General features: G+C 73.0%; 55 protein-coding genes (2 of these 55 cut by a window edge). 19 read left to right on the top strand and 36 right to left on the bottom strand.

Translation table 11 applies throughout. The annotated features are described in order from the left end of the window. From V6U79_RS11900 to V6U79_RS29785, 5 genes are all read right to left on the bottom strand, one after another. Positions 1 to 269 carry the 5' portion of a TerC family protein gene (locus V6U79_RS11900; RefSeq protein ID WP_334534182.1) on the bottom strand. 691 nt of this gene lie to the left of the window's left edge, so 269 of the gene's 960 nt are visible here — the first part of the coding sequence; its start codon is at positions 267 to 269; its stop codon lies off the left edge, out of view. 225 nt (positions 270 to 494) lie between these two features. After that, positions 495 to 905 (bottom strand): protein-tyrosine phosphatase family protein, encoded by a 411-nt coding sequence (locus V6U79_RS11895; protein ID WP_334614675.1) that lies wholly within the window; start codon positions 903 to 905, stop codon positions 495 to 497. A gap of 469 nt (positions 906 to 1,374) precedes the next feature. Beyond that, complete coding sequence (locus V6U79_RS11890) at positions 1,375 to 1,926, bottom strand: hypothetical protein (RefSeq protein WP_334534175.1); 552 nt, start codon at positions 1,924 to 1,926, stop codon at positions 1,375 to 1,377. Between the two features lie 96 nt (positions 1,927 to 2,022). Continuing rightward, positions 2,023 to 2,223: a hypothetical protein gene (locus V6U79_RS11885; protein WP_334534172.1), complete on the bottom strand. Its 201-nt coding sequence runs from the start codon at positions 2,221 to 2,223 to the stop codon at positions 2,023 to 2,025. Positions 2,224 to 2,425: 202 nt separating this feature from the next. Next, complete coding sequence (locus tag V6U79_RS29785) at positions 2,426 to 2,836, bottom strand: GNAT family N-acetyltransferase (RefSeq protein ID WP_442933766.1); 411 nt, start codon at positions 2,834 to 2,836, stop codon at positions 2,426 to 2,428. A gap of 334 nt (positions 2,837 to 3,170) precedes the next feature. Here V6U79_RS29785 and V6U79_RS11870 point away from each other — a divergent pair, with 334 nt between their 5' ends. Next, positions 3,171 to 3,728, top strand: coding sequence for a dihydrofolate reductase family protein (locus tag V6U79_RS11870; protein WP_334534167.1), 558 nt, complete (start codon positions 3,171 to 3,173; stop codon positions 3,726 to 3,728). Between the two features lie 443 nt (positions 3,729 to 4,171). Next, complete coding sequence (locus tag V6U79_RS11865) at positions 4,172 to 4,915, top strand: LysR substrate-binding domain-containing protein (protein WP_334614673.1); 744 nt, start codon at positions 4,172 to 4,174, stop codon at positions 4,913 to 4,915. A 207-nt stretch (positions 4,916 to 5,122) separates the two neighbouring features. On the opposite strand, the gene V6U79_RS11860 is transcribed toward V6U79_RS11865, so the two are convergent. Further along, positions 5,123 to 5,821, bottom strand: coding sequence for a TetR/AcrR family transcriptional regulator (locus tag V6U79_RS11860; protein ID WP_334534164.1), 699 nt, complete (start codon positions 5,819 to 5,821; stop codon positions 5,123 to 5,125). 182 nt (positions 5,822 to 6,003) lie between these two features. On the opposite strand from V6U79_RS11860, the gene V6U79_RS11855 reads away from it, so the two are divergent. After that, complete coding sequence (locus tag V6U79_RS11855) at positions 6,004 to 6,657, top strand: DUF2306 domain-containing protein (protein WP_334534178.1); 654 nt, start codon at positions 6,004 to 6,006, stop codon at positions 6,655 to 6,657. A 187-nt stretch (positions 6,658 to 6,844) separates the two neighbouring features. Here V6U79_RS11855 and V6U79_RS11850 read toward each other — a convergent pair whose 3' ends face one another. Next, positions 6,845 to 9,823 (bottom strand): 3-keto-alpha-glucoside-1,2-lyase-like domain-containing protein, encoded by a 2,979-nt coding sequence (locus V6U79_RS11850; RefSeq protein WP_334614672.1) that lies wholly within the window; start codon positions 9,821 to 9,823, stop codon positions 6,845 to 6,847. A 290-nt stretch (positions 9,824 to 10,113) separates the two neighbouring features. Next, a complete protein-coding gene (locus V6U79_RS11845) occupies positions 10,114 to 10,431 on the bottom strand; it encodes a MazG-like family protein (RefSeq protein WP_334614671.1) in 318 nt (105 codons plus the stop codon). A gap of 112 nt (positions 10,432 to 10,543) precedes the next feature. Between V6U79_RS11845 and gdhA the strand changes: the two genes are divergently transcribed. Next, the gene (gene gdhA, locus V6U79_RS11840; RefSeq protein ID WP_334614670.1) at positions 10,544 to 11,881 is read left to right on the top strand and encodes an NADP-specific glutamate dehydrogenase; all 1,338 of its coding nucleotides are present in this window, start codon (positions 10,544 to 10,546) and stop codon (positions 11,879 to 11,881) included. A 160-nt stretch (positions 11,882 to 12,041) separates the two neighbouring features. Further along, positions 12,042 to 13,406, top strand: coding sequence for an alpha/beta hydrolase family protein (locus V6U79_RS11835; RefSeq protein ID WP_334614669.1), 1,365 nt, complete (start codon positions 12,042 to 12,044; stop codon positions 13,404 to 13,406). A gap of 63 nt (positions 13,407 to 13,469) precedes the next feature. Here the strand turns inward: V6U79_RS11835 and V6U79_RS11830 are convergent, their stop codons facing one another. Further along, on the bottom strand, positions 13,470 to 14,066 hold the full coding sequence (locus V6U79_RS11830) for a hypothetical protein (RefSeq protein ID WP_334614668.1): 597 nt from the start codon (positions 14,064 to 14,066) through the stop codon (positions 13,470 to 13,472). Positions 14,067 to 14,795: 729 nt separating this feature from the next. Between V6U79_RS11830 and V6U79_RS11825 the strand changes: the two genes are divergently transcribed. Beyond that, positions 14,796 to 15,578 (top strand): GNAT family N-acetyltransferase, encoded by a 783-nt coding sequence (locus V6U79_RS11825; RefSeq protein ID WP_334614667.1) that lies wholly within the window; start codon positions 14,796 to 14,798, stop codon positions 15,576 to 15,578. A gap of 81 nt (positions 15,579 to 15,659) precedes the next feature. Here the strand turns inward: V6U79_RS11825 and V6U79_RS11820 are convergent, their stop codons facing one another. The 3 genes from V6U79_RS11820 to V6U79_RS11810 all read right to left on the bottom strand — a co-directional run bounded on the left by V6U79_RS11820 (position 15,660) and on the right by V6U79_RS11810 (position 19,473). After that, the gene (locus tag V6U79_RS11820) at positions 15,660 to 16,316 is read right to left on the bottom strand and encodes a hypothetical protein (RefSeq protein ID WP_334526812.1); all 657 of its coding nucleotides are present in this window, start codon (positions 16,314 to 16,316) and stop codon (positions 15,660 to 15,662) included. 12 nt (positions 16,317 to 16,328) lie between these two features. Further along, complete coding sequence (locus tag V6U79_RS11815) at positions 16,329 to 18,113, bottom strand: DUF4012 domain-containing protein (RefSeq protein ID WP_334614666.1); 1,785 nt, start codon at positions 18,111 to 18,113, stop codon at positions 16,329 to 16,331. 127 nt (positions 18,114 to 18,240) lie between these two features. Further along, complete coding sequence (locus tag V6U79_RS11810; RefSeq protein WP_334526807.1) at positions 18,241 to 19,473, bottom strand: glycosyltransferase family 4 protein; 1,233 nt, start codon at positions 19,471 to 19,473, stop codon at positions 18,241 to 18,243. A gap of 159 nt (positions 19,474 to 19,632) precedes the next feature. On the opposite strand from V6U79_RS11810, the gene V6U79_RS11805 reads away from it, so the two are divergent. Then, positions 19,633 to 20,184, top strand: coding sequence for an arsenate reductase/protein-tyrosine-phosphatase family protein (locus V6U79_RS11805; protein WP_334614665.1), 552 nt, complete (start codon positions 19,633 to 19,635; stop codon positions 20,182 to 20,184). On the opposite strand, the gene V6U79_RS11800 is transcribed toward V6U79_RS11805, so the two are convergent. After that, positions 20,165 to 21,628, bottom strand: coding sequence for a tyrosine-protein kinase domain-containing protein (locus tag V6U79_RS11800; protein ID WP_334526802.1), 1,464 nt, complete (start codon positions 21,626 to 21,628; stop codon positions 20,165 to 20,167). The genes V6U79_RS11805 and V6U79_RS11800 overlap by 20 nt on opposite strands. A 185-nt stretch (positions 21,629 to 21,813) precedes the next feature. Between V6U79_RS11800 and V6U79_RS11795 the strand changes: the two genes are divergently transcribed. After that, positions 21,814 to 23,670: a polysaccharide biosynthesis protein gene (locus tag V6U79_RS11795; protein ID WP_334526799.1), complete on the top strand. Its 1,857-nt coding sequence runs from the start codon at positions 21,814 to 21,816 to the stop codon at positions 23,668 to 23,670. A 57-nt stretch (positions 23,671 to 23,727) separates the two neighbouring features. Here the strand turns inward: V6U79_RS11795 and V6U79_RS11790 are convergent, their stop codons facing one another. The 10 genes from V6U79_RS11790 to V6U79_RS11745 all read right to left on the bottom strand — a co-directional run bounded on the left by V6U79_RS11790 (position 23,728) and on the right by V6U79_RS11745 (position 31,484). Then, entirely contained in the window at positions 23,728 to 23,931 is a 204-nt protein-coding gene (locus tag V6U79_RS11790; protein ID WP_334614664.1) for a hypothetical protein, read from the bottom strand. A 15-nt stretch (positions 23,932 to 23,946) separates the two neighbouring features. Continuing rightward, positions 23,947 to 24,261, bottom strand: a complete 315-nt coding sequence (locus V6U79_RS11785; RefSeq protein ID WP_334614663.1) for a hypothetical protein — start codon at positions 24,259 to 24,261, stop codon at positions 23,947 to 23,949. Beyond that, positions 24,258 to 24,626, bottom strand: coding sequence for a DUF1622 domain-containing protein (locus tag V6U79_RS11780; protein WP_334526790.1), 369 nt, complete (start codon positions 24,624 to 24,626; stop codon positions 24,258 to 24,260). The genes V6U79_RS11785 and V6U79_RS11780 overlap by 4 nt, the downstream gene beginning before the upstream one ends. Before the next feature lie 62 nt (positions 24,627 to 24,688). Further along, positions 24,689 to 25,273, bottom strand: a complete 585-nt coding sequence (locus tag V6U79_RS11775; protein ID WP_334526787.1) for a TMEM165/GDT1 family protein — start codon at positions 25,271 to 25,273, stop codon at positions 24,689 to 24,691. Between the two features lie 209 nt (positions 25,274 to 25,482). After that, positions 25,483 to 26,448 (bottom strand): L-histidine N(alpha)-methyltransferase, encoded by a 966-nt coding sequence (egtD, locus tag V6U79_RS11770; protein ID WP_334526784.1) that lies wholly within the window; start codon positions 26,446 to 26,448, stop codon positions 25,483 to 25,485. Between the two features lie 58 nt (positions 26,449 to 26,506). Continuing rightward, on the bottom strand, positions 26,507 to 27,316 hold the full coding sequence (locus V6U79_RS11765; RefSeq protein ID WP_334614662.1) for a class II glutamine amidotransferase domain-containing protein: 810 nt from the start codon (positions 27,314 to 27,316) through the stop codon (positions 26,507 to 26,509). Positions 27,317 to 27,332: 16 nt separating this feature from the next. Continuing rightward, positions 27,333 to 28,670, bottom strand: coding sequence for an ergothioneine biosynthesis protein EgtB (gene egtB / locus V6U79_RS11760; RefSeq protein WP_334614661.1), 1,338 nt, complete (start codon positions 28,668 to 28,670; stop codon positions 27,333 to 27,335). Next, positions 28,667 to 29,902, bottom strand: coding sequence for an ergothioneine biosynthesis glutamate--cysteine ligase EgtA (gene egtA / locus V6U79_RS11755; protein ID WP_334614720.1), 1,236 nt, complete (start codon positions 29,900 to 29,902; stop codon positions 28,667 to 28,669). The genes egtB and egtA overlap by 4 nt, the downstream gene beginning before the upstream one ends. Positions 29,903 to 30,049: 147 nt before the next feature. Beyond that, entirely contained in the window at positions 30,050 to 30,832 is a 783-nt protein-coding gene (locus tag V6U79_RS11750) for a hypothetical protein (RefSeq protein ID WP_334526776.1), read from the bottom strand. A 16-nt stretch (positions 30,833 to 30,848) separates the two neighbouring features. After that, entirely contained in the window at positions 30,849 to 31,484 is a 636-nt protein-coding gene (locus tag V6U79_RS11745) for an RNA polymerase sigma factor (RefSeq protein WP_334526773.1), read from the bottom strand. Positions 31,485 to 31,996: 512 nt separating this feature from the next. On the opposite strand from V6U79_RS11745, the gene V6U79_RS11740 reads away from it, so the two are divergent. The 3 genes from V6U79_RS11740 (at position 31,997) to V6U79_RS11730 (ending at position 35,695) form a co-directional block, all read left to right on the top strand. After that, entirely contained in the window at positions 31,997 to 33,385 is a 1,389-nt protein-coding gene (locus V6U79_RS11740; RefSeq protein ID WP_334526770.1) for a serine/threonine-protein kinase, read from the top strand. Between the two features lie 105 nt (positions 33,386 to 33,490). Next, positions 33,491 to 34,753: a nucleotide sugar dehydrogenase gene (locus V6U79_RS11735; RefSeq protein WP_334614660.1), complete on the top strand. Its 1,263-nt coding sequence runs from the start codon at positions 33,491 to 33,493 to the stop codon at positions 34,751 to 34,753. Between the two features lie 105 nt (positions 34,754 to 34,858). Continuing rightward, entirely contained in the window at positions 34,859 to 35,695 is an 837-nt protein-coding gene (locus V6U79_RS11730) for a tetratricopeptide repeat protein (RefSeq protein ID WP_334526764.1), read from the top strand. Between the two features lie 79 nt (positions 35,696 to 35,774). On the opposite strand, the gene V6U79_RS11725 is transcribed toward V6U79_RS11730, so the two are convergent. Next, positions 35,775 to 36,452 carry a DUF305 domain-containing protein gene (locus V6U79_RS11725; RefSeq protein ID WP_334526761.1) on the bottom strand — a complete coding sequence of 226 codons (678 nt, stop codon included), beginning with the start codon at positions 36,450 to 36,452 and terminating at the stop codon, positions 35,775 to 35,777. 138 nt (positions 36,453 to 36,590) lie between these two features. Here V6U79_RS11725 and V6U79_RS11720 point away from each other — a divergent pair, with 138 nt between their 5' ends. Continuing rightward, positions 36,591 to 38,057, top strand: coding sequence for an LVIVD repeat-containing protein (locus V6U79_RS11720; RefSeq protein WP_334614659.1), 1,467 nt, complete (start codon positions 36,591 to 36,593; stop codon positions 38,055 to 38,057). A gap of 55 nt (positions 38,058 to 38,112) precedes the next feature. Here V6U79_RS11720 and V6U79_RS11715 read toward each other — a convergent pair whose 3' ends face one another. Continuing rightward, a complete protein-coding gene (locus tag V6U79_RS11715; protein WP_334614658.1) occupies positions 38,113 to 39,117 on the bottom strand; it encodes a carcinine hydrolase/isopenicillin-N N-acyltransferase family protein in 1,005 nt (334 codons plus the stop codon). A gap of 111 nt (positions 39,118 to 39,228) precedes the next feature. Here V6U79_RS11715 and V6U79_RS11710 point away from each other — a divergent pair, with 111 nt between their 5' ends. After that, on the top strand, positions 39,229 to 39,450 hold the full coding sequence (locus V6U79_RS11710) for a DUF2188 domain-containing protein (RefSeq protein ID WP_334614657.1): 222 nt from the start codon (positions 39,229 to 39,231) through the stop codon (positions 39,448 to 39,450). 115 nt (positions 39,451 to 39,565) lie between these two features. Here V6U79_RS11710 and V6U79_RS11705 read toward each other — a convergent pair whose 3' ends face one another. The 5 genes from V6U79_RS11705 to V6U79_RS11685 all read right to left on the bottom strand — a co-directional run bounded on the left by V6U79_RS11705 (position 39,566) and on the right by V6U79_RS11685 (position 44,880). Beyond that, positions 39,566 to 41,167, bottom strand: a complete 1,602-nt coding sequence (locus tag V6U79_RS11705) for an asparagine synthetase B family protein (RefSeq protein ID WP_334614656.1) — start codon at positions 41,165 to 41,167, stop codon at positions 39,566 to 39,568. Positions 41,168 to 41,169: 2 nt separating this feature from the next. After that, positions 41,170 to 42,129, bottom strand: coding sequence for a hypothetical protein (locus V6U79_RS11700; protein WP_334614655.1), 960 nt, complete (start codon positions 42,127 to 42,129; stop codon positions 41,170 to 41,172). 91 nt (positions 42,130 to 42,220) lie between these two features. Then, positions 42,221 to 43,027, bottom strand: coding sequence for an isocitrate lyase/PEP mutase family protein (locus V6U79_RS11695; RefSeq protein WP_334614654.1), 807 nt, complete (start codon positions 43,025 to 43,027; stop codon positions 42,221 to 42,223). Then, the gene (locus tag V6U79_RS11690; RefSeq protein WP_334614653.1) at positions 43,024 to 44,037 is read right to left on the bottom strand and encodes a cytochrome P450; all 1,014 of its coding nucleotides are present in this window, start codon (positions 44,035 to 44,037) and stop codon (positions 43,024 to 43,026) included. Before V6U79_RS11690 ends, V6U79_RS11695 begins: the two co-directional genes overlap by 4 nt. 99 nt (positions 44,038 to 44,136) lie before the next feature. Next, positions 44,137 to 44,880: an ArsR/SmtB family transcription factor gene (locus V6U79_RS11685; protein WP_334526748.1), complete on the bottom strand. Its 744-nt coding sequence runs from the start codon at positions 44,878 to 44,880 to the stop codon at positions 44,137 to 44,139. A gap of 136 nt (positions 44,881 to 45,016) precedes the next feature. Between V6U79_RS11685 and V6U79_RS11680 the strand changes: the two genes are divergently transcribed. Further along, the gene (locus V6U79_RS11680; RefSeq protein ID WP_334526746.1) at positions 45,017 to 47,242 is read left to right on the top strand and encodes a glycoside hydrolase family 43 protein; all 2,226 of its coding nucleotides are present in this window, start codon (positions 45,017 to 45,019) and stop codon (positions 47,240 to 47,242) included. Positions 47,243 to 47,323: 81 nt separating this feature from the next. On the opposite strand, the gene V6U79_RS11675 is transcribed toward V6U79_RS11680, so the two are convergent. The 3 genes from V6U79_RS11675 to V6U79_RS11665 form a co-directional block, all read right to left on the bottom strand. After that, the gene (locus V6U79_RS11675; protein WP_334526741.1) at positions 47,324 to 48,016 is read right to left on the bottom strand and encodes a hypothetical protein; all 693 of its coding nucleotides are present in this window, start codon (positions 48,014 to 48,016) and stop codon (positions 47,324 to 47,326) included. A 26-nt stretch (positions 48,017 to 48,042) separates the two neighbouring features. After that, positions 48,043 to 48,477 (bottom strand): hypothetical protein, encoded by a 435-nt coding sequence (locus V6U79_RS11670; RefSeq protein WP_334526739.1) that lies wholly within the window; start codon positions 48,475 to 48,477, stop codon positions 48,043 to 48,045. 279 nt (positions 48,478 to 48,756) lie between these two features. After that, positions 48,757 to 49,395: an NAD(P)-dependent oxidoreductase gene (locus V6U79_RS11665; RefSeq protein ID WP_334526736.1), complete on the bottom strand. Its 639-nt coding sequence runs from the start codon at positions 49,393 to 49,395 to the stop codon at positions 48,757 to 48,759. 72 nt (positions 49,396 to 49,467) lie between these two features. Here V6U79_RS11665 and V6U79_RS11660 point away from each other — a divergent pair, with 72 nt between their 5' ends. Continuing rightward, a complete protein-coding gene (locus V6U79_RS11660) occupies positions 49,468 to 49,995 on the top strand; it encodes a MarR family winged helix-turn-helix transcriptional regulator (RefSeq protein ID WP_334526733.1) in 528 nt (175 codons plus the stop codon). A 4-nt stretch (positions 49,996 to 49,999) separates the two neighbouring features. Here the strand turns inward: V6U79_RS11660 and V6U79_RS11655 are convergent, their stop codons facing one another. Then, a complete protein-coding gene (locus V6U79_RS11655; protein WP_334526730.1) occupies positions 50,000 to 50,530 on the bottom strand; it encodes a 2'-5' RNA ligase family protein in 531 nt (176 codons plus the stop codon). A gap of 53 nt (positions 50,531 to 50,583) precedes the next feature. Between V6U79_RS11655 and V6U79_RS11650 the strand changes: the two genes are divergently transcribed. Next, positions 50,584 to 51,012 carry a nucleoside deaminase gene (locus V6U79_RS11650; protein ID WP_334614652.1) on the top strand — a complete coding sequence of 143 codons (429 nt, stop codon included), beginning with the start codon at positions 50,584 to 50,586 and terminating at the stop codon, positions 51,010 to 51,012. 240 nt (positions 51,013 to 51,252) lie between these two features. After that, positions 51,253 to 52,341: a hypothetical protein gene (locus V6U79_RS11645; protein WP_334614651.1), complete on the top strand. Its 1,089-nt coding sequence runs from the start codon at positions 51,253 to 51,255 to the stop codon at positions 52,339 to 52,341. On the opposite strand, the gene V6U79_RS11640 is transcribed toward V6U79_RS11645, so the two are convergent. Together V6U79_RS11640 and V6U79_RS11635 are read right to left on the bottom strand one after the other, a co-directional pair. Next, positions 52,338 to 52,943: a response regulator transcription factor gene (locus V6U79_RS11640; RefSeq protein WP_334614650.1), complete on the bottom strand. Its 606-nt coding sequence runs from the start codon at positions 52,941 to 52,943 to the stop codon at positions 52,338 to 52,340. The two genes, V6U79_RS11645 and V6U79_RS11640, sit on opposite strands and share 4 nt — an antisense overlap. Further along, positions 52,940 to 54,091: a sensor histidine kinase gene (locus V6U79_RS11635; protein WP_334614649.1), complete on the bottom strand. Its 1,152-nt coding sequence runs from the start codon at positions 54,089 to 54,091 to the stop codon at positions 52,940 to 52,942. The genes V6U79_RS11640 and V6U79_RS11635 overlap by 4 nt, the downstream gene beginning before the upstream one ends. A gap of 129 nt (positions 54,092 to 54,220) precedes the next feature. On the opposite strand from V6U79_RS11635, the gene V6U79_RS11630 reads away from it, so the two are divergent. Together V6U79_RS11630 and V6U79_RS11625 are read left to right on the top strand one after the other, a co-directional pair. Next, positions 54,221 to 55,063: a hypothetical protein gene (locus V6U79_RS11630; protein WP_334614648.1), complete on the top strand. Its 843-nt coding sequence runs from the start codon at positions 54,221 to 54,223 to the stop codon at positions 55,061 to 55,063. 68 nt (positions 55,064 to 55,131) lie between these two features. Continuing rightward, positions 55,132 to 55,145: the beginning of a DEAD/DEAH box helicase gene (locus tag V6U79_RS11625; RefSeq protein ID WP_334614647.1), read on the top strand. Its footprint extends 1,696 nt past the window's final position; only the first 14 of its 1,710 coding nucleotides appear in the window; it begins with the start codon at positions 55,132 to 55,134; its stop codon lies off the right edge, out of view.

Raw genomic sequence — 55,145 nt, 5'->3', positions numbered from 1 at the left:
TTGAAGACGAGGGCGAAGACGAAGACGTTGTCGATGGAGAGCGCCTTCTCGATGAGGTAGCCGGCGTAGTAGGCGCCGGCCGGCTCGTCGCCCTGCCAGGCCCAGAGCAGTACGCCGAAGGCGAGGCCGGCGGCGATCCAGATGCCGGACCAGATCGCCGCCTCGCGGAAGCCGATGACGTGGTCGTCGCGGTGCAGCAGCAGGTCCACGGCGAGCATGGCGGCGATGCCCACGGTCAACACGACCCAGGCCCACCACGGTACGGACAACGAGGACATCGTGCTCCCTCCGACCGGGCCGGCGCGGCGCGCCGGCGTACGGGTCGAAGGTCTCCCCGAACCGCCATGTGCGGCGGCCCGCGCCGCCGGGGCCCGGTGGGCCCGTACTGACGGTGGCGCGTCCGGTGGCGGGTACTCCCCCTCGAACTACGATCCATTATTCACGAAGTGTGGTTCGCCTGTCCAGGGCTTGTCCGGCATTCCCCGAGCGTGGTGTCAGCGCAGGCGGCGCAGCCAGCGACGCTGCCACGGCGTCTCGACGGCCCGCGGGTGGTACCGCTCGCGTACCCAGCGCACCGCGTCGTCGGACGGGAGTCCGTCGAGGACCGCCAGGGCGGCCAGGGCCGTGCCGGTACGTCCGACCCCGCCCCGACAGGCGACCTCGACCCGTGACCCCGCGTGCGCCCGCCGCAACGCCTCGTCCAAGGCGTCCAGGGCGTCGGCACGGTCCAGCGGCACCCAGAAGTCGGGCCACCGGATCCGCCGGTGCGGCCAGGACGGGACCGGGCCCGGAGCCAGCAGCAGGGCGAAGTCGGCGGGCGAGGCGGAGTCGCCGACCCGCCGGCCCCACACGGTCGCACCGCTGGGCAGTACGACCACACCGGTCCGCTCCACCCAGTTCGTCATGCCGTGATTCTGCCGGTGACCGGTGCACAGAGAGCGCCGCCCCCGGCCCTGTCGGGTCGGGGGCGGCGCCGGGTGTCGGTGTGCAGGTCGCCTCTCGGCGAGTGGCGCGACGCGGCTCCAGCCGAACGGTATTCCGCGAAGGCAATTTAGGTGAGGCCCGGGGACACTGGACACACCGACACCTGACTCAACAGGCTACCCCCACCCGGTGTTCCACGCCCCGCAGTGACCGCCACCACCCCGCGCCCGCCCCCGGTGCACCGCAACCTCAACCCCGACCGCTCCCTATTCGGGAGCACCCGGGCCTGCGAGCAGACCGATGACAAATCCGGCCGCCGGCCGATGCGGGCCGGCTCCTGGCAGAGCGGCGCCTGATCGCCACGGGCAATCGAAGACGGCCGGGCGGCCGCGTCAGGTGAGGGCCCCCGGCACGGCTTGGCCGTTCGCGGCTGCGGCGCGGTGAAGGCGGCTACTTCTTGTTCAGGTTGACGATCACACCCTGATCCGCGCACGCCGTCTGCAATCCCGACATGTGCGTCGACAGCGGCCCCATGAACGCCAACGCCCCCATCTCCTCACCCTCGTCCAGCGACGACACCTGCCATGCCACATCGATCAGCGCGGTGCCGTGCTTTCGGATGTCTTCGTGGCGGGAATCCTCGAACAGCTTCCGCGCCTCCCGGTACTCGGCCTCGGTCATCTTGTCGTCGTCGTTGGCCTCAGTGCTGCCGTCGACGTTCTTCCCGTCGCGCATGGCCTTGCAGGCGGCCACGCCGGTGTCTTCCTTGATGAATCGGTCCCAGACGGCGTACCCGCCGACGGCAAGGACGAGGACCGCGAAGACGGCCGCGGCGGCGACGATGACGGTGGTGCGGTTCTTCCCGGCCGGCGGCGGGCTGGTCGGGTCGCCGACGGCGGGCAGCGGCTGCCCGTCCGTCCCCTGCCACTGCTGCGGCTGGGGGTGCGGCTGCTGCGGCGGGACGGTGTCGTTGGCGTCGCCGGGGTGCTGCGGGTGGGTCAAGACTGTCTCCTTGGTTGAGGTGTCGCCTGCTAGATGGTGCTGGTCGGGATGGCGGCAACCTACGTACTGTCGGGTGGGCGACAGGATTGTGGCCGGTCAGGTGGTACGCCGCTGCTTGCCCTTCTCGGTAGCCGGAGAGAACCGGCCTTCCAGGAAGAGGACGAAGTCCAGGGCGTGGTCGGTGCGGTACTTCTGCACCTTCTGGGTGTAGCCGCCGGCAGCGAGCTCCGCCTCGTAGCGGGCAAGCTGTCTGCGGAGTTCGTCGAGCGTGTCGGAGCTGAGCTTCGGGGTCGGCATGTCAGGTGTCCTTGCTGTGATGACGGCGAGGATGGCGGTGGCCTTCTTCAACCACTCGTCTCGGTTGATGTGGCTGACTCGCGTGTCGGTGCGCGGGGATGAGGCTGGGGCTGTTGCGGCCGGCGAGGAGTCCAGCGTTGGCGAGGTCTTGGGCGTTACTCTCGGTCCGCTCGTCGCGCTTGAAGCTGCCGTTGACGTGCGGCTAGGGCCTGTCCCGACGTCGCTCGAATCCGGTGACGACCAGGCGGAAGACCTGCCGGGAACCGCCTTCCGGACCGGGATCGACGGCCTCAGCAGCGGTGAAGCCCAGGCGCTCGTAGAAGACGCGTGCACCGCTGGTGACGGCGCCAGGGTGATCGGCCCCGAAGGTGACCACCTCAACGGCGCCTGGGCCACGCACGAACCTGCGCATCGCCTCCGCCATCAACGCACGACCAACGCCCTTCCCCCGTGCCTGCTCAGATACGACAAGCCAGTGAACGTGGTAGGCCGGGGCCTTCGCCGCGAACAACAGCCCGCCCAGGAGACCCGGCCGCGAGGAAACAGCGGCGATCGCCGTGGACCGACGAATGTGCTTGCGCGCAGCGTCATGGAAGCCGAGATCCTCGGCCATTGGGCCGAACCAGCACTCGACCTGGGCCGCCAAGCCAAGGAAGCCATGGAAGTCTTGCTCTCTCGCAAGTCTGACGATCACCCGAGCAGTCTGACAAGAACGTGACGCGGCACTAGGCCGTGTTTCGAAGGCGCGCAGCCATTGGTTGATGGCGGCGATGGTGAGGGTGGCTTCGTAGCGGACGGGAGTTTGTCGTACCTGGTGGCCATGGCGCGGTGCTGTTTGAGCTGGTTGATGCTGCACTCCACAGCGTGCCGCTGCCGGTAGACAATTGGATCAAATGCGGGTGGCGCTGCACTTTACCGACCTAAAAGTGGCGTTAGACTCGCCGGCCATGGGACTCCTCACCTTCAGCCTCAACCTCACCCTGGACGGTTGCGTCGACCACCAGGAGGGGATCGCCGACGACGAGACGCACGCCTTCTTCACCCGTCTCATGGACGAGGGCGGGGCAATGCTGTGGGGTCGCGTCACCTACGAGATGATGGAGAGCTACTGGCCGGCCGTCGCCCGCGGCGACGAGGAGGCGCCGCCGACCATGCGCGAGTGGGCGGTCAAGCTGGGGGCCAAACCCAAGTACGTGGTGTCGTCGACGCGCAAGGACTTCCCGTGGACCAACAGCCACCACATCGCCGGCGATCTGCGCGAGGGCGTGCAGAAGCTCAAGGACGCGACCCCGGCCGGGGTCCTCCTCGGAAGCGGCAAGCTCGCGACCGAGCTCGACCGGCTGGACCTGATCGACGAGTACAAGCTGCTCGTCCATCCCAGGATCGCCGGCCACGGCCCGACGCTGTACCAGGGCGGGCTGCCCGGCACGCGCCAGCTCGAACTGCTCTCGGCGAAGCCGCTCCGCAACGGCGCGGTGGCCATGCACTACCGCCGCGCGCGCTGAATCACAGGAGTCCATCGCCGCCAGCTCACCGGCAGCGCGGCGTCCTCCTCGCGCTCGCCGCGCAGCGCCGAACGACTCCTCGAAGGCGAGGACGGCCACCCCCGGACACGATCCACAGAATAAGCCCCGAGCAGGCCGGTACCCGAAACCGGCAGACCAGTCACGGCCCGTCCCGACCAGCGCCAACATCAGATTCGATCAATGCGAGCCGTCATTGATCGGTGGATCTAGGCCGTGTTTTGTAAGGCGGCTGGTATCGTCGCGGCTCGCGGCGTGGCGGTGATAGATAGCTGAAGAGGTCTCCGGTATATGGTTCAGCGACCAAGCAGAACTTCATAACCGGAAACCTCGTGCCGAGCGTAGCGGCAGCGAGGCGCCACGACTCGCAGTGGGCGGTACTGCAGCCGTTGCTGCCTGCGCAGGCAGGTCATCGACGGGATCAGGTGGCGGGTACGCACCCGGCCGGAGCGGCGTTCCTGCCCGCCGCCCGTCAGTGCCTGGAGGCCGCCGATCGCGCGGTCGTCGAGGTCGCTGCCGCCGTTGGGGAGGTTCGCGGACGGCTCGCCGTGGGCCTGATCCCCACCGTCGCCGCGGTCGACATCCCGGCCGCCCTGCGAGATTTCCGCCAGCAGTACCCGGGCGTACGGATCAGCTTGCGGGTGGGTGCAAGCGAAGAACTCGTCGAGCAGGTCAAGCAGGGCGCCATCGAAGTGGCTTTTCTCGGGCTGCCGACCAGCGTGCGCCCGCAGGGCGTCCACGCTCAGGAACTCGCCCGGGACCGGCTCGTCGCCGTGGTCGCGCCGGGCCACCCACTCGCCAGGGAACCGAGGGTCAGCCTGCGCCGGCTCTCCACCGAGGTGTTCGTGGACCTGCCGGCCAAAACCGCCGGACGGGCGCAGTCCGATGAGGCATTTTCCGCCGCCGGTCTCACCCGCGACGTCGCCTTCGAGGTTACCAGCGCCTACCTCATGACCCAGTTGGTCGCGCAGGGCCTCGGCATCGCGATGCATGCGTCCGCCTACGTGCCGCAGCTCACCGGCGTGACCACCATCGAGGTCACCGACGCCCCGGCCCGCATCGAGTACGTCATCTGGAGCCGGGCCAGCCGCACGCCGGCGGCCAGCGCCTTCCTCACCCTCCTCGACATCCCCACCACCTTCGCGGACTTGAGCCAGGCAGCTCCGTAGCGGTCAGCCGGCGTGCGCCACCAGCCGTCCGGCCGTACCGTGATCGACGGATCGGGGTGCCCCGCCGTTACCGCGGGCCCGCTTCACCGGCGCCTGCATCGCACTTCGAGCACCGGTCGAGCACCACGCCGGCCGCGGGCATGTCCCCTGGCTGTGGCAGCCGAAGACTGATCATTTGTAGTACAGCGGTCAGACGCTGTCGTCGCATCAGGACCGGTTGGCGGACGTCCACCCCTGCTGGTGGAGCCTTTCGAACCCGTCGAGCAGCAGGTCGACTGCGAACTCGAACTCGAACTGGTCATCGCAGCTGCGGCCCACGACCGACGCTTCGTCGTGGGCGGCGGCCACAGCTATCTCCGCGATGTGGGGATACCTGGCTGCCATCTCGTGGAACATGGCTTCCTGCTTTTCCGGGTCAGCCGGTAGCGGTGAGGCGGGAAAGAGTTCCTGGGTGAATCCCCACACGCGGCTTCCCAGCGTGTGCATCACATGGTGGGCCAGGTCGACGGAGAAGCCGCCGGCCCGGAACATCCCGACCATCGAGTTCAGGTAGTCCAGCACGACCGGGGTGGGCTGGGGACGGGACTCGATGACGCGCGACGCCCAGGGATGTCGCAACAAAACTTTTCGGGCCGAAAGGATGCGCTGGCGGATCCCGACCTTCCAGTCGGCGCCGGGGACCGGTGGATCGATCTCGCCGACGATGACGTCGACCATCCCGTCGAGGAGCTGTTCCTTGTTGGCCACGTGCTTGTAGAGCGCCATCGGCACCACGCCCAACTCCTGGGCGAGGTTGCGCATACTCAGCGATTCGATCCCGACGTTGTCGGCGAGCGCGACGGCGCCGCGCAGCACGCGGTCCCGGTTGAGGGGGGCCCGGCGCGCCCCGTCCACCTGCTGGACCATCTCGACCGCCTTCCTTCGCACAGGTGTGGACCGACATCCCGCCCTTGACGGTGTACGCCGTACACCCTACTCTGACCGCCAGGTGTACGCCGTACACCTGCGTGTGGTGTCGAAGCGGCCGGTCCATCGATGGCCGGAACGAAGAAGGGACTCGTGTGACCTCCTCTGCCCGACAGTGGCTGGTGCCCGTAGGGCTGGTCGCGCTCAGCGCCGTTCCGGTGGTCGCCGGCGCCGCCCGGTTCGCAGAACTCACCGGTGGTGCGACGGTCACGCCGGACAACGCCCGGTTTCTCGCCTCGCCGGTACCCGTGCTGGTGCACATCGTCGGCGCCAGCCTGTACTGCCTGCTGGGCGCGTTCCAGTTCGCCGGCGGCCTCCGCCGCCGCAGACCCGGGTGGCACCGCATGGCCGGGCGGCTGCTGATCCCCCTCGGGCTCGCCGCGGCACTGTCGGGCCTGTGGATGACGCTGTTCTATCCCCGCCCTCCCGGCGACATCGAGCTCCTGACCGGCTTCCGGCTCGTATTCGGCTCGGCCATGGTCGGCTGTATCGTCCTCGGCTTCGCCGCCATCCGGCATCGGGACATCGTCGGTCACCGCGCGTGGATGGCCCGCGGCTACGCGATCGGCCTCGGAGCGGGTACCCAGGTCCTGACCCACCTGCCCTGGATCCTGCTGGTCGGTCAACCGGGTGGGCTCAGCCGGGCGCTGCTGATGCTCGCGGGCTGGGTGATCAACCTTGCCGTGGTCGAATGGGCGCTCCGTAGGCGGCCGGCCAAGCCAGCCCGGACCGCGAAGGCGGTGCCGACTCGGGTGAGCGTTCCTGCCAACGAGTGAAGAAGAGTACCGATGCCGGCCCACCAGCCGGGCACTGATCCTGCAGGCGACAGCTGGCGCGATGGCGTCTCGCCGGGGTGCTCGCAGGTCGACCCGTTCCTCATCGCCTCGAGGGCGACGTTGTTGATGAGAACAGACGAGGACGTGCCGCCCGGTCGGTGCACCGAGCGGCACGTCCGTGGGTGGGTCAGCTCAGGGGTTCGATCCAGATGTTGCGGTAACGCGGGTTCTCCCCCGGGTCACCGTGGTCCTGCAGGCGGATCGGCCCGGCGGTCGGACCTTCCGGCGCACCGCCACCGGTCGGGCCGTCGATCTCCACGTCGTTGTGGACGGTGGTGCCGTTCCACACGACCGTGACGCGCGCGTTCGCGGTCTTGTTGCCGGCGCCGTCGAAACGGGCCGCCCGGAAGGTGATGTCGTAGGTCTGCCAGGTTTCCGGCGCCGTGGCGGCGTTGCTGTCCGGAGCGCGCTTGTCGTAGATCGCGCCGGCCTCGTCGTCGGAGAGCGTGGTGTCGCCGTACGAGTCGAGGACCTGGATCTCGTACCGGTCCTGGAGGTACACCCCGCTGTTGCCGCGGGCCTGACCGGTCACGTTCGCCGGGTACGTCGGCTGCCACCATTCGATGTGCAGCTTGAAGTCGCCGAAGGAGTCCTTGGTGCGGATGTCCCCGCCCAGGGACTCCATGGAACCATTGGCGACCGGCCAGGTGGCGGCGCTGTCGTCGGTCTTCTCCCAGGCGCCGAGTCCGGAGCCGTCGAAGAGGGTGACGCGGTTGCCCGCGGTCACCGTGAGCTGGTCGAGGTTGACGTTGCCGGTGTCGCCACTGTCGTACTTGAAGGCGACGGTGTTGGCCCCGGCGTCGAGGGTCACCGACTCGGTGTGTTCCGCCCAGGTCTCCCAGTTGCCAGTGCTGGGCAGGTTGACCTGCCGGACCTTGCTGCCGTTGACGTAGAGGCTCAGCGACTTGGTGCCGGAGAACGGGTTCGGGCCGTTGGAGTAGCGCAGCTTGACGTTGTGCGCGCCCGCCGCGGTGGCGGTGACGCCGAACGTCGTGGTCGCCCCGGAGTTCCAGTAGCCGTCGACGAAGCCGGTGCCGGAGTAGCCCGGGTGGTTGGTGTTGACCGCCGCGCCGCCGGCGAGCGTCGCCGCCTCCGCCTGGTAGGTGGTGTCGCTCGAGCCCTGGGAGCCGACCAGCGCGTTCAGGGTGTACCAGGCCTCGGTGTTCCACAGCGACTCACCGCTGCTGGAGGTGAACGGTCGCGGCGAGCGCAGGTGCACCACCCGGCCGGCCTTGAGTCCGTCGATGGTCAGGGTGACCTTCTTGCTGTCGGCGGAGAGGCTCGCCGCGGTAACCGTCAGCGTCTCCTCGTCGATCTTCGGACCGCCGTAGCCCGCGGTCGCCTCGTACCGCCACTGCTTGACCTTATAGCGCGAGGCCAGGCTCGTCGCGGTGTCGGCGGAGACCGGTTGGGTGTACTCCACCTCGAAGCCGTTGGGCTTGGCCCGCATCGCCAGGATGTCGAAGTGGTTCTCGCCGTTGGGCGTCAGCTTCTGCAGGCCGTAACTGAGCTTGCCCTCCTGGCCCCAGTTTCCGCCCGCGCCCAGTCCGCCGGCGTAGATGGCGCCGTCCGGGCCCTGGCTGATCCGCGTGACGCCGGCCTCCAGGCCCTGGGTGAGACGGAAGACCGCGCCCTGGTACTCGCCGCCGACCTTCTCCAGGTAGGCGCGCTGGATGCCGCCGTAGGTCACGTCACCGAAGAGCATCTGCCCGGCGAAGGTGCCCTCGGTCAGGTAGAGCGGGGTGCTCGGCGAGTTGGCGATCTCGTTCTGCGGCAGCCAGAGCACCGGCGGGGTCACCGGGTTGGCGTCGAACGGGCCGTCGGGGTTGGTGTAGTGGTTGAAGAAGCGGCCCTGCTTGACGTGGACCAGCTTGGACGACGGCAGCCAGCCGCCCTGGTTGTCGGTGACGAAGATGCCGCCCTCGGGGCCCCAGCCGATGCCGTTGGGCGTACGCAGGCCGCCGGCGACGTAGGAGACCTCGCCGGTGTTCTTGTTGACCTTGATGGTGGTGCCGCGGTTCTCGGCGGGCTGCGGGTCGGTGGTCGCGCCGCCGTAGTTGATGGACACCGACAGGTTCAGGTAGAAGAACCCGTCCTGGTAGAGCAGGCCGAAGGCGAACTCGTGGAAGTTGCCGCCGAACGGCCAGGTCGCGACGGTCTCGTAGTCGTCGGTCACGCCGTCGCCTGTGGTGTCGACCAGGCGGGTGAGCCGGTGCTTCTCCGACACGTACATGGTGCCGTCGACGATCTTGATGCCCATCGGCTCCTTGAGACCGCTGGCGACCTTCTTCGTGGTGACCTGGCTCGGGCCGGTGTCGCCGGTGACCTCGTCGAGGATCCAGACCTCGCCGGAGGTGTTGTCGGTGCCACCCCAGGTGGTGATGGCCAGCCGACCGTCGGAGAACCAGTCCATCGCGCTGACCTGCGGCTGGAAACCGTCGGGACGCAGGTTCGTCAGGTCGTAGTTCGGGTGCACCCCGGTCAGCGGCAGGCCGTCACCGGGAGAGTCCGTGACGCCCTCGCACTCCTTCTTGCCCGGCGCGGTCACCCGGACCACCCCGGCGTCCGTGCTGAGCACCGAGTTCGGCACCAGGACGAACGACGACGAGCCGGGGGTGCGCCACTCCAGCCGGACCTGCTGGCCACCGTCGCGCTCGAAGTGGTCGATGCGCAGCGAGTGGTAGCCCGCGCTGAGGTTGACGGTCCCGTCCTTGGGCGTCGCGGGGTGCAGGCCGTCGTGGTTGACGACCACCGAGTCGTCGATCAGCAGCCGGGAGCCGTCGTCGCTGATCAGGCGGAACGTGTAGTCACCCGCCGAGGGGATGTTGACGTTGCCGAGCACCTGGGCCACGAACCTGTCCTCGAAGCCGAAGTCGGCGGAAGAGGTCCAGTTGATGTCCGACATCAGCTTGTCGACGTTCGGGGTCTGGCCTGGCTTGAGGGTGCAGATCTCGCTGAGGTTGGTCTGCACGTCGAAGACGCGCAGCGTGACGCCGGGCTCCTGCTGGGGCGGGTCCGCGGCTGCGGGGGTCGCCCAGAGGGTGCCGGCGAACAGGAGGGCCGTCAGGGCGTACGCGCCCCGGCGTCGGCGGTGCCGTGTGTCCATGCGTTCTCTCCAGGGGTGGGAGTACGGCCGCCCCCTGCCGTGCCACCGGCGAGCGACCGCCATCCACGCGGTCCCGTCGGGGGACGGTGCCGATCCCGTCCCGCGACACGGATGGATGGTGCCGGAAACGGTAGACACATTTCGATGTCTGGTCGAGTGCTTCGGATAACATCTCGACAACTTTCGCTCCATGAAGCAAAAGTTGCGTCCGGTTCAGGGAAAGTCCCGGGACGCTGGCCGCCCCGGACACCGACGGCGCCCCGGCCAGCCATCGGTGCGTACCCCCGGGGTCAGGACGGTGGCTGCACGCGGGCCTGGACCTTCGCCGCGCAGAACGACACCACGATCCGGGCGTCGTAGCCGAGGCTCTCGATGGCGACCAGGGCCGTGAGGACGACGTCGGCCAGTTCCGCGGCCACCTCGTCGCGGGTGTGGGTGACGCCCTTGCGCGGGTTCTGGCCGAGGAGCCCGATCCAGGCGCCGGCCACCTCCCCCGCCTCCTCGGTGAGCTTCAGGATGCGGCAGGTCAGCTCGGCCCGGTCGGTGCCGTTGGCGGCGTCGAGCCACGCACGTGAGGCGCGGACCGCGTCCCAGATCAAGGCGTCCATCCGAGCAGTGAACCGGACGGGGGTGACGATCCGTACTCGGGGACGGTCGGCGGTGACGCCGGCCCGGTGACGGCGACGAGGCCGCCTCCGGAGGCGGAAGGACGTGTCGGTGATGTCGGAGACCGTCGAGTCGGTGTTCGCCAGTGTGGTCAGCCGGAACCCGGGCGAACCGGAGTTCCACCAGGCGGTACGGGAGGTGCTGGAGAGCATCGGGCCGGCGCTGGCCCGGCAGCCCGAGTACGCGCGGGCGCGGATCATCGAGCGGATCTGCGAGCCGGAGCGGCAGATCATCTTCCGGGTGCCGTGGGAGGACGACCACGGCCGGGTCCGGGTCAACCGCGGTTTCCGGGTGGAGTTCAACAGCGCGCTCGGTCCGTTCAAGGGTGGCCTGCGCTTCCACCCCTCGGTCTACCTCGGGATCGTGAAGTTCCTCGGCTTCGAGCAGACCTTCAAGAACGCGCTGACCGGACTGCCGATCGGCGGCGGCAAGGGCGGCTCGGACTTCGACCCGAAGGGCCGCTCCGACCGCGAGGTGATGCGGTTCTGCCAGAGCTTCATGACCGAGCTGTACCGCCACATCGGCGAGCAGACCGACGTGCCGGCCGGGGACATCGGCGTCGGCGGCCGGGAGATCGGCTACCTGTTCGGTCAGTACAAGCGGATCACCAACCGGTATGAGTCGGGGGTGCTCACCGGCAAGGGCCTGTCGTACGGGGGCGCGCAGGCGCGCACCGAGGCGACCGGGTACGGGGCGGTCTTCTTCGCCGAGGAGATGCTCCGGCAGACCGGTGACAGCCTGGACGGCAAGCGGGTGGTGGTCTCCGGCTCGGGCAACGTGGCGACCTACGCCATCGAGAAGGTGCACCAGCTCGGCGGCACGGTGGTGGCCTGCTCCGACTCCGACGGCTACGTGCTGGACGAGAAGGGCATCGACCTGGAGCTGCTGCGGGAGCTGAAGGAGGAGCGCCGGGCCCGGCTCGACGACTACGTACGACACGTGCCGCACGCGGTGTCGGTTTCCGGTCGTACCGTCTGGGAGGTCCCCTGCGACCTGGCCCTGCCGTGCGCCACGCAGAACGAGATCGGCGGCGCGGAGGCCGCGGCGCTGGTGGCCGGCGGCTGCGTCGCGGTGGTCGAGGGGGCGAACATGCCGACCACGCCGGAGGCGGTGCGCATCCTCGGCCGGGCCGGGGTGCGGTTCGCTCCGGGCAAGGCGGCCAACGCCGGCGGGGTGGCGGTGAGCGCGCTGGAGATGCAGCAGAACGCCAGCCGGGACTCGTGGACCTTCGGCCAGTCGGAGCAGCGGCTGCGGGAGACCATGCGGGACATCCACGCCCGCTGCTGGGCCACCGCCGAGGAGTGCGGCCTGCCGGGCGGCTACGTGGCCGGGGCGAACATCAACGGCTTCCGGCGGGTCGCCGAGGCGATGCTGGCGCACGGGCTGGTCTGACCCCGACCGGGCGGTCGGCCCGTGGTGACTGACTGACCGCCCGGTCAGCCGGCATTGACATGGGTCGACTGGCGGGCCTAGCTTCAGGACGCTACCGGCCGGTAGGCACCGTCCCTCCTGGCCGCCCCCGATGGGCGGCACCGTCCCCGGGGGAGCATCGATGCTGTCCTCACCCACCCGTCTCGTACGCCGCCTGCTCGCCGCCGGCGCGGTCCTGACCCTGGCCGTCGGGCTCACCGGCGCGGCACCCGCCGTCGCCTCCGGCGACGACGGTTCCCAGCCGCTGCCCGGCTACACCATCAGCAATCCGCCGCTGGCGCCGCTGGTCGTCGGCGGCACCCCCACCACCGTCCGGCAGGGGGTGCACCGGCACGCCGGCTACATCATCGAGATCCCGCCGAAGTGGAACGGCGAGCTGGTCATGTGGGCGCACGGCTACCGCGGCCAGACCACCGTGCTCTCCCCGGAGACGCCGGGCTTCGGCCTGCGGCAACGCCTGCTGGAGCAGGGGTACGCCTGGGCCGCGTCGTCGTACACCACCAACGGCTTCGACATCCGCTCCGGGGTGGTCAGCACCCGGGAGCTGGCCGACTTCTTCGCCGCCACGGTGAGGCGTCCACAACGGACGTACCTGAGCGGGGTGTCGATGGGCGGCTACATCATCGGCCGCTCGCTGGAGCAGTACCCGGGCCGCTACGACGGCGGGCTGCCGATGTGCGGGGTCATGGGCGATCACCAGTTGCTCGACTTCTTCCTCGACTACAACCTGGTCGCCCAGGCGCTCGCCGGGGTGCGGGCCTACCCGACGCCGCCGGACTACCTGAGCAACGCCGTACCGAGGATCCAGGTCGCCCTCGGTCTCGCCGGACTCACTCCCACCGGCCCGGACACCACCAACGAGCGCGGCAAGCAGCTGCGGGACATCACCATCAACCGCTCGGGGGGCCCGCGCCCCGGCGCGGCGGCCTCGTTCGCGGTCTGGAAGGACTTCCTCTTCGCGATCAGCACCACCAGCGGGGGTGACACCCCCGCCCAGCGTCCCGGCCAGCTCGCCACCAACCTGCTCACCCGCTACAGCCCGAACAGCCCGGTGAACGTCAACGCCGGCGTGCAGCGGGTCGCACCGGAGAACCTCTGGCAGCGCCTCTCCCCCACCCTGACCGAGGTGCCGCGCATCGCCGGCCGCCCCACCGCGCCCGTGCTCAGCCTGCACAACCTGGGTGACCTGTTCGTGCCGTTCTCGATGGAGCAGGCGTACGCGCGGGACGTCGCGTGGCACGGCCGCAGCCGGCTGGTCGTCCAGCGGGCTGTCCGGGCCGCCCAGCACTGCGAGTTCAGCCCGGCGGAGGCCGGCGCCGCCTGGGACGATCTGGTCTCGTGGGTACGCACCGGGAGCCGCCCGGCCGGCGACCGGGTGACCGATCCGAAGGCGGTGGCGGCGCCCGACTTCGGCTGCCGGTTCAGTGACCGCTCCGCGTACGCGGCGGGCGCGGGCACCCGCCGGCTCTACGCCGAATGCCCCTGACCTGGACCTGAACACGCCGCTGGCCGGCACCCCGAGGTTGGGGTGCCGGCCAGCGGTCGGTTGTCAGTTGTTCCAGTGCTTGGCGACGAGGTCGGCGGCCTGCTGCTCCCACTGTGCGTAGTGGAAGGGGTAGGCCGAGACCTGGACGGTCTGGGCGGCCTCGGTCAGCGGCATGTCCTGCCACCCGTCGACCTGCTTGAGGCCCTTGAGGAAGGCGAGGGTCGAGTACTCGGGGTCGGTGATCTGCTCGACCGTGCCCCAACCGCTGGAGGGGCGCTGCTGGAACAGGCCCTGCGAGTCGTGGTCGTTGCGCTCACCCAGGTGACCCAGGTTCTCCAGCTTCGACTCCTGCAGCGCGGTCGCGATCGCCACGACGGCGGCGCGCTCGTCCATGTCGGCCTTCTTCGTCGCGGCGATGATCGCCTTGACATTCTTGGTCTGCTCGTCGTTCAGGTCGATGCGCGACTGCTTGCCCTGCACACCATGCGGGATCAACTTGCCGCCCTTGTCGGCCTTGTCAGCCTGCACGGCCACCGCGACAGCCTTCGCCTCCACCGTCGGGGCGGCGTGCGCCTCGGCCACCGGACCGGCGAACACGCCACCGGCGAACGCCAGACCAGCGATACCCAGAACACCCTTACGCAGAATCATCGAGTTCATCAGAAAAGCTCCATTCGGGGGTTGGCACACGCCACCGAAAACAGGGGACGGCGACGCGTGCAAGCACCACGATCAGGCGCTCAATAAGAATCAGGGGAAAGTCTTCGACCGGCGGGCCAGCAAGCCGGGGGGCTCGCGGCGCCGGGACTGGATGTAACGACCGGCGTCCGGCTGTCATTCCACCAAGCGGCGGCGTTGCTCGGCCGGGCCGGATGTAACGACCGCCGGCCTGCCGTCATTCCGCCAGCGGCGGCGGGAGGCTGTCCCGTGCGATCGTCCAGCGGGATGTAACGACCCACCGTCTGCGGTCATCCCCGCCGGGGGCGGGGTCATCAGTCCCCGCAGCGGAAGTCGCTGCTGCTGCGGTCGTACAGGAGATGTAACGACCCCGGCCCCGCCACGATTCCGACCTGAGCGTGCCGCCGGCACCGCAAAAACCGGTCACGACGGTGCGGATACGGACAGCCGACCCCTGCAGAGCCGACACCCCCCGAACCGGACAACCCGCCCGAACACCCCAGCCACGTACGCGCGCCACGGCCCGCGCAGCACCGGTCAGCCGACGTCCGGGGGGCGCTTCGGCGCGTACCCCCGGCAATGTCGACGCAGCCGGCAGCACCCGGCGGAACCCGCCCCGTCGTCGCCGGGGCGGAAGTGAGCCGGACGCGTCACCCGAGCGCGGGTGATATCGGCTGGAGTCGGGGCGCGCGCCGACACTACGGTGCGGGGGTGCCGCTGACGCCGGATCCCGCAGACCCCACCCTGTCCCTGCTGTCCACGCCGGACGGTCGACGGCTCGCCCGGCTGCGCCTGCGCGATGACGACGGCAGCCCGGTCGCCGCCGCGGTGACCCCCCTCCCGGGCGGCGACCGGGGGCGGGTGGCCGACCAGGCGCGCCGGGACCTCGCCGGGCACCGGCTGGAGACGGCGGACGACGCGCTGGTGGACGCCCTGGTCGGTGGCGGCCTCGCCCTGCGCCGGGCGGCCACCGAACTGCGGCACGACCTGTCCCGGCTGCCGGAGCCGGCGGAACTGCCCGCCGGCTGGTCGCTCGCCGCCGCTGGCTGGGACGACGACCTGGCCGAGGGCCTGCCGGCGGCCTACGGGCCGGGGCATCCGGACGGTTCGTGGCAACCGGGCGACACCGCGGAGATCCGGGCGATGTTCGCCGACGGCGACCCGGTGCCGCCGCTGCTCACCGCCTCGGCGCGGCTGGTCGGCCCGGACGGGCGCAGCGCCGGTCACGTCCTCTGCGCCGGCCCGGTGCCGTGGACCACCGACGGGTGCGGCTGGATCCTCAACCTGGCGGTGGTGCCGATCGCGCAGGGCCGCGGGGCGGGGTGGGCGCTGCTGGGGCACGCCCTGCGCGGCACCCGGGCGGCGGGGCTTCCCTCGTTGGGTCTGGAGGTCACCGACGGCAATCCCGCGCGCCGCCTGTACGACGCCGCCGGGTTCCAACCGGTGGGCCGGGTGCTCTCGGTGGACCTGCCGGCGCCCGCGACCACCGGCTGAGCGGTGCCCCCGGGTACGGCGGACGCCCGCCGGACCGGTGGTCCGACGGGCGTCCGTCTTGTCGCAGTCGTGCCGTTCGGTTCAGTTCACGTTGAAGCGGTTGCGACGCCGCCAGGCGAAGGTGGTGAGCATCAACACCATGCCGGCGCCGACCAGACCGCCACCGACCTTGAGCGGTGTGCCCATGTCGTCGCCGGTCACCGGCAGCTTGCCGCCGTCGTGCGGGGCTCGCTTCTTCTTGAGCACCGTGACGGTCGCGCTGGCGACCTGCCCGGACTCCAGTCCGGTGGCGGTGAAGGTGAGCTGGCCGACCACGGTCGGCCGGTACCGCACGGTGAACCGTCCGTTCTCGTCCGTCTGAACGGTGAACTCGCGCGGGGCCGGCTGCGGCGCGTAGGCGACCGCTGCCATCGCGACGGCACTGCCGTCGCTGCGGCGGGCCGGCGCCTGACCGGGTACCGAGGCCGCGAGGGGGGCCACGGTGACGACGATCCGCACGGTCTCGTTGGGACCGAAGCCGGTACCAGTGAGCAGCACGGACTTGCCGAGGAAGATCGTGGTCGGTTCGGCGATGAGTTTCGCCGGTCCCGGCACGTAGTCCGGTGGTGGCTGTGGCGTGCCGGGCCCCGGCTGTGGCACGCCGGGCGCTGGCTGCGGCTGCGCCGCCCCCGCCGCGGTCGGCGCCGCCACGACGGCCAGGCCGACCGTGAGCGCCATGATGATGCGGGATAGCCGCATGGTGGTCTCCTCCTACTGGTTGCAGCTTGTTGCGGTGACTACTTGGGTGGTCCACGGGGTGGCGGTCGGAGTGAGCCGGAGCTCGGGCGTGCCGACGCTGTTGCGGCCGGTCAGCAGGTCGACCTCGAGGGTGCGGGTCGCGCCGGGGCGTACCTCGACGTTGGCGAGGACGACCTGCCGGCGGCGCTCGACGCCGCTGCCCACCGGGGTGGGCTGGCCGTCGAGCCGGGTGGCGAGCACCGCGCCGCCGGGCGGGGTGTACACCGACACGAGGGTGCGAGCGGTGTAGGGATCACCGGCCTTGCCGAGCCCGAGCACGGATTCGCTGAGGCCGGACTTCGGGGCGGCGGAGTGCAGGGTGAACCGGAGCCGCAGCTCCCGGCGTCCGTCCTCGACGCAGTTGCCGACCGTGAGGGTCGCCGACTGCCGGAGGTAGTAGCCGAGTTTGGCCCCGCTGCCGTCATTGAGGTACACGCCCACCGACGGAGCGCTCTCCTTGTCGGGGAGCGCTCCGGCGAGTCGGCTGTCGCCGAGAGTCTGCTGTTCCTCAGGTCGGGCACTCCAGAACAATATCCGCCGTTCGGTGATAGAGCGGTCGAAAGCCGACAAAAGCGCCCTATGGTTGACGTTCTTCGTGAGGAAGGCGTCGAAGACCGCGGCGGCCGAGGCGGCGAAGAAGGCGTCCTGGCCACCGCCGTCCAACTTCTGGTACGCGTCACTGAGCAGCGTGCGGACGACCCGGTCGCCGGTCAGCGTGGTGCCACCGGGCACCCGTACCGGGCCGGTGGCCTGGAGCAGATAGGACAGTACGACCGGATCGACGGCCAGCACCCCGTCGACCGTGCCGCCGGCGTGCCGCCGGTACATGTCGCGGTAGAGCTTCGCCGCGGTCGGGAAGTGCGGGGTCAGGTTGACGTCGGCGGGATACGTCCCGGGCAGGTCCGCCCAGAGGGCGCGCACCTCGGGATCGACCGACAACGGCCGCTTGAGCCGTCCGATCTGGGCACTGGTCCCCTGCTTCTCCATGCGCACCCGCCCGTTCTCGGCGCGGATCACCGCGTACGCGCCGAACATGCCGCCGGTGGCCCGCAGCTCCGCGAGGTTCTGCGAGACCAGCAGGTAGGTGCGGGGCCCGTCCGCGCCGAGCAGCGGGGGCAGCACCTTCGCGCCCTTGTCCGCCGCGCCGGTGAGGCCGACCAGCCGATCGATCTGGACCCGCAGGTCGGTCAGGGCGGTCCGGATCTGGTCGACCAGGTTCTCCGTCGGCACCGCGTCGAGGCTGGCCCGGGTCTGCCGGACGGCGGCGTCCGCCGCGGTCAGCTCCGCCGACACCGCCCGCAGCCGGGCCACGTCCAGGCGGCCCTGCGTGGGCAGCAGGGTGGCCAGGTCGGTCCGGAGCAGCGTGGGGAACGCCCGTCGGGCCAGGTCGTCGATCGCCACCGCGATCTGCCGCACCGCCCCGAGGTCGTCCCCGGCGTACGGGGTCCGCTGGCCCAGCCACCAGCCCGCGTCGCCGGTGGCGTCCCGGGCGGCACCCGCCTGTTCCTGGAGGGCGGCCAGGGTGCGCTGGGCCCGGTCGAAGTCGCCGCCGACCACCTGCGCGCTGAGTTCCCGGGCGAGGCCCGCCGCGTTCAGCAGGTGGGCCCGCGCCTGCCAGCCCCGGAAGCCGACCCAGCCGGCCCCCGCCACCAGCAGGGCGCCGGCCACGAGTCCGGCGAGCAGGGCGCGTCGGATCCGCGCCCGGGTCCGTCGCCGGGACCTGCGCCGGCCCCGGCGCGACACTCCACTCTCCGTCACACCACTCTCCCGCTCCAGAAACGGACAGAAATGACCATTCGTCGCTTTCTAGCATTAACAACGATGCTTGCGTCGGGAAATCACCCTTTGAGGCGGGTAAAGACCGGTCGCGAGCTTCGTTCGGCACTCAGCGAGGCTGAAGGCGGCCGGTGGCCACCTCGCTCAGCAACTCCTCGATCCGGTCCACCCCCGCCCGCAGCGACATCTCCCGCAGGTACGCCTCGCGCCCCCGTCGGCCCATCTCGGAGCGGGCCGTTGCCGGGATCGTGGAGGCCAGCCAGAACCGGTCGGCGAGGGTGGTCCAGTCCTCGGGCGGGCAGGAGAGCCCGGCGCGCGCCCGCTCCACCAGCTCCACCGTGTCCCCGGCGGCCGAGGCGATCACCGGCGCGGCGCAGGAGAGCGCCGCCTGCAACTTGCCGGGCACGCTGCCCCGCAGCTCCGGCAGGTTGCGCAGCATCACCAGCTGGTAGTCGGCGGCGGCGTACAGGTCCGGCATCTCGACCGGGGACCGGCGCTCCACGAAGCGGACGTTCTCGGCGCGCAGCTCGGCGGCGAGCCCCCGCACCCGCCGCTCCTCCGCACCCGACCCGACCAGCACCAGGTCCGTCCGGCCGTCCAGCGCCGCCGCCGCCCGGACCGCGGTCTCCAGGCCCTGCCGCACCCCGATCGTCCCGGCGTGCATGACCACGCACCGGTCGTCACGGCGGATCAGCTGCCGCGCGGCACGGCTCGGCCGGACCGGCTGGAAGATCCGCTCGTCCGTCCAGTTGAGCACCGTGCGGACCCGGTCCGGGCCGACGCCGTCGGAGAGCAGCCGCTCCCCCATGGACGGTGCGCTGACCGCCACCGCGTCGGCCTCGCGCAGCACGCGACGCATGGTGGTGGCCATCCGCCCCGGCCAGCCCCGCCGCTCGGCGCCCTCGCCGACGGCCGCCTCCTCCTCCGCCCAGAGGTCCTGCACGTGCAGGACGACGGGCACCTGGTTGAGCAGGCGGAGCAGGCCGGCGGTGGCGAAGGTGGTCGCCGGCAACTGGAAGACGTAGAGCACGTCCACGTCGGCCAGGTAGCGCCGCCCGACCACCGCCGCGCTGCCGGCGAAGGAGAGGTAGCTGGCCATCCGCGCCCCCGTGGAGCCGTCACCCCCGGCGTAGCGCGGCACCCGGCGTACGGAGAGCCGCTCACTGCGGGTCAGGTGCCGCCACCGCTGCCGCCAGCCCGGGTAGACGTGGCCGCCCGGGTAGTCCGGGAAGCCGGTCAGTACCCGGACCTCGTGCCCGCGCGCGGCCAGCTCCTCGGCGAGGCTGCCCGGGATGAACGCCGGTTCCGGCGGAAAGTGGTACGACAGGATGCCGATCCTCATCGGCCGGTCCCCGTCCGCCGGTTCGGCGCGGCACCGACGCGGCCCGCCCGCGCCGGCGCATAGGATGCCGGCATCCCCTCTGTGTCCGGCCGCGACCGCCGGAGAACGACCGCCGTCGCGGCGCCCCCTCCCGCGACCCCACCCACGAGAGGGACCGAGATGGCCGACGAGCTGCTCATCGTGTGCCACGCCAACATGTGCCGCTCACCGATGGCCGAGTACATCGTCCGGCGCCTGCTCGGCGACCGGCCGGTCACCGTGACCAGCGCCGGCACCCACGCCGTCGACGGCCGGCCGATGCACCCGTACGCGGCGGACGTCGTCGCCGACGGCGGCGCCGACCCCACCGGTTTCGTCAGCCGCGAGCTGCGGGCGGAACACCTCACCGCGGCCACGCTGGTGCTCACCGCCACCCGCGCACAGCGGTCCCGGTGCACCGCGCTCGCCCCGGCGGCGCTGCACCGGACGTTCACGCTGCGCCAGTTCGCGCGGCTCGCCGTGGCGGCCGACCCGCCGGAGCGGGTCGACACGCCACTGCGAGACGCGGTGCGGGCGGCCGCCCGCGCCCGAGGGCGGCTGCAACCGGCCACCCCCGACGCGGACGACCTGGGTGACCCCGTCGGCGGCACCCCGGCGGACTTCCGGCGCTGCGCCGAGGAGATCGAACGGTCGGTGGGGCCGGTGCTGACGCTCATCGGGGCAGCCGGGTGAGTTCCTGCGTCCGATCCACCGTGCCGTTGACGCCGCCCGCGGCGGTACGCCGCTCCGGCGAGGCTGCCCGCTCCGCCGGGACCGCGGGCGGGATGGCGGTCGCGATCCGGTAGGCCTCGTACTGGTACGCGTCGGCCTTGGCCACCTTGGTCATGTTGAGCACGCAGCCGAGCAGGCGTACCGAGACCGAGTGCAGCGCGCGGGCCGCCGCGGCCACCTGCGTCCGCGAGGTCCGCCCCTGCTGGGTGACCAGGAGCGCGCCGTCGGCCTGCACGGCCACCACGACGCCGTCGGTGACGGCCAGCAGCGGCGCGGTGTCGATCACCACGATGTCGGCCGACTCGCGCAGCGCGAGCAGCAGGTCGGCCATCGCCTTCGAGCCGAGCAGCTCGCTCGGGTTCGGCGGGGTGGACCCGCTCGGCAGCACCAGCAGCGACTTGTCGCCCCACCGCTGCACCACGTCGCCGACCTGCACGTCGCCGACGAGCACGTCGGTCAGGCCCACGCCGCCGTCGAGGCCGAGGTAGTCGGCGACCTTCGGCCGCCGCAGGTCGGCGTCGACCAGCAGCACCCGCCAGCCGGCCTCGGCCAGGGCGATCGCCAGGTTGCAGGAGAGCGTGGTCTTGCCCTCGCCCTGCAGGGCGCTGGTGACCGCGATGGCCCGGGCCGGCTCGTGCACGTCCACGAAGCGCAGGTTGGTGCGCAGCTTGCGGACCGCCTCGGCGCGGGCGGAGGTCGCCGACTCGCCCACGATCAGCGGGGCCGACTTCGCCCCCGCCTCGAACGGGATCTCACCCAGCAGCGGACTGCCGGTGACCCGTTGCAGGCCGGCGGCGTCGCGCAGCCGGACGTCGGCCACCCCGCGCAGCACGGCCAGCGCGGCGCCGAGCAGCAGCCCCACCAGGCCCCCGATGACCAGGTTGCGGGTGGGCTGCGGGGAGACCGGGCGGGAGGTGACCCGGGGGCCGCTGACCACCTCGATCTTGACCGGCGCCGACCGGCCCTCGGCGGGCGTCTCGATCTTCTGCACCAGTTCGACGAAGTTGGCGGAGAGCGATTCGGTCACCCGCATCGCCCGGGTCTGGTCGGTGTCGGTGACGGTGGCCCGCAGCAGCACGGTGCCGGTCTCGGTGGAGGTGCTCACCCGGCGCTGGACCTCGTCGGCGGTCAGCCCGAGCGGGGACTCGGCGACCACGCTCTGCGCAAGCCGATCGCTGCGGAGCAGGTCGGCATACGACTTGACGCGTTGTTGGAGGAAGAGGCTGCCCTGGTACGCGTCGGTGACGCCCTGGCTCGGCGTGGTGACGAAGAACGTCACCGAGGCGTCGTACCGGGGCGGCGTACGGACGGTGATCAGGGCCGCCGAACCGACCGCGACCATCAGCGTGACCAGGACGATCCACCAGTGTCGGCGGACCAGGCGCAGGCAGGAGCGAACGTCCATCACGCCCTCCGTTCCGGCGGGACAGCTAGCCGGTGAAACTGCACGAAATCCCCCTATACTCCGCAAACGACGTGTCAGGATCTATTCGTCGCGAGCTTGCCGTGAAGTGACTAAACGAATGTAGACGATCCGATCTCCCAAGAGCCCTGAATCCTCGCAATCAGGAACAAAAGCAGAGGACACCCATGGACCAAGCAGACCCCCCGGCCGATCCGACGACACCTCGGCGTGACTGGGTCACCCGACGCGCGAAGACTCTGTCTCTGCTAACGCTCGACACCGGCGCCTGGTGCGCCGGATTTCTGGTCGCCACCTGGGCCCGGTACGAATTCGGGCTCACCCCCACGCAGACCGCGGCGGCGCTGGGCACCGCGCTCGTCTGCGCCGTGGTGCACTCCGCGATCGAGCAGGTGCGCTCGACCGTGCGAGGTCGGCACCCGATCGGCAGCGTCGGCGAGGCGCGCAACCTGGCCGGCACCACGGTCCTCACGGCGATCGTGGCGCTGGTGGCGCTGGCACCGATGGCCGACCGGCCGGTGCCGGCGAGCGTCCCGGTGACCGGCGGAGCCCTCGCCCTGCTGCTGATGGCCGGCGGGCGGGCCGCGTACCGGTGGCGCCGAGACCGTGACGACCGGCCGGTCCCCTCGGCGAACCGGACCCTGATCTACGGCGTGGACGCCGCGAGCGAACGCCTGGTCCGGGTGCTCACCGGTGATCCCGGGGGGAGCTACCTGCCGGTGGGCCTGCTCGACGACGACCGGGAGAAGCAGTGGCTGCGCCTGGAGGGGCTTCGGGTGCTCGGCGGCCGGGAGCAGCTCGAACAGGCGGTGCAGCGCACCCGCGCCACCACGGTGATCTTCTCGCTCAACAGCTCGGACCCCGAGCTGATGCGGGACGTGCGCCGCCGCACGCTGCGGGCCGGCGCCGCGTTCAAGGTGCTCCCTCCGGTCCGGGAGTTGCTGGACCGTCCGGTCGCGGCCACGGACGTACGCGACCTGCAGATCACCGACCTGCTCGGGCGGGCGCAGCGGGTGGCCGAGCTGGCCGTGGAGCGCAACGGCCTGGCCGGCCGGCGGGTCCTGGTGACCGGGGCGGGCGGCTCGATCGGCTCGGAGCTGTGTCGGCAGATCGCCCGCTGCGACCCGGGTGAGCTGATGATGCTGGACCGGGACGAGTCGGCCTTGCACGCGCTGCAGATGTCACTGCACGGCCGCGCCCTCCTGGACGGGCCGGAGCTGATCCTCGCCGACATCCGCGACGCCGAGGGCATCGCGCGAATCGTGGCCGACCGGCAGCCCGACGTGGTGTTCCATGCCGCCGCGCTGAAGCACCTGACGCTGCTGCAACGCCACCCGGGCGAGGCGATCAAGACCAACGTCCAGGGCACCCTCAACGTGCTGGAGGCGTGCCGGGACGTCGCGGAGTTCGTCAACATCTCCACCGACAAGGCCGCCAACCCGGTCAGCGTGCTGGGCTACTCGAAGCGGATCACCGAGCGGCTGACCGCGCACTACGCCAGCCGGTTCGACGCGGCGTTCCTGAGCGTCCGCTTCGGCAACGTGCTCAGCAGCCGGGGCTCGGTGCTCACCGCGTTCCAGGCCCAGGTCGAGGCCGGGTTGCCGATCACCGTGACCCACCCGGACGTCACCCGGTACTTCATGACCGTGCAGGAGGCGGTCCACCTGGTGCTGCAGGCGGCCTCGATCGGCCGGGGCGGGGAGGCGCTGGTGCTGGACATGGGTGAGCCGGTGCGGATCGCCGACGTGGCCCGCCGGCTGGCCGCCGAGGCGTCCCACCCGACCGAGATCGTCTTCACCGGGCTACGCCCCGGGGAGAAGCTCCACGAGGACCTCTTCGGCGCCGGCGAGGTGGACAGCCGCCCGCTGCACCCGCTCATCTCGCACGTCCGGGTGCCGTCGCTGGTCCCCGACGAGGCCCGCCTCCTCGACCCGTACGCCGACGCGGCGGAGCTGGTCAAGCGGCTGGCGGTCCTGTGCGAGGAGACGCCGGTCCGGCTGTCGGTGCTGCCCTCGCCGCGCTGACGGTCCCGGTCGCGGCGGCGGACCCGACGGGGTCCGCCGCCGCGGGCGTGCCGGGGCTCAGTGCCGCCGCTCGACCGTGCGTTCCTCGTCGGTCTCCTCGGTCTCGTACAGCGCGTCGCTCAACGGCTCGGTGAGGTCGTCGCCGGGCACCGCCACCGCCTCGGCCCGGTCCTGCTCGTCCATCCGGCCGCCCGCCGGGGGCTCGGGGGCCGTGGCACCGCCGGCGAAGCCGAACTCGTTGGGCTCGTCATGCCTGCTCATGGGGTCATCCTCCCGCTATCTGCCGTTTCGCGCCTTACCGCTGACGGTAGGTCGTGATCGTCTTACCCGCAGAGGCCCTGCCATAGTCGGCGGCAGGCCGGACCCGCCGGCGGACAGGCTGACCCAGAGCAGTTGGCGCAGCGCGATGACCGCCGCGGCGCCGGCCAGCGCGGTCCAGCTCCGCCCGGTGCCCAGCTGGAGCAGGCCGGCGGCGATCAGCAGGTCCAGCAGCACCCGCAGCGCCGTACGCCCGCGGCCACCCGTGGCCAGCACGACGGCCCCGGACAGCAGCGCCAGCCCGCTCACGGTGGCGGCGAGAGCGGCGCTCACCCGTCCGCGCCAGCGCGCTCGGCACGAACCTGGCGCTGCTCGTGTTCGATCTCCCGGCGGAGGAAGAAGTTCAGCGCGGTCCGGATGGCGGCGATGGCCGCGAGCTGGCCGATCTGGGCGAAGGTCGGGGAGACCGCGGTCCGCAGGATGTCCGCGGCGAGCTGGAACTCCAGCCCGAGGGCGAGGAAGCGGCCGAGGGAGAGCCGGATCGGGGTGAACACGGCGGCGCCGCGGTGCCGCAACCCCTCGGTCACGAACCGCAGCGCCGCCCAGAGCGCGCCGACGAAAATGATCAGCGCGCCGACGATCTCGACCAGGGCCACCGCCACCTGGACGCCCTGGTGCAACAGCTCTTCCCACCTCACCCCGGGGCGTTACCCCACGCTGGGGGCGCTACTCGGCGCTGGCGGCGTCGACGCCCGGCGGCTCAGAGCTCGCCGACCGCCTCGAGGATCAGCCAGAGCCCGCAGATGGCGAAGAGCACCGCGGCGCCGTACCGGATGGTCCGCTCCGGCAGGTGCCGGCCCAGCATCCGGCCCACCAGGATGGCGAGGGCGTCCGCCGCCACCATGCCCAGCGTGGAACCGAGCCAGGTGCCGAACCAGCCGTACTTGGTGGCCAGCGTGATGGTGGCCAGCATGGTCTTGTCGCCCAGCTCGGCGAGGAAGAACGCCACGCCCACCGCGATGACGGCCGACTTGCCGGTCTTCTCCGCCTTGCGCTTCTCCTCCTCGGTGAGCTTGTCGCCGCGCAGGGTCCACGCGCCGAAGCCGAGGAACGCCAGACCCGCGATCAGCGAGATCCAGCCGGTGGGCAGGGCCGCGTTGAGGCCGTAGCCGATCGCCACCGAGGCCAGGTGCACGATCGCGGTCGCGACGGTGATCCCGATCAGCACCGGCACCGGCTTGAAGCGGGTGGCGAAGGTGAGCGCCATGAGCTGGGACTTGTCCCCCAGCTCGGCGACGAAGATGACACCGAAGCTGATCACCAGCGCGGCGAGAAACCCGTCCATGGAAACCTTTCCCGATCATGCCGGGAGGAGGTACAGGGGCGCCCTCGACCCGGCTGTGACAGCCAGAGTCGAAGGTCTCGCCCGCCTCACCATCGGTGGGGCCGCGTGGCCGGATGCGGAACGCACCAGTGTGTCGACCACGACATTGGGGGCTACTCCCCTTCGCACCGGCCAGCCTAGCCCACCGGGCCGCGGCTGGCCGCCGCGGGTCACTCGGCCCGGGCCAGCGTCACCCCGAACAGGTCGTCGGCATCGGTCCAGAATTGCTGTCCCGCGAAGCCGGCCGCCGCCAGCTCCGCGGCGACGCCCTCCCGGCGGAACTTCGCCGAGACCTCGGTACGCAGCTCCTCACCGGCGGCGAAGTCGACCTCCAGGTCCAGCACCCGGACCCGCATCGGCCGCTCGGCGCGCAAGCGCATCTCGATCCACTCCCGCTCCGGATCCCAGCGCGCCACATGGGTGAACGCCTGCGGGTCGAAGTCCGCGCCCAGCTCCCGGTTAATCACCCGCAGGACGTTGCGGTTGAACTCCGCGGTCACCCCGGCCGCGTCGTCGTACGCCGGCACGATCACCCGGGGATCCTTGACCAGGTCGGTGCCGATCAGCAACCAGTCTCCCGCCTCCAACGCCGCGCGCATGGCGGTCAGGAACGCGGCGCGCTCGGCCGGCAGCAGGTTGCCGATGGTGCCGCCGAGGAAGACCACCAGCCGCCGACCGCCGGTGGGGAGCCGGTCGAGCTGGTGGGTGAAGTCGCCGACGATTCCCCGTACCCGCAGCCCCGGGTAGTCGGCCGCGATCCGCGCGGTGGACTGGCGCAGCGCGCTGACCGAGACGTCCAGCGGCACGAACGTGCCGAGGCCGCCGCGCCGGGTGAAGGCGTCCAGCAGCAGTCGGGTCTTCTCCGACGAGCCGGAACCCAGCTCGATCAGCGTCTTGGCGCCGGTCAGCTCGGCGATGTCCGCCGCCCGCCCGGCCAGCACGGCGCGCTCGGCGCGGGTCGGGTAGTACTCCGGCAGCCGGGTGATCTCCTCGAACAGCTCGCTGCCACGGGCGTCGTAGAACCACTTCGGCGGCAGCCACTTCGGGTCGGCGGTCAGCCCGACCCGCACGTCCTCCCGCAGCCCACGCCCCAGGTCCTGCTCCTCGAGGTATATCTCCAGTGGCTCCGCGCTCATCAGGTGTCCCTTCCGTTGGGCGTGCGTGCCTGACTCCCCTTGCGAGACCTTCTCCGCCTCACGCTCCCGTCAGGGCGCGCGTGCGCACCCCGGCCGGCGTGGCGACCACCAGCTGCCCGTCCGGTACCGCTCGCCAGCCGGGATCGTCGTCCAGCGGCTCCGAGGCCAGCAGCACCGCGTCCCCGGTGTCCCGTACCGACAGCGCGTGCCCGACCGCGGTGGCCACCACGCTGCGCCCGTCGGTCAGCAGCAGGTTCAGCCGGGCGCCGGGGGCCGCCTTGGCCACCTCGGTCACCGTCTGCCCGACCGCGTCGGCGGGGTCGGCGCCGGTCCGCAGGCGGTGCCGGACCAGCGCCCACAGCAGCGCCGAGTCCGTCGGGGCGTCGAGGGTGAGCAGGTCGCGCACGGGCAGGCCGGCGGCGAGCGGGACCAGTGGGTCCGGCCAGCCGGGGACCACGCCGTTGTGGCTGAACAGCCACCGCCCCTCGGCGAACGGCGCCGCCGCGGTCTCCGACACCGGCATGCCCACCGTGGCGGAGCGGACGGCGGCCAGCACCGCGCCGCTGGTGGTCACGGCGGCGAGCTGCGGCAGGGCGGTGTCGCCCCAGATCGGGGTGCCTCGGCGGTAGCGCAGCGGCTCCCCGTCCTCCCGGGGTGTCGCGGTGCCGGGGATCGACCCGGGCGGCAGCCCGGAGGCCGGGTCGGGCGCGGCGGGGTACCAGCCGACACCGAAGCCGTCCGCGTTGATCGTGCCGCCGGCACGCATGTCCCGGGGTGCCCAGGACTGCCGCACCAGGGAGTGCGGCGGGTCGTACAGCAGGGCGCGCAGGGGCACCGGCGCTCCGAGATAGGCCAGGTGGCGGCACATCAGACGGCGCCCCGGGTCATCCGTGCGCCTCCTCGGGCCGGGCGTCACGGGCGCAGCGGAAACCGCTGAAGATCTGCCGCCGGATCGGGTAGTCCCAGTTGCGGAAGGTGCCCCGGCAGGCGGCCCGGTCGGTGCCGAACGAGCCGCCGCGCAGCACCCGGTGGTCGTCGCCGAAGAAGACCTCCGAGTACTCCCGGTAGGGGAAGGCGGCGAAGCCGGGATACCCGCGGAAGGGCGTCGACGTCCACTCCCAGACGTCACCGATGAGCTGGTGCACGCCCAGCGGCGAGACGCCGTCCGGGTACGCGCCGACCGGGGCCGGCCACAGGTGCCGCTGCCCCAGGTTGGCGTGCTCGGCGGTCGGGTCGTCGTCGCCCCACGGGTAGCGGCGGGACCGGCCGGTCGCCGGGTCCCACCGGGCCGCCTTCTCCCACTCCGCCTCGGTGGGCAGCCGGCGGCCGGCCCACGCCGCGAAGGCCTCCGCCTCGAAGAAGCAGACGTGCACCACCGGTTCGTCGTCGCGTACCGGCGACCACCGGCCGAACCGCCGGTGGGCCCAGCCGTCGCCGTCGCGGCGCCAGTGCATCGGCGCGGTCAGCCCCGCCTCGGTGCGGTGCCGCCAACCGGCGTCGCTCCACCAGCGCGGGTCGTCGTAGCCGCCGTCGGCGATGAACTCCCGGTACCGGCCGTTGGTGACCGGCGCCGCGTCGATCGCGTACGCCGGCAGGTCGACGGTGTGCGCGGGGCGCTCGTTGTCCAGCGCCCACGGCTCGGTGGAGGTGCCCATGGTGAACGGGCCGGCCGGCACCAGCACCTCACCGGCGACCCGGGCCCTCGGCTCGGGCGGGGGCGGCGCGTCCAGTGCGGCGGGACCGGAGCGCAACTGGTGGGTGGCGAGCATCGTCTCGTCGTGCTGCTGCTCGTGCTGCACGATCATGCCGAAGGCGAAGCCGTCGGCCAGCAGCGGACGGTCGGTGAACGGCACCCGGTCGAGCAGGTCGTGGACCTTGTCCCGGACCGTGGCGAGGTAGGCGCGCGCCTCCCCGGGCGGCAGCAGCGGCAGCGCGGGGCGGTCCTTGCGGGGCTGCTTGAACGCGTCGTACAGATCGTCGATGTCGTGCCGGACGGGCTCGCGGCCACCCACGTCGCGGACCAGCCAGAGCTCCTCCTGGTTGCCCACGTGGGCGAGGTCCCAGACCAGCGGTGACATGATCGGCGAGTGCTGGCGCATCAGGTCGTCGTCGTCCACCGCCCCGGTCAGCAGCGCGGTGCGGGCCCGGGTCCGCTCCAGCTCCGCCGCGATCCGGCTGCGCAACTGCTCGATCCCCAACTGTTCGCTGGTCGTACCGGTCACCGGTGCCCCCTCTCCGCGGCGGTGCGCCGCCGCCGGATTCCTCGGCTCGTCTCGTCGTGCATGCCGGCCGGCAGGTCCAGCTCGGGCAGCGCGGTCAGGGCCAGGTCGAGCAGGGCCGCGGCGGCCGCGGCCAGCGGCGGGTCGGCCAGGCCGTACCGGGCCGCCGCGTGCCACCGGTCGGCGACCGGCGTGGCGATCGCCCGGGCCGCGCGCGCCGTCTCCGGCCGCCGCAGCAACGCGGTCAGCACGGCCAGCGGGAGGGTCCAGTCCCGGCCGGGCTGCGCGTCCAGGTAGCGCACCTCCAGGTAGCCCCGGGGCCGCACCGGCGGGAAGAGCGTGCTGACGTGGTAGTCGAGGTCGTCCGTGGTGGGTGGGCGGGGCAGCGCGCCGTGGAGCCAGTCGGCGAAGGTGACCCCGGGCGGCGGCGTCCAGTCCGGACCGTCGTGGCGCAGGCAGAGCAGCGGCGCCGCGAGGACGTAGCGCGTCCAGGCCGCGACCGGGTCCTCGTCGGGACGGTACGGCGACCAGACCGGCCCGGTGCGGGCCGGGTCGATGCTGAGCCAGGCGGCCATCCGGGCGGACGCCCAGCGGGTCCGCCGGCCGGCGTGCCGGTCGGCGGTGGCGAACGCGGCGACCAGGGGTGGGCCGACCGCGTGCACCGCCGCCCAGCGGTCGGCCAGGTCGGCGGACTCCCCGACGTCGAGGCAGACCTGCAGGCCGGCGGTGCTGTACATCATGGTCCGGCCGGCCGGTCCGCGCCGGTCGAAGACGCACCGCATGGCGCGGTAGCGGGGGGTCTCGACCACCGGACGGGGCGGGCGCCACGGGTCGATGCCGGTGCTGCCGAGCATCAGCCCGGCGCGATCGAGCAGGGCGCCCACCTCGGCGATGTCGGCCTCGGTGGCCTGGATCAACGCGGCGACGGACGGTCGCGGCGGGGTGGAGACCTCCACCTGCCCGCCCGGCTCCACGGTCACGCTGCTGCCGTGCCGGAGCGGTGCTGCGGGGCTGGTGTCGTCGAGGGTGACGGGGCTGTGCGGCCCCAGCGCCGCCCGCAACCGCTCCCGGTCCACCGGTCGAGCGGGGTCGGCGGCGTCGTGCACGGTCCATTCCAGTTCGACGCCGGTGAGGACCGGTGGACCGGTCTTGAAGCAGATCCGGGCGAGATGTCCCGCGGCGGCCGACTCCTCCCGCAGCACGGTCGTCCGGTCCAACTCCGGCGACGTCACCACGAGATGGTCCCCCTCCCGACGCTGGGATCCGGCCCGGCGCACCGCGCCGTCGGCCGTCACCGGCGAATTCGCGGTCAACCCATCTTCTGTCTAACAGATGGAATCCGCAGACCCGGGCGGGAAGAAATTTCTGTGAAGGGTTTTCGACTACTTCTTCTTCTTGCTGGGCTTGGCGTCGGGCGTGGGAGCGGGAGAGCTCGGGGCGGCCTGCGGGTCGGAGGAGGCGGCGGGGGCCGGCTCCGTCAGCAACTCCCGGCAGTACGCCTCCACCCGCTCCGCGCCGCCCGCCGCCGCCACCAGGTCGGCGAATCCGGGGGTCCGCAGCGCCTTCTCCCGGTTCCGCGGTGATTTGGCCAGGTACGCCCGGCACTTCCCGGACAGCTTCCCGTTCTTGGACGGCTTGTCCGGCTTGCCGCCACCGGCCGGCCCACCGGCGGTGGTCGTCGCCGAAGGGACGGCACCGGGCGTGCCCGAGGGGGCACCGGAGGGGGCACCGGAGGTCGAGCCGCCGGAGGTCGAGCCGCCGGAGGAGGGCGTCGACCGGTCGGGGGTGGTCGGCGCGGGTGCCGAGGGACGGGGCGGGCGCTCCGGCTCGGCCGGGCGGTCGAGGGTGACGGCGGCGAAGGCGGCGCCGGCGGTGGCGGTGGCGGCGATCCCGGCGATCCAGGCCACGACGCCGGTGGTGAGTCCGCGACGTCGTCCGGGCGGGGCGACCGGTGCGACCGCGCCCGACGCGCGGGCGGCCCGGAACGCGGCCAGCGCCGCCTGCTCACCGGCCAGTTCGCCGGGACGGGGCGGGGCGGCGGCCGCGGAGAGCAGCTGGGCGAGGGGGTCGGCGGCGCCGGCCGGGGTCGCGCCGGCGCCGGTCGCGTCGAGCAGCCGCTCGGACTCGGCCCGGTCGCCCGGCCGGTCGGACCGGCGGAAGTTCATCCCGTTTCCCTTCACGTCAGCCGTCCGCCGGTTCGGTCCGCGGCCCACTCGACCCCTGCCGCCCGCCTCGGGGCCGGGGCGGGGCGGGGCGGGGCTCGCCGTCGGACGCCGGAGAGATGTCCCGGCGTTCCAACAACCCGGCCAGCCGCCGCAGACCCCGGTGGGCGGCCGTCCGAACGGCGCCGGGGCGTCGCCCGAGCACCCGGCCGGCGGTCTCGGCGTCCAGCCCGATCACCGCCCGCAGCAGCACCGCCTCCGCTTCCCGCGGCGGCAGGGTCGCGATCAACGCCAGCGCCGCCTCGGTGCCGATGGTCTCACCCGCCCGCTCCTCGGTGTCGGCGTCCCCGGCCAGTTCACTGAGGGCCTGGACGGGTACCGGCAGCGACGGCCGGCGGCGCTGGCGGCGCAGATGGTCCATGGCCCGGTTACGGGCGATGGTGACGGTCCACGCGCGGAACTCCCCACCGGTGAAGCTGGGCAGGTCCCGCGAGACCTGCAACCAGGTCTCGGAGGCGACGTCCTCGGCGTCGGCACCGACCAGGGCGGTGAGATAGCGCAGCAGGCCGGGCTGGAGACTGCGGTAGAGAAAGCGGAACGCCTCCTCGTCGCCGGCCTGCGCCGCGGCGACCGCCTCGGTCAGCTCACCGGTCATGGATCCGCCGTTCTCGCTGTCCGACCTGGGCCCACGCCGTCTGGGCACGCGGGAAGCGCCTCCGGCCCGGCAGCCGGACCTCTTCGCGCACCATCAGCCCCCCGCTGACCCGATCGCGCCCGTACCGAACGCCCGGGCGGCATGATGGACCTTCTCGCCGCGACAGTACGGCGGTCCGCGTGGCGCCGCATCTACACCAGGGGCCGGCCCGAGTCGGGCTAACCGTAGGAGCGGATGAGCTAAGGGACAAGCCGACCAGGTGCCGGGAAAGAGTGAGAAATATCTACCATAGATTGCGGCGGGTCGCTGTAACGAGGGGCGGGACGCGGACGCTCCGCCGGTCGGTCTCGGCCATGGAGGGCTGGTTCACCCAGCTTACGGACGGCCCGATCACGTAGAGCGACGGCCCGCATTCGTACCGTGACCGACGCTGGACGGCCGGCGGCCCGGGTCCGCCGGTCCCGGGGAGATCGGGATGAGCCGTCGCCGACGGCTCTGGGTACGGTATCCGGGTGTTGTCATCGGAGATCGTGCTCAGCGGTCGCTACCGGCTGGACGAACGTGTCGCCACCGGCGGCATGGGCGACGTCTGGCGTGCCACCGACATGGTCCTCGGTCGCCAGGTCGCCGTGAAGGTGCTGCTGCCCGCGCTGGTCTCCGACCCCGACTTCATCGCCCGGTTCCGCGCCGAGGCCCGGATCATGGCCGCCCTGCGCAACCCGGGCATCGTGCAGGTCTTCGACTGCGGCGAGGACCAGCTCCCCGACGGCGACCGGGCCGACTACCTGGTGATGGAGTTCGTCGAGGGTGAGCCGCTGTCCCGGCGGATCGAGGCGGCCGGCCACCTGGACGTGACCGAGACCATGTCGGTCGTCGCGCAGGCGGCCCAGGCCCTGCACGCGGCGCACGCCGGCGGCATCGTGCACCGCGACGTCAAGCCGAGCAACCTGCTGGTCCAGGCGGACGGCACGGTCGTGCTGGTCGACTTCGGGGTGGCCCGGTCGACGAACGTGACGAGCATCACCAGCACCAACGCCGTCCCCGGCACGGCGCTCTACATGGCGCCGGAGCAGGCGTCCGGGCGGCCGGTCTCCGCGGCGACGGACATCTACGCCCTGGGTGCGGTCGCCTACTGCTGCCTCACCGGCGGCCCGCCGTTCACCGGCGACAACCCGTTGCAGGTCGCCGTCCGGCACCTCGACGACGAGCCGCCGGAGCTGCCCGCCGAGATCCCGGCGGCGGTCCGGGCCCTGGTGAGCCGGGCGCTGGCGAAGGACCCGGCGGACCGGTTCGCCACCGGCGCGGAGATGGCCGCGGCCGCCCGGGCCGCCCTCGGCGACGGCGGGGCGACCACCGCGCTCGTGCCACCGGCGCTGCGGGGCGCGGCGGCGCACGGCACCACCCGGGACGACCTGCCGGTGGCCCCGGCGGCCACGGTCGCGCCGGTCCGGCGGGGCAGCCGACGCGGCTCCCTGGCGGGTGCCGCGGCAGCGGTGCTGGTGGCGCTCGGCGCGCTCGGGGCCGCCCTGGGCGCGGCCGGCCAGCCCGACGACGGCCGGGCCCCCAACATCAGGAGCACCGCTCCGTCCACCGCGCCCAGCGGCGCGGCAGTGGCCCCGGCGGGGACCGAGGAGGCCGGCGACGACCAGCCGGGCCGGCCGGACCGGACCTGGAAGCCTGGCACCCGGCCCTCGGCCACGCCGTCGGCGTCGGTGTCGCCGGTGCCCACCGGCCCGGTCCAGCCGTCGCCGACCAAGACGCCGACCGCCACCCCGTCGCAGACCCCGCAGACCACCCCCTCGACGCCGGACAACCCGCCGCCGACCACCCCGTCGACGCCGGCCAACCCGGTGCCGACCACCGAGTCGACCGCGCCCGAACCGCCCACGAACAACAACTGACCGCGACGCCGACGCGACGCACCGATAACGCGAAAACGGACTTTAAGTCCAATAAGCCCTCTAGGCTCCCCTCAACGCACTTCCTTCTGCCCACGGGAGCCCCGGGTGAACGCAGAGAAACTCGTCGTGATCGGTCAGGGGTACGTCGGCCTGCCCCTGGCCATGCGCGCCGTCGAGGCGGGTCTGGACGTGGTGGGGCTCGACGTCGACTCCGACCGGGTCAAGCGCCTCGCCTCCGGTGAGTCGTTCGTCGAGGACATCCCCGCCGACCGGCTCGGCCGGGCGCTGGGCAGCGGCCGGTACCGGCCGAGCACGGAGTACGCCGACGCCGAGGGCTTCGACATCTGCGTCATCACCGTGCCCACCCCGCTGCGCGACGGCACCCCGGACCTGAGCTACGTGGAGCAGGCCGGCCACGGCATCGCGCGGTACCTGCGGCCCGGCTGCACGGTGGTGCTGGAGTCGACCACCTACCCGGGTACGACGGAGGACCTGCTCCGCCCGCTGCTGGAGGCGGAGAGCGGCCTGCGCAGCCCCGGCGACTTCCACCTCGGCTACAGCCCGGAGCGGATCGACCCGGGCAACCCGACCTGGCGGCTGGAGAACACCCCGAAGGTGGTCTCCGGGGTGGACCCGACGTCGCTGCGACGGGTGGACGACTTCTACCGCCGGCTGGTGGAGCGGACCGTGCCGGTGGACTCCACCAAGGTGGCCGAGCTGACCAAGCTGATCGAGAACACCTTCCGCCAGGTCAACATCGCGCTGATCAACGAGCTGGCGATGGTCTCGCACCACCTCGGCATCGACGTGTGGCAGGCCATCGACGCCGCCTCGTCGAAGCCCTTCGGGTTCATGCCGTTCCGGCCCGGGCCGGGTGTGGGCGGGCACTGCCTGCCGATCGACCCGTGCTACCTGTCCTGGCAGGTGCGGCGCACCCTCGGGCGGCAGTTCCGGTTCATCGAGCTGGCCGACGACATCAACCACCAGATGCCCGAGCACGTCGCCCAGCGGGTGATGGCCGGCCTCAACCGGGCCGGCCGCTCGGCCAACGGGGCCCGGCTGCTGCTGCTCGGCCTGGCGTACAAGAAGAACACCGGGGACCTGCGGGACTCCCCCGCCGTGGACGTGGCCCAGCGACTGCTCGCCCTGGGCGCCGAGGTCCGCGCCGTCGAGCCGTACGCCGAGCCGCAGCACATCCCCGGCGGCGTGACCGTGGTCGACCTCACCGAGCGGGAGGTCACGGCGGCCGACGCGGTGGTGGTGGTGACCGACCACGACAGCTTCGACTACGAGCTGGTCACCCGCCACGCCCGGTACGTCTTCGACGCCCGCGACCGGTGTCGGGGCCCGGTGGTGGAGCGGCTCTGACGGGCGCGGCCCGGACCGGCCCACGCCGATCCGGACGGGGCACCGGCCGGGTCGGAGGCGCGGTACTGTCCTCCGGTTTCCCGATCACCGTGGAGCGGAGCGGACGTGACCGTCACCGGAGCGCAGGCCGAACCGTCCCGGGTGGCCGAGGCCAGGGAGTTGCTGCTGGGCGGGGACGCGCCGGCCGCGGTGCGGCTGCTGCGCGCGCACCTGGCGGACGAGCCGTCCGACGCCCGCGCCTGGCACCGGCTCGCCGGGGCGTTGATCGGCGGCGACCAGCCGGACGAGGCGGTGCGCGCCGCCACCCGCGCCGTCGAGCTGGCACCCGACCTGGCCAAGGCCCACCACTTCCTGGCCCTCGCCGAGCACGTCCGGGGAGATCACCGGGCGGCGCTGACCGCGGTCGTGCGGGCCCTGGAGCTGGACCCGACGGACGCCCAGAGTCACGCCTTGCGGGCCGACGTCCTGCTCGCCCGCGGCGCCGACCGGTCCGAGGTGCTGCTCGCCCACCGCGCCGCCGCGGCGATCGCCCCGGACCACCCGGCCGTGCGCGCCGTCGGCGCCCGGGTACGAGCGGCCGGGGCGTTTCCCTTCGTGACGACCGGGTTCGCCGCCGTGACGGGTCCGACGATCGTGCTGGCACTGGTCGTCCAGCTGGTCGGTCTCGCCCCGGACGGTGGCCCGGTGCTGCCGCTCGCCGCGGGCGGCTGCGCCCTGCTCTCCGCCGGTCTGCTCCTGCCGGTGCGGCGGGCCCGGCGTCGGGGCGAGGTCCGGGACGGCGCCGGGCCGGCGCTGGCCGCGTCGGTGCTCGGCGCCGGGACGGTGGCGGCCACCCTCACCGCCGTCGGGGGAGCTGCCGGCGCGGTGGCCGGGTTCGCCGCACTGACCGCGCTGCTGTCGGCGTCCCTGGCGCTGCCCGGTCGCCGGCTCGCCAAGGGGTGACGACGGCGGTTCATCAGGCGCGGACGGCACGCGTGATCCCGGTGCGGGAGCGTGCCGGGGTGGGAGCCCGCCAGGGACGTCAGAGCAGGGCGCGCATCCGGTCGATCTCGACGGTCTGCTCGGTGGCGACGGCGTTGGCGAACTCGTTGAGCTGCTGGTCGACGCCGACGCGCAGCAGGTCGGTGGCCATCGTCACGGCGCCCTGGTGGTGCGCGGTCATCATCTCCACGAAGAGCCGGTCGAACTCGGCGCCCCGGGCGTCGGTCAGCCGCCGGACCGCCTCGGGCGACTGCATCCCGCGCATGGTGCCGTGGTCGTGACCGGGGACCTCGGCCGGCAGGCCGCGGGCGCTCAGCCAACCGCGCATCAGGCCGATCTCCGGCCCCTGCGCGGCCCGGATCCGGTCGGCGAGCGCCCTGATCCCGGGGCTGGCGGCCCGGTCGGGTGCCAGCTCCGCCATCTCCAAGGCCTGCTGGTGGTGCGGGATCATCATCCGCACGAACCAGACGTCGAGGGAGTTGTGCCGGGGCGAGGCGGTGTCGCGGACCTCCTGCGCCGGGCGGACCAGGGCCGACTCGCCGGGCCGGCCGGGCACGAGCACCGGGGGGCCGACCGGCGGGCTCGGGGTGGCCGCGCCGGTCGCTCCGACGGTCACCGGGGCGGCCCGATCGGCGGGCCGCAGGGCGAGCCACAGCGCCGCCAGCAACACGGCCGCGAGTGTGACAACGAGCAGGGTCCGTCCACGTCGGGCGGTCATGCGACTCCCCCTCCGGTCGAGGTCGCAGCGATCGTATCCATTGAAGACCGGACAATAGTGTGACGCAGATCACATCGACAATCCTCGCAGGACGATAAGGTGTCGAGAATCATCCTCCCCTTTCGAAGGGCCTCGCCGATGATCAGATCGCCCCGTCCCCGAGGACGGCAGTTGAAGATCGTGAGCCTGGCGGCGGCCGGCCTCCTGCTCGGCAGCGTCGCCACCGCCCCACCCGGACACGCCGCGCAGACCCCGGTAGCGCAGACCCCTGCCGCGCAGAGCCCGGCCGCGGCGCCCCCGCTCGGCGTGGACGAGATCTCCAGCAGCCCCAACCTCCGCCAGATCGCCAACCTGCCCAAGCAGGCGCCGTTCGACACCGCGGCCGCGTTCGGCACCGACATCGCCTTCCAGGGCCGCTACGCCTTCGCCGGCAACTACAACGGGTTCGTCATCTACGACATCGGCAAGCCGAGCGCGCCGAGCATCGTGTCGCAGGTGCTCTGCCCCGGCTCGCAGAACGACATCTCCGTCTACGGCAACCTGCTCTTCCTCTCCACCGACTCCTCGCGCAGCGACGACTCCTGCAGCAGCGTCGCGCAGCCGGCCTCGGTCAAGGAGTCCTGGGAGGGCATCAAGATCTTCGACATCAGCGACAAGGCCAACCCGCGCTACGTCAAGGCCGTCGAGACCGCCTGCGGCTCGCACACCCACACCCTGGTCCCGGGCAAGGACCGCAAGACGGTCTACCTGTACGTCTCGTCGTACAGCCCGCGGGCCGAGTTCCCGGACTGCCAGCCGCCGCACGACTCCATCTCGATCGTCAAGGTGCCGGTGAAGTCGCCCACCGACGCGGCCGTGGTGGCCACCCCGAACCTCTTCCCGGACGGCGGGTACGAGGGCGTCCCGGGGCGGGCGTCCGCGACCAGCGGCTGCCACGACATCACCGCGTACCCGTCGAAGGACCTCGCCGCCGGCGCCTGCATGGGTGACGGCGTCCTGATGGACATCTCCGACCGCGAGTCCCCCCGCGTCATCAACCAGGTGCGGGACACGGTGAACTTCGCCTTCTGGCACTCGGCGACGTTCAACAACGCGGGCACCAAGGTCGTCTTCACCGACGAGCTGGGCGGCGGTGGCGCGGCGACCTGCAACGAGACCGTCGGCCCGAACCGGGGCGCGAACGCGATCTACGACATCACCGGCCGGGGCGACGCCCGGACGATGGTGTTCCGCAGCTACTACAAGATCCCGCGGGTCAACGCCGACACCGAGAACTGCGTGGCGCACAACGGCTCGCTGATCCCGGTGCTCGGGCGGGACATCATGGTCCAGGCGTGGTACCAGGGTGGCGTGTCGGTGTGGGACTTCACCGACTCGACCAAGCCCAAGGAGATCGCCTACTGGGAGCGGGGTCCGCTGTCGGACACCCAGCTCGCCACGGGCGGCGCCTGGTCGTCGTACTACTACAACGGACACATCTACTCCAGTGACATCCAGAAGGGCCTGGACGTGCTGAAGCTGACCGACTGGCGGACCTGGTCGGCCGAGCTGGTCCGGCTCCGCGAGCTCAACGTGCAGACCCAGGCCGGCTACCTGAGCTGGTAGGGCCACGTCGAAGGGCCCGACCCCCGGTGGGGGTCGGGCCCTTCCGCGTACCCGGTCAGCTCATCGGCAGCCGGTAGCGGCGCTCGCCCCCGGTCGCGGTGACCAGCCGCACCTCGCCGTCGCGCAGGCCGTACGTCACCGACCACCGGGTGTGGCCCTGCCGGACCTGGTCGAGGATCCGCAGCGCCGCCGGGGCGTCCACCACCGCCCCGGTCCGGTCCATGGCCGCGGCGATGAGGCCGTAGCGCCGGTCGGCGCGCAGCCTCGGCTCGGGTACGCCGATCACCGGCACGTTGGTCAGCGCCTGCCAGCGCTCCTCGCCGCGCTGGACCCGCATCTCGCCGTCGACGAACTCCACCACCGCCGAGCGTCCACCCGCGTCGGCGAGCAGGTAGTGCAGCGCCGGCCCACCGCCGAAGTCGAGGTTGTGCTCAGTGAAGACGGCGACCGCCTCGTCCACCGTGGCCGCCCGGTCCAGCACCAGGCGCAGGATGCGCACCGAGCCGACCGTGGGGCGACCCGGCACGGGTTTCGCGGTGGCGCTGTCGTCGGCGGCCAGCCCCACCGCCAGCCCGCGCTCGTTCATCCCGTCGAACGGCAGCAGCGGCGCGTCGAGCAGCCGCCGGTCCCCGGTCGGGTCCGGTCCCACCCCGAGGTACGACAGGTCCACCAGGGACACCGCCGCGTAGCCGTCCGGCGGATCGGTGCGCAGCACCATCGCCGGGTTGTCCTCCCAGTCGAAGTTGCGGGCGAACAGCGGGCGGGCCGGGTCACCGCCGGCGGCGAAGAGCGAGCAGCCGAACGGGCTCGCCGCCGGCCGGGCGTCCGTGCCGACCGTGGGGTCGTAGCGGCCCGCGTAGGTCATCTCGTACAGCGGCAGGTCGTCGACCCGGCGCAGGCTGGCCAGCGTCCGGGTGACCTCGTCGGCGTTCTGCCGGGAGGCGGGGGGCCGACCGGTGGCGGTCGGCCCCGACGGTCCCGACGGTCCCGGATCGACGGCGGCACAGGCGGTGGTGGCGAGCAGCAGGGCGGTACCGGCACTGAGCAGACTCTTCCGCATGTGCAGTAGACGCGCGGGCGGGCATCGACGGTTGCCAACTGTCCGGAGGTGACACCGGTTTTCCGATTCCGGCACCGGGGTACCCCGATGGGGACGAAGGGAGAACGCCTGATGAAGCGCAACGAATACCACGTGGTACCGAACGGCGGCGGCTGGAAGGTGGAGCAGGGCACCAAGACCTTCGGCACGTACGACACCAAGCACTCCGCGGTCGAGCAGGGGCGCAAGGTGGCGCACGCCAACGAGCCGAGCCAGCTGGTCGTGCACACCGCCGACGGGAAGATCGAGACCGAGTACACGTACAAGGACGACCCGTTCCCGCCCGCGGGCTGACCACGCTCCCCCTCCGGCGGCCTGCCGGAACCACCTGTGCGCAGGTGGTTCCGGCAGGCCGCCGCCGTGCGGTCGGCCCGGGCACCGCGGCCGGCTCAGGCGTGCCGGTCCGGGCTCACCGCACCGGGGCCTGCCGCACGGGACGCGGTCTGACCAGCCGGCGGACCAGCGGCGCGGCGTTCCACTTCGCGGCGCCGACCAGGTCCCGGGCGTGCTCCAGCACGGTGTAGTCGCGCCGGGCCAGACCGTCGGCGATGGCCCGGTCCAGGTCGTTGCCGCAGCGGGTGAGCACCGTGTCGAAGTCGCGCCGGACCGGCTCCAGCAGGTGGTAGCCGAAGGAGCGGTGCAGACGGGCGAAGAACGGCTTGTACAACCGGGCCCGTTCGTGCAGCCCGGAGGAGTACGACATGGGGTTCTTGGGCCGCCGCCGGATGTAGTCGGGCAGCACGTCGGCGAAGGCCTGCCGGACGATCCACTTGTCCTGGCCGTCGCGCATCTTCAACCCCAGCGGCAGGCGCAGGGCCAACTCGACCAGGCTGAGGTCGAGGAAGGGCACCCGAGCCTCCACCCCGTGGCCCATGCTGGCCCGGTCCACCCGCTGCAGGTCTGTACGGCAGAGGTTGCGGATCCGGTGCAGGAAGAGCCGCCGGGCCCGCTCCGGGCCGACCTGCTGGTACATCGGGTAGCCGCCGAAGAGCTCATCCGAGCCGTCCCCGGTGAGCACCACCCGGATCCCCAGCTCGCGCAGCCGGCGGAAGATCGGCACCGTCACCACCGCGTTGATGATGTCGCCGTACTCGGTCAGCTCGGAGATCCGGATCGCCTCCCGGACGTCGGCCAGCCGGACGTCGCGCGGGCGAAGCTCGACCACCTCGTGCGGCACGCCGAGGTCCGCGGCGAGCCGCCGGGCGTACGTCACGTCGGGGCTGTCCGCCACCCCCACGGTCACCGCCACGCAGTCCGGGTGCGCCTCGCGGGCCGCCAACAGCGCCAGCGAGCTGTCCAGGCCGCCGGAGAGCACCACGCCGACCGTCAGGTCCGTGTCGACGCGCATCCGGATGCTGTCGGTCAGCGCGACCCGGACGAGCAGCGCGGCCTCGTCGGGGTCGTCGATCACGGGCAGCCCCTCGCCGAGGGTCAGCAGGTCGACGTACGGGCGCAGCCGCACCGGTCCGTCGGGCTCGGCCCAGCCGTGGTGGCCGGGCGGCACCTCGCCGACCGGGGCGCGGTGGCCGACCAGGGCCTTGATCTCGGAGGCGACGTGCAGGCAGCCCGGCGTCCGGGACCAGTACAGTGGTTTGACCCCGAGCGGGTCGCGGGCCAGGTAGACCCGGCCGGTGGCGCGTTCGACCACGGTGAGGGCCCACTCGCCGCGCAGCCGGTGCACCGCGTCCTCGCCCCAGCGCAGGAACGCCGCGAGCACCACCTCGGTGTCGCTCTCGCTGCGGAACCGTTGACCGGACCGGGTCAACTGCCGGCGCAGCTCGTAGTGGTTGAAGACCTCGCCGTTGTAGCAGAGCACGTACCGGCCGTCGTCGGAGGTCCAGGGCTGCACGGCCCGGTCCCGGTCGACGACGCGCAGCCGCCGTACGCCGGTGAGCAGGCCGGTCTCCTGGCGGGTCTCGGTGACCTCGCCACGGGCGGCCAGGACGGTGAGCATCCGCCGGAAGACCGCCGGGTCGGCCTCCGGGCCGACGCTCAGCGCGATGCCGCACATCCTCAGACCCCCAGCTCCGCCTCGTACGCCGAGCGCAGCCCGGCCCGGGCGGCGGGCGCCGGGCACAGGTGCCAGGCCTGCCCCTCGTCGATCACGTTGAGCTCGCCCGCGGCCTGCCGGGCGAGCAGGATCTCGGCGAGGGTGTCCCGGACGCCGAAGCGTTGGAGCCAGGCCATCTCCACGTCGGCCGCCCAGCCGAGGCAGTGACCACTGGGGACCATGGCGGCGTAGCCGAGGCGGCGCAGCCGGTGCTGGTGTTCGGCGCTGCGGACCAGGCTGGTCACCCAGAGCGGCGGGGCGCCGACCGGGGTGGCCCGGTCGAACTCGCCGGCGATGTCGTTGAGCAGCGCGACGATCTCCCGCCGGGCGCGAGTGAACTTCACCCCGGCGGTGCGCGGGGTGGCCTCGGGCAGCAGCCGCCGACGGACCGCGTGGGCCGCTCGGCCGAACACGGTGGCGGGCTGTTGGCGGTAGCGGAAGCCGAGCAGTCGACGCCGGCGCAGCCATTCCAGGTCGACCAGGTCGGGATGGGTGTGGACCTGCTCGTCGGTGAGGAAGGTCGGTGCGTCGCGCCACCACATGACGTCGATCCGGGAGAGCAGGTAGATCCGGACCAGCGCGGTCAGGTCGCGCGCCGAGCTGCGCGGGTTGGGCTGGTAGCGGGCCATCTCCAACAGCAGCGTCTCCCGGGCGCCGATGAAGCCCTGCGGGGTGGCGTCGAGCACGGCGGCGATCGCCGGCTCGCGTAGCCGCTGGTCGAGCAGCACCTGGCGGGCCGGGGTGGACGCGGCGTCGGCGAGCGCCCCCACCTCCACCAGCAGCTCCGTCACCGCGTCGCGGTACGCGTCCAGGTCGGGCTCGACGCGTGGGACGCGGGCCGTGGCCCGGGCGGTCGGTTGGCGGGCGGGTACGGGCGAGGTGACACCGGGCTGGTGTCCCGGGCTACGGCTGGGCACGCGCATGGTCGGTCCTCTCCCGGTACGACACGGTGCGGATGAACCTGAAACAGACCGTAAGCACCCGGAGGGGAGCGAGAGCGAGCATTTCTCCCATTTACTCCGAAGGGCGACCAAGCTCCCCCGCCGTCAGCCTCCGCACGTCGGCGTACGACGGCATCCCCGGATCCGGGTCGACGCCGGTCCGTACCGCGGCGGCGGTCCGGACGACTGCGGCGAGCGCCGCCCGGAACAGCAGGGAGCCGGTGCTGACCCGGGCCACCCCGAGCCGACCCAGCGCGTCGAGGCCCGGCCCGCCGGGTTGGTGCAGCACGTTCAGCGGAGCGTCGATCTCCCCGGCCAACCCCCGGATGGTGCCCGGGTCGGCCACGCCGGGCACGAAGACACCGTCCGCCCCGGCCCGTCGATAGGCCCGTGCCCGGGCCAGGGTCGCCGCGCCCGCGTCGGGCACCCCGAGCCAGAACCCGTCGGTACGGGCGTTGACGAACACCTCCGGCGTCCTGGCCTTCACCGCCTCGACCTTCGCCACGACCAGCGCCGGATCGTCCAGGGTGCCGTCCGGTCGCCCGTCCTCCAGGTTGACTCCGACCACACCGAGCGCGGCCAGTTCGGCGACGAGGTCCGCGACGCTGGCCGGGTCGTCGGCGAAGCCGGCCTCGACGTCCACGGTGACCAGCACCGGCAGCCGGGCCAGCAGGGCGGCCAGGCGCACCGTCTCCCCGGCGGTGGCCGCCTCGGCGTCCGGCTTGCCGCTCGCCGCCGCCACCCCGAGGCTGGTGGTGCCCAGCGCCGGGTACCCGGCGGCGGCCAGGGCCGCGCCGGAGGCGTGGTCCCAGGCGTTGGGGAGCAGCAGTGGCCGCCCGGGACGGTGCAGGGACCGGAAGGCGGCGCAGCGGTCGCTCATCGGGGCGTCACCGCCAGGTCGGTGGGGACGCGCAGCAGCGGGTGCGGTTCGTGGCGCGGCTCGGCCACGATCCGCAGCCCGCGCTCGCGCAGCACCTCCAGCACGCCGAGGGCCAGGGCGAGCGCGTGCCGCTCGCCGGGGCAGCGGTGCGGGCCGGCGCCGAAGGTCAGGGCGGGACGGCCGGGCGCGAGCCGGTCCGGAGCGGCGAAGACCGCCGGATCCCGGTTCGCCGCGTCGAAGCGGAGCAGCACCGTCGCGCCGGCGGGGATCGGCTGCCCGCCGATCCCGGTGGCGGTGGCGGCGATCCGGCGGGTGCCCCGCACGGGCGGGTCGAGGCGGAGCACCTCGGCCAGCAGCGCTGCCGTGGACACCGACGGGGACAGCAGCAGGGCGTACCGGGTGCCGGTGCCGATCAGGCCGGCGGTGGCGTCGCACGCCTGCACGAGCAGGCCGAGCCGGTTCGCCAGCACCTCGGGCGGGTCCGGCGGGGCCATCGCCACCAGCGTCGCGACCGCGTCGTCCGCGCGCCGCGTCGCCGCCGGGCCGGCGCCGGGCTGGTACGCGGCGGCCACCGCTGCCACTGCGGGCACGGCCGCCGCCGGGTCGGTCAACCCGAGTCGGGCCGCCAGCACCCGCAGCGGTACGCCCCGGGCCAGCCGGGCGGACACGTCCAACCGGTCGCGGTTGCGGTCCAGCTCCTCGGCGGTGAGTCGGGCGGCGTCGCGCCGCAGCAGGTCCGGATCCAGGGCGGTGAGCGTGGCGACGGCGGCGGCCCGCCGGACCGGATGCCGGTCGGGGCCGCTGAACCGGGCGACAGCGCCGCGTAGCCAGGCGAGGGTGCCGGCCGCTCCGGGCGCCGCCTGCGGCACCCGGAAGGCGGGGTCGGTCAGGATCGCCCGCACGTCGGCGTGCCGGGTCACCGACCAGAGTCCGTGGGTGCCGTCGAAGGTCGGTGGGGCACAGCGCGGCGTGCCCGGGGCGGGAGCGATGACGAGCGCGGGATCGGTCACTCGGCCGACGCTAGGGCCCCAGCCGTTCGCCCCACGCCGAAACGACCCCGGCGGGCGGGGTGCGGCGGCCCCGGACCGCGGAATCGCCGCGGGGCGGGGTCAGGCGCGTCCGCCGCGCCCGGGGTCCGGCGGGGCGGGGGTCAGCTCGGCGGGGGCGAGGCCGAGGCCGGTGAGCGCGGTGACGCCGGCCGGGGTGACGCGCACCGCCCTGCCGACGCCGGCGACGGTCCAGCCCAGTTGGGCGAAGCGGCGGCAGAGCGCGGCGCCGACCGCGCCGGCCAGGTGGGGGCGGCGTTCCGTCCAGTCCAGACAGTCGCGGAGCAGGGGGCGGCGGCCTCCCCGCAGCTCCTCGACCGGCACGCCGAGGTCGGCCAGCCAGTCGCACCCGGTCCGGGTCAGCGCCAGGCCGTCGGCGTCGGTGAGCAGGCGGCGGTCCAGCAGCGCGTCGCGCAGGCGTACCCCGAGGCGGCCGGCGAGGTGGTCGTAACAGGTGCGGGCGTGTGCGAGGGCGGCGTCGGCGGTGGCGGCGCGCAGCGACCGGACGGGACGGGGCGCGGGCGGGTGGTGTCCGGCCAGGTCCTCGATCAGCTGCGCCACCGCCGGGTCGGCCAGCCGGACGTAGCGGTGCCGGCCCTGGCGCTCCTCGACCAGCAGCCCGCCGCGGACCAGCCGGGTGAGGTGGTCGCTCGTCGTCGACGGGGCGACCCCGGCGACGCGGGCCAGCTCCCCCGCCGTCCAGGCCCGACCGTCGAGCAGGGCGAGGCAGAACCGGGCCCGGGTGGGGTCGGCGAGCAGGGCGGCCAGGCCGGCGAGCTGGTGGCCGTCGGAGGCGGCGGTGGTCACCGCGCCATCGTCGCACGGGCCACTTCGATGCCGATCGACCCACCAAGGGCCTTTACAACGTTGTATCCATCGTTGTAGAAACGGACGGAGTGATGCACCACCGCCCACACCCGGCACCCCACCCGAGGCAGGTCTGATGGGTCATCTCCGCCGCGGCGGCACGCTCGCCGCCGTACTCGGTCTGCTGCTCGCGACGACGGCGTCCGCGCCGGCCGCCGCCGCCCCCGACAACGCCCGCTACCGCAACCCGGTCTCCGCCGAATTCGCCGACACCTTCGCCGACCCGGTCATCGTCCGCGGCGAGGACGGATTCTGGTACGCCTACGGCACCACCGACCCGCTGCGCGAGGGCGAGAAGCAGTTCCACCGGGTGCCCACCGCCCGCTCCGCCGACCTGGTCGACTGGACGTACGTCGGGGACGCCTTCGGCCCCGACCAGCGCCCCTCCTACGCGGCGCCCGGCGCCGGCTTCTGGGCCCCAGACGTGCGCCGGGTCGGCGACCACTGGGTCATGTACGTGACCGTCACCGACACCACCGTCTCCGCCGACGGCGGCGACTTCGCCGTCGGGGCGGCGACCGCCCCCACCCCCACCGGCCCGTGGACCTTCTCCGACGAACCGGTCGTGGCGCCGCGCCCCGGTGGCGGCGGAGGCTGGCTCTGGACCATCGACCCGACCCAGTTCACCGACGTCGACGGCAGGAAGTACCTCTACTACGGCAGCTACTACGGCGGCATCTCGGTCACCGAGCTCTCCGCCGACGGGCTGCGCGCGGTCGGCGAGCCGACCCTGGTGGCCGTGGACAACAAGTTCGAGGGCAGCTACGTGCTGCGCCACGACGGGTGGTACTACCTCTTCGCCTCCACCGCGAACTGCTGCGCCGGCCCGGCCACCGGCTACTCGGTGCACGTCGGCCGGTCGACCAGCCCGCGCGGGCCGTTCGTGGACCGCGACGGCCTGTCGCTCACCGCGTCCCGGGCCGGCGGCACCCCGGTGCTCACCCAGAACGGTAACCGCTGGATCGGCGCCGGGCACAACGGCTTCCTCACCGACCTGTCCGGGCAGGACTGGATCGTCTACCACGCGATCGACCGGGCCGACCCGTACCTGGACGAGCCGTTCGGGATCAACGAGCGGCCGATGCTGATCGACCGCCTGGACTGGGTCGACGGCTGGCCGACGGTGAACGCGGGCGCCGGCCCGTCCGAGGGTGCCCGGCCCGCGCCGGTCACCACCGCCCGGCTCGACGAGCGCTTCGACACCGCCGGACTCACCGGCTGGCGTGGCGCCACCGGCTCCTGGCGGGTCGCCGACGGCCGGCTCACCGGCAGCGGGGCGCTGACCAGCCGTACCGTGACCGGCGGGGACGTCCGGGCGGAGGCCGACCTGCGACTCGTCGGCGCCACGTCCGCCGGGATCACCCTGGGCCGGGTCGACGTCCGGGTCGACACCGCCGCCGGCCGCCTCGTCGCCCGGCAGCCCGACGGCGGCACGGCCACCGCGCCGCTGCCCGCCGGCTTCGACGCCGCCGACCCGCACAACCTGGCCGTCGAGATCCGCGGCCGGCAGCTCGTCGCCGAGCTCAGCCCGGCCCGGCTGGGCGACCAGCTGGCGGTGGTGTCGTTGCGGCTGGGCCGCCCGGTGGCCGGCCCGCTCACCCTCGCCGCGACCGGCGGCGACGCCCAGTTCGACAACGTCAGCGCCGCCCGGCTGTACCGGCCGGTGCGGCACGCCGTCGCCGCCCCGCGCGTCGGCGCGCCGCTGCCGGCCTGGTCCGACGAGTTCACCGACGGGCTCGACCCCGCCTGGCGGTGGGTGCGCCCCGACCCGGCGGCCACCGTCTCCGGCGGCGCGCTGCGCTGGCCGGTGCAGGCCGCCGACCTGACCGGCGCCGGCAACACCGCCGGGGTGCTGCTGCGCGACGCCCCGACCGGGAACTACGTGGTGGAGACGAAGGTGACCCTCGACCTGGGTGAGGAGACGGTCCGCAACTACCAGCAGGCCGGCCTGGTCGCCTACGTCGACGACGACCGGTTCGCCCGGCTGGCCCAGGTGGCGATCTGGAACACCCGCCAGGTCGAGTACGGCTACGAGCTGCCCTTCGCCGGCCGACCGGTGTACGGCGGCAACATCGTCGGCACCCCGGCCACCACGACCTGGCTGCGGCTGGCCCACCGGGTGGACCCGGCCAACGGGGAACACGAGTTCCGGGTCGGCTCCAGCCGGGACGGGAGGAACTGGACCTGGGGCGGGGTGTGGACCTTCCCGGCCGACACCACACCGCGGATCGGCCTCGTCGCGCACGGCGGGTCGGAGCCGCCGGTCACCGCCGAGTTCGACTACGTCCGCTTCTACCGCTGAGCGCTCGGTCGCTGAAGCGCCGCGCATCCCCATGGGTGCGCGGCGCTTCGGTGCCGGAGGACCGCCCTCCGAGGCGGTCGGTCATCGCACTGGGTGAGGCATGCGCGCGGACGGCTCGGGCGCACGCCGGATCAGGATGATGCTGTAAGCCATGATCCATACCAGCCAGAGGAGCCAGCCGACGAGGCCGAGCAGGGCCAGCGGGTTGACGCCGTCGACGCCGTACGGACTCGTCGTCGCGGTGGCGAACAGGAGCGCGGCGGCGAGGAGCCCGGTGCCGGCATGCCATCGGGCTGTGGCGCCGGTACGGACGCCGAACATCGACAACCCGACGAGCGCGATCGCCAGGAACACCTGGTTGAAGCCGAACAGGGCGGTGTACAGGCCCCACAGGCCGGCGACGCCGCCGGCGTCGTGTTGAGCGGCGGACGTGAGCGCGAGCCGGGTGGCTTCGACGCTGGTGAACACCACCGACTGCATGAGCACTCCGGCGAGGCCGACCAGGGACCAGGGGTCCGTCCGGGCCCGCTCGTCGCGCCGGAGGCAGACGCACACCCCGACGGCGAAGACCGTGGCCAGCAACCACGCCGCCGGCAGGAGTGCCGAGGCCAGGCGCAGCGACCCGGAGCCGGCGGCGAAGACCGTGGTGATCTCGTCGAGGGATGCGGCTTCGGACGGGGTGGGAAAGCCCGCTGCGGTCAGAAGCAGGTTCGCCGCGACCAGGATGACGACGAAACCGATGCCGGCGATACCGGCAAGGCGTGCGAAGCACATGGCGATCCCCTTTCCGCGTTCGAGAGCTAAGCCGACGCGTGAACGAGCCGGTGGAAGGTGGGCAGGGCGTGCATTCCGTGGGAGTCGAGGGTGGCTCGCACGAAGCGATGGAAGCTCGGCCGCGTGAGTTGCCCGGCCAGGAAGCCGATCGGCCCGGCGGGCAGTCGCGCGTAGTTGACGAGCGCGAACGACGATGCTCCGGCGGGTCGCAGGGCTGTGGAGTTGTCGACTCCGGTCCTGGTGGTGTACCAGCCGGTGACGGAGCGCCAGACGGCTTCGGCGTCGGTGCCCGGCGCGGCGGTGAAGTGGTTGAACAGGAAGGTGCCGTCGGTACGGGCCTCGGTCTCGCCGATCCGGGCCACGTTGACGCCGGCGAGGATCTGCTCACCGCCGAGGGCCGTGACCTCGGCGCAGGTGCGCACGGTCTCGAGTCGGTCCACGCGCGGGGTGCGGATGAGCATCGCGAGATCGTACCGAGGGGCGCCCGGCAGCGGCGGGATGAACACCGCCCGGAAGACGCGGACGGACACGACATCCGGGCGGCGCACGAGTGCGGGGACGGCCTGCACGAGCCGCGCCGCGTGCCGCCGCCGGTGCGGGGTGCGGGTGTGGACCGGTAACCGTTGTGGGCGCTCAGCCTGGAAACCCAGATAGACGAATCCGTACGGTTCCGGCTCGGTGAACTCAGGCAGCGGACAGGGCATCAGGCGTCCTCCGGCTTCGACGTGAACAGCGGTCGGTCAGTACGCGATGCCGATCGCCTGGCGGATCGTCGCGGGGTCGCCGACGGTGGCGAGCATGGCGTGGGCCACGTCGGCCCGCGAGATCGTGTAGCCGCGTGCGACGTTGCTGCCGATCGCGGTGCGGTACCGGCCGGTCAGCGGTCTGTTCACGAGCTTGGGCGGCCGCACGACCGTCCATTCCGCCGGGCTGTTCGCCATCGCATGCTCCATGGCACGCAGGTCCGCGTAGAGATCCCGAAGCAGGGCACTGATGGCCGGTAGAACGATGCGGCGGTTGAGGAAACTGTCCCCGTCGGGTGTCGGGCCGACCGGAGCGGCGCTGACCGCGACGAGTCGGCGGACACCTTCGGCGTGCATCGCGCTCAGAATCGTGCGCGTGGCGGTGGAGGCGACGGGACCGTCGTGGCGTCCGCGCGGGCCCACTCCGGACAGGACCGCGTCGCTGCCGCGCAACACCGGGCCCACCGCATCGGCGTCGTCGAGCGCCGGCACCGCCGCGACCTCCAACGTCGGATGACGTACGTCGAGGCGGGCCGGGTCGCGGACGACGGCGGTCACGGCGTACCCGAGGTCCAGCGCCTGGCGCACGACGTGGCTCCCGATGCCGCCGGTCGCGCCGAAAACGGTCACCCTCATTGTCGCCTCCGGGGTAGGGAGTATCAGTGATTGTTACCGTATAGGACAATTACGTTGGCGTACAATAGTGGGGTGTCCGACGACTCCACACCCGGCGCGCACCGGCCGTTGGCCGGACGGGCCAACTTCCTCCTCTCCCAGCTCGGGTTTGACATCGCGCAGACGTTCGCCGCGCGACTGGCGCCGCTGGGCATCGCGCCGAACCACTTCGGGCTCCTGATGCACCTGGAGCGCGGCGAAGGGTGCACCCAGCAACAGCTCGCCGACGCACTCAGCATCCACCGCAAGGTCATGGTCGGCCTGCTCGACGACCTCGAGCAGCGCGATCTGGTCGAACGTCGGCGGCATCCCGGCGACCGCCGCGCCCACGCCATCCACCTGACCGGGGCCGCGCGGGAGCTGCTACCCCGCGCTCGCGAGGTCGCCGACCAGCACGAGGAGGAAGTCCTCGCCACGCTCGGTGCCGACGAACGTGTCCAGTTCATCGCCGTCCTGCAACGGCTCGCCGACCACACCGGGAACCCGCCGGGCGTCCACCCCGGCCTGCGCCACCCGGCCGCCCGGTCTCACCACCCGGCCGTCTCGGCGGGCACCCCGTAGCGCGTCATTCTCGCGGCGGGACGGAGGCGCCGAGCGGGGCGACCGTACGGCTGTCGCCGTCGTAGCTGCGCGCCGCCACGAACTCCCCCGCCGGCCGGTCCCCGCCGGCCAACGCCCGGGCCAGCCGCCGATCGTTGTCGCGGAACCGCAGCGCGAGGCTCAGGTGCGGAATCCACCGCCCCGGCGCGTGCCACGGGTTCTGCCCGTCGGCCCCGGCGAGCACGTCCCAGACGGCCGCGTGCAGCGCGATCAGCTCCGGGGTGGGCCGGACCAGCCAGACCAGCGGGGCGCTGCCGTCGAGCACCTCGACCCGGTCGAGGCGTACCGGCAGGGGCAGGGCCGCGTCGACCAGGTCGGCGAGGCGCTCGGCCGCCCCGGGTGGGAACGCGTCGACCGAGGCCAGGGTGAGGTGCGGGCGGTTGGTGGGGTGGGTGTTGCGGGCCAGGCTGGGCAGCCCGGCGACGGCGAGCCGGTCCCAGGCGGCGCGCACGGTCTCCTCCAGCCGCGGGGAGCAGAGCAGTTCGACCGTACGCACGTCGCCAGGCTAGTCGGCGTGTGCGGGGCCGTCCGGCGGGGAACCCGGTGCCGATGAGCGTGCTGACCGACACCGACGAACGCCACCTGCGGCGGGCGATCGCACTGGCCGAGGCGGCGCGGGCGACCGGGGACGGCCCGTTCGGGTCGCTGCTGGTCTCCGCCGACGGGCAGGTGCTGGCCGAGGAGGTCAACACCGAACGGACCGACGACGACATCACCGCGCGCCCGGAGCTGAAGCTGGCCCGTTGGGCGGCCCGGCGCCTCGACCCCGACGAGGCGGGCCGCGCCACCATGTACACCAGCTGCCAGCCGTGCGGGATGTGCGCCACCGCCATCGACCACTCCGGCCTGGGCCGGGTGGTCTACGCGCTCGGCGCCGAGCAGCTGGCCGGACTGCGGCCGGCGGGGGCGGCGACACCGGTGGCGTACGCCGGCCCGGCCCTCCTCGACGAGGCGCGGGCGCCGGTCGAGCGGGCCTAGGTTCTGTCGTCAGATGTCACGCCCACGCCCGTGCCAGCGGGACAGCGTGGCGACCTGACACTTCACCCACCGCCCCGGCAGGCCGGCGGCTTGCTCATGCGATCATGCGGGCGGCTCTCGATCGACCCGTGCACAGGCAACCGATCAGACGGTCGAGCGATCGAGCCATCGGGCATCGAGCAATTCAGCGAGAAACGGAAGTGCGGTGTGACCGGGGCTGGGGGGCAGGACGGGTCGTTCGTGTCCGATGAGGAGTGGGACCGGTTCCTCCGTGAATCGGTGGCGGGTGCGGCCGGGGCCCCCGTGGAGCCGTCCGCGCGCGCCCGTGAGGTGGAGCGGCGGCTGCGGGAACGCTCCGGGCAGCCGGAGGGCTGGCGTACGTACTCACCGGCCCGGCCCCGGCGCAGGACAGGCTGGTACGTGACCGGACTGGCGACGGTCGTGGCCCTCCTGGTCGTGGGGTTCTTCCCGCAGCAGGTCGTCGGCGGGTTCGGTGGCAACGACGGTGGGCAGGACGGGGCGCCGTCGGCCGCCGAGTCGGAAGTCCCGCGGGAGGCGCCCGGCGCCGAGCCCGATCTGCGCCCTACCCTCGCCGAACCCTTCCGGGGTTCACCTGCCGCCCGCTGGGCCGACGGAGCGGCAGGGATCACGGTGCCACCGGCCAAGGCGACCGGCTGGATGGACGCCGCCCAGGTCGAGCGGGCACTGCGGCAGAGCCGGGACTTCCTGGTGGCCGCGGGGCTCGACTCCGGCGTGCTCCGTGGCGAGCGGCCCACGAAGGCGATCGCCCTGTTGAACCCGCACCAGAAGGACGTCCAGGAGTATCTCCGTACCGCCCTGTCGTCGACGGCGCCCACTCCCGAGACCAACCCGCTGCTGTTGTTCAGCCGCTTCCGGCCAGAGCAGGCCCGGCTGGTCGGTGACGTGGTCAAGACGCGCGGTCGGATCACGTATCGGGAGGGGAAACGGGGGGCGGTCGAGGTGACGGCGGACGTCACCTTTGTGTACCCGGTCACCCCGGCGGGCGACGGCGGGCGGGGCGAGGTCGTCCGTACGATCGTGCGGCGCGAGGTGGTGATGAGCTGGGACGACCCGGCCAAGGTCATCACCGAACCGGGCACGATGTCCCTCGTCTCGTACGCGCTCGACATGACCAACGGCGGCTGCTCCGCCCCGACCGGCTACTTCGTGCCGCCCTTCGGCACGGCAGACGGGCAGCCCGCCGACCAGGCCCGCCAGGTCGATCCGTACGACCGCAGCAAGCCGATCGACACGAGCAACGGCACAACGGCCACGGGCAACGGCTGCGCGACCGCCACCCGCTCCTAGAGCCAGCCCGCCGCGCGGGCGATCCGCACCGCCTCGGCGCGGTCGCCCGCCCCCAGCTTCTGCACGCACGCCGCCAGGTGGTTGCGGACCGTGCCGGCGGCGAGGTGGGTACGCCGGGCGATCACCGCGACCGGGGTGCCGTACTCGGCCAGCCGTAGGGTCTCCAGCTCGCGCGGGGTGAGCGGGCACTCGGGCTGGCTCAACGCCTCCGCGGCCAGCGCCGGGTCGACGTACCGGGCGCCGGAGTGGACCCGGCGGACCACGTCGGCGAGCGCGCCACCCGGGGCGCCCTTGGCCAGGAAGCCGCGGGCGCCCGCGGTCAACGCCCGGCGCAGGTGGCCGGGGCGGCCGTGGCCGGTGAGGATCACCACCGCGCAGCCGGGCAGCGCCCGGCCCAGCTCGACGGCGAGGTCGATGCCGCCGGGCGGGGGCATCTCCAGGTCGACCACGGCGACGTCCGGCCGGTGGGCCCGCGCCGCGTCGAGCGCCGTCCGCCCGTCCGGGGCCTGGGCGACCACCTCGATGTCCGGCTCCAGGGTGAGCAGCGCGGCGAGGGCCTGCCGGATCAGCTCCTCGTCGTCGGCGAGCAGGACCCGGATCACGAGACCACCGGCGCGGTGGCGGTGAGGGTGAAGACGTCGCCGTCCCGCCGGGTACGGACCGTCCCGCCCACCGCGGCCAGCCGCTCGGTCAGGCCGCGCAGCCCGTGGCTGTGGTCGTCCGGGCCGCCGTCACCGCCCGCCCCGTCGTTGCGGATCGTCATCGTCGCCACGCCGTCCTCCCGGGTGATCTCGATCCGGCACCAGCCCGCCCGGCTGTGCCGCAGCACGTTCGTGCCCGCCTCGCGCAGCACCGCCGCCAGCTCCGTGGCGACGCCCGCCGGCAGCTCCTGCGCCGCGGGTACGACGGTGCAGCGGACGCCGCACGAGCCGAGCACCTCGGCCAGCGCGGCGAGCTGCTCGGTCAGGTCCACCGCGCGGTAGCCGTGCACCGCCTCGCGCACCCGGTGCAGCGCCGACCCGGCGAGCCGCTGCACCTCGGCCGCCTCCCGGCCGGCCCGCACCGCGTCCACGGGTGCGAGGCGGGCGGCCAGCTCCGCCTTCAACGCGATCACCGTGAGGTCCTGGCCGAGCAGGTCGTGCACGTCCCGGGCGAAGCGCAGCCGCTCCTCGGCGGCGGCCAGCCGGGCCCGCGCCTCCTGACCCTGCCGGGCCGCCACGAGCAGGTCCCAGAACCAGACCTGCACCCCGTTCACGGCGGCGATCCCGACGCCGACCCCCCCGGTGACCGCCAGATGGGTGCCGAGCTCGCCGCCGGTCGCGGCGGCCACCGCGAGGGAGGTCGCCACGCACCCCACGGCGGCGACGACGGCGGCGCGGGGCCGGAACAGCAGCGGGGTCATCCCGACCAGTGAGGCGCCCAGCCAGGCCCAGGTCGGCCAGGCGCCGGCCGCCACCGGGCCGACCAGCGGCACCGACAGCGCGGCCACCGCGGCGAGGCCGAGCTGGAACCGGCGTCGCCACCGCTGGGCCAGCCAGGGAGTGACCGCCGCGTAGAGCACGGCGGTCTGCGCGGCGGCGAACGCGACGACGACCGCCGCCCCGGTCGCCAGCCGCAGCGCGTCGGGCTCCCGGGCCAGGCCGACGCCGGGCAGCAACAGGCTCGTCCAGAGCCCGCTGGCCAGCGACACGAGGGTCACCAGGCGGGCCCGGCGCAGCCGCCGGTCCGCCCCCGCCGCCCCGTCCGTCATGCCGGCGATCCTAGGGGCCCACGCCGGGCCGCCCCACCCCGCGCGCACGGGTCGGCCGTGCGTTGCGCACGGTTTTCCCGTGCGGAACGCGCCTGTCGTACGTTGCCGGCCGGTGGCAGCGTCGACGGCATGACCGAGAAGACGCTCGCCGTACCCTCGCCCCCGCCGACCCCCACGGACCGCGCCGGCCGTCGCCTCCTGCGGCACCTGGCCGAGATGGCCGCCGCCATGGTGGTCGGGATGCTGCTGCTCGGCCCGCTCTGGCGGCTGGCCGGCGACGCCGCCGGCCGGGCCGACCTGCTGGCCCGGCCAGACGTCGCCGCGCTGGTGATGGCCACCGACATGTCGATCGGAATGGCGGTGTGGATGTGGCACCGGGGTCACGGCGCCCGGGCCACCGCCGAGATGGTCGCCGCCATGTACGTGCCGTTCCTGCTGCTGCTCGTCCCCTTCGCCGCCGGGCTGGTCGGCGGGGACGCCCTGATGCTCGGCGGCCACCTGCTGATGCTGCCGGCCATGGTCCTGGTGGCGCTGCGGCACCGGCACGCCCACCCGACGCCGGCGCCCCGCCACCCGACGGTCGCCGCGCTGGCCCGCCGCTGGCCCACCTGGCTGGCGCTGCTGGTGACGTTCGACAGCTGGTTCGCCCCGGTGGTCCTGCCGCCGTGGAGCCTGCTGGTGCTGCCGGGCGGCTACCTGCTGATCGGCACGGTGCGCCGGCAGTGGCGGGACCGGGGCGCGCTGGCGGTGCAGCTGGCCGGGCTGGCCGGCTGGTCCGCGCTGGCCGGGGTGGCGGCGCTCGCCGACGACGGCCCGGCGCGGTGGCTGGTCGCCGCCGGCTGGCTCGGGCACGCGGTCTGGGACGTCGCGCACCACCGTGCCGGCCGGGTGGTGCCGCGCGGGTACGCCGAGTGGTGCGCGGTCTTCGACATCGCCGTCGGGCTGATCATCGTGCTCGCGATCGTCACCTGAGCGTGTCGCGGGTGACGGTTGTGCCGGTCGCCGGAGCGAGCCGGCGGAGGTGATGAAAAGCTTTGCCCATGAGTTCCGCACC

Source organism: Micromonospora psammae (assembly GCF_036902725.1).
GTDB lineage: Bacteria > Actinomycetota > Actinomycetes > Mycobacteriales > Micromonosporaceae > Micromonospora.
This window is presented reverse-complemented; position numbering and strand designations above follow the sequence as displayed.

What these genes read in the sequence shown, in the direction of transcription:
- V6U79_RS11850 (WP_334614672.1), bottom strand. Translation starts at nt 9,823, where the DNA reads ATGGACACACGGCACCGCCGACGCCGGGGCGCGTACGCCCTGACGGCC.
- V6U79_RS11635 (WP_334614649.1), bottom strand. Translation starts at nt 54,091, where the DNA reads ATGACGGACGGGGCGGCGGGGGCGGACCGGCGGCTGCGCCGGGCCCGC.
- V6U79_RS11630 (WP_334614648.1), top strand. Translation starts at nt 54,221, where the DNA reads ATGACCGAGAAGACGCTCGCCGTACCCTCGCCCCCGCCGACCCCCACG.
- V6U79_RS11665 (WP_334526736.1), bottom strand. Translation starts at nt 49,395, where the DNA reads ATGAGGGTGACCGTTTTCGGCGCGACCGGCGGCATCGGGAGCCACGTC.
- V6U79_RS11705 (WP_334614656.1), bottom strand. Translation starts at nt 41,167, where the DNA reads ATGTGCGGCATCGCGCTGAGCGTCGGCCCGGAGGCCGACCCGGCGGTC.
- V6U79_RS11790 (WP_334614664.1), bottom strand. Translation starts at nt 23,931, where the DNA reads ATGAGCAGGCATGACGAGCCCAACGAGTTCGGCTTCGCCGGCGGTGCC.
- V6U79_RS11745 (WP_334526773.1), bottom strand. Translation starts at nt 31,484, where the DNA reads ATGACCGGTGAGCTGACCGAGGCGGTCGCCGCGGCGCAGGCCGGCGAC.
- V6U79_RS11805 (WP_334614665.1), top strand. Translation starts at nt 19,633, where the DNA reads ATGGCCGACGAGCTGCTCATCGTGTGCCACGCCAACATGTGCCGCTCA.
- V6U79_RS11670 (WP_334526739.1), bottom strand. Translation starts at nt 48,477, where the DNA reads ATGCTCATCCGCACCCCGCGCGTGGACCGACTCGAGACCGTGCGCACC.
- V6U79_RS11700 (WP_334614655.1), bottom strand. Translation starts at nt 42,129, where the DNA reads ATGCGCGTGCCCAGCCGTAGCCCGGGACACCAGCCCGGTGTCACCTCG.
- V6U79_RS11650 (WP_334614652.1), top strand. Translation starts at nt 50,584, where the DNA reads ATGAGCGTGCTGACCGACACCGACGAACGCCACCTGCGGCGGGCGATC.
- V6U79_RS29785 (WP_442933766.1), bottom strand. Translation starts at nt 2,836, where the DNA reads ATGGCCGAGGATCTCGGCTTCCATGACGCTGCGCGCAAGCACATTCGT.
- V6U79_RS11870 (WP_334534167.1), top strand. Translation starts at nt 3,171, where the DNA reads ATGGGACTCCTCACCTTCAGCCTCAACCTCACCCTGGACGGTTGCGTC.
- V6U79_RS11845 (WP_334614671.1), bottom strand. Translation starts at nt 10,431, where the DNA reads ATGGACGCCTTGATCTGGGACGCGGTCCGCGCCTCACGTGCGTGGCTC.
- V6U79_RS11725 (WP_334526761.1), bottom strand. Translation starts at nt 36,452, where the DNA reads ATGACCGCCCGACGTGGACGGACCCTGCTCGTTGTCACACTCGCGGCC.
- V6U79_RS11830 (WP_334614668.1), bottom strand. Translation starts at nt 14,066, where the DNA reads ATGAACTCGATGATTCTGCGTAAGGGTGTTCTGGGTATCGCTGGTCTG.
- V6U79_RS11695 (WP_334614654.1), bottom strand. Translation starts at nt 43,027, where the DNA reads ATGAGCGACCGCTGCGCCGCCTTCCGGTCCCTGCACCGTCCCGGGCGG.
- V6U79_RS11675 (WP_334526741.1), bottom strand. Translation starts at nt 48,016, where the DNA reads ATGTGCTTCGCACGCCTTGCCGGTATCGCCGGCATCGGTTTCGTCGTC.
- V6U79_RS11720 (WP_334614659.1), top strand. Translation starts at nt 36,591, where the DNA reads ATGATCAGATCGCCCCGTCCCCGAGGACGGCAGTTGAAGATCGTGAGC.
- V6U79_RS11750 (WP_334526776.1), bottom strand. Translation starts at nt 30,832, where the DNA reads ATGAACTTCCGCCGGTCCGACCGGCCGGGCGACCGGGCCGAGTCCGAG.
- V6U79_RS11765 (WP_334614662.1), bottom strand. Translation starts at nt 27,316, where the DNA reads ATGTGCCGCCACCTGGCCTATCTCGGAGCGCCGGTGCCCCTGCGCGCC.
- egtD (WP_334526784.1), bottom strand. Translation starts at nt 26,448, where the DNA reads ATGAGCGCGGAGCCACTGGAGATATACCTCGAGGAGCAGGACCTGGGG.
- V6U79_RS11835 (WP_334614669.1), top strand. Translation starts at nt 12,042, where the DNA reads ATGCTGTCCTCACCCACCCGTCTCGTACGCCGCCTGCTCGCCGCCGGC.
- V6U79_RS11715 (WP_334614658.1), bottom strand. Translation starts at nt 39,117, where the DNA reads ATGCGGAAGAGTCTGCTCAGTGCCGGTACCGCCCTGCTGCTCGCCACC.
- V6U79_RS11860 (WP_334534164.1), bottom strand. Translation starts at nt 5,821, where the DNA reads ATGGTCCAGCAGGTGGACGGGGCGCGCCGGGCCCCCCTCAACCGGGAC.
- V6U79_RS11710 (WP_334614657.1), top strand. Translation starts at nt 39,229, where the DNA reads ATGAAGCGCAACGAATACCACGTGGTACCGAACGGCGGCGGCTGGAAG.
- V6U79_RS11885 (WP_334534172.1), bottom strand. Translation starts at nt 2,223, where the DNA reads ATGCCGACCCCGAAGCTCAGCTCCGACACGCTCGACGAACTCCGCAGA.
- V6U79_RS11820 (WP_334526812.1), bottom strand. Translation starts at nt 16,316, where the DNA reads ATGCGGCTATCCCGCATCATCATGGCGCTCACGGTCGGCCTGGCCGTC.
- V6U79_RS11810 (WP_334526807.1), bottom strand. Translation starts at nt 19,473, where the DNA reads ATGAGGATCGGCATCCTGTCGTACCACTTTCCGCCGGAACCGGCGTTC.
- V6U79_RS11795 (WP_334526799.1), top strand. Translation starts at nt 21,814, where the DNA reads ATGGACCAAGCAGACCCCCCGGCCGATCCGACGACACCTCGGCGTGAC.
- V6U79_RS11895 (WP_334614675.1), bottom strand. Translation starts at nt 905, where the DNA reads ATGACGAACTGGGTGGAGCGGACCGGTGTGGTCGTACTGCCCAGCGGT.
- V6U79_RS11800 (WP_334526802.1), bottom strand. Translation starts at nt 21,628, where the DNA reads ATGGACGTTCGCTCCTGCCTGCGCCTGGTCCGCCGACACTGGTGGATC.
- gdhA (WP_334614670.1), top strand. Translation starts at nt 10,544, where the DNA reads ATGTCGGAGACCGTCGAGTCGGTGTTCGCCAGTGTGGTCAGCCGGAAC.
- V6U79_RS11775 (WP_334526787.1), bottom strand. Translation starts at nt 25,273, where the DNA reads ATGGACGGGTTTCTCGCCGCGCTGGTGATCAGCTTCGGTGTCATCTTC.
- V6U79_RS11680 (WP_334526746.1), top strand. Translation starts at nt 45,017, where the DNA reads ATGGGTCATCTCCGCCGCGGCGGCACGCTCGCCGCCGTACTCGGTCTG.